Raw genomic sequence first — 57,671 nt, 5'->3', positions numbered from 1 at the left:
ATCGCGCCCAGGCCGGTGACGATGTGCAGGAACTGCGCGCCGATCAGCGTGGCGATCACCGAAATGCCGACCAGCACGAACATCACGATCTTGGCAACCTGCAGGTAGCCCTTGATCGGCTTGTTGTGCGCGTCGGGACGTCGCTCGTAGTTGTGGTTGACCACGTCGAGCGCGCGCGAGATCGCCAACGCGATCGTCACGACCACGAAGATCTGGCACAGCCGCTCCACGATCAGCACCAGTTGCGGCGGCAGGTCGGGCACGGCGTTGATGCCGGCCGAGATCACCAGCGCCGGCACAATGTTGGCCAGCCGCGGAATCACCCGCAGGCGCACCTGTCGGTCGTGCTGCGCGCCGCCCAGCGGCGTGCGCTGCAACACCCGGCCGAGGCCGCGCAGCAGGATGCGCTTGGTGATGAAATTCGCCAGCCACGCCAGCAGGCACAGAGCGGCCAGTACGGTTGCGGTGTACGCCCAGGGATAGGGCGCCAGCAGGGTGCTGAGTCGTTCGAGATGGGGCTGCATCGTGCGGGAATCTCCTGTTGCGGCCGCGTATCCGCGGCGGCGCCAGGACCCGCGGATCAGTCCTGGCGACTGCGTTCGATGATCACGCCGACCGCGCGTGCACCACGCACCGCACCCGGCTTGCTGAGCTTCAATCGTACCCAACCAACGTTGAACTCATCGATCACAAGCGCCGCGCAGCGCTCGGCCAGGGTCTCGACCAGCCCGAATTCCGACGCGCCGACATAGTCGATCAGCCGCTTGCTGACGGCCTTGTAATCGAGTGTGCGGGCGATGTCGTCGCTCGCCGCCGGCACGCGATTGTCGAACGCCATCTCGACATCGAACACCAGCGGCTGGCGGATACGCCGCTCCCAGTCGTAGATGCCGATCAGCGCCTCGATCTCGAGGCCTTCGATGAAGACTTTGTCCATGGGAGAGGCCGGATGGGTGATTCGTGGATGGGAGAGGGGTGAAGCGCAACCGCGGGCGACAGCTTAGCGATTGTCTCGTCGCAGGGTCGGGACGAGCATGGCCGCCGATCCCGTCGCATCACCCCACACGCATCACGGATTCACCAACGGCGGCAGTTGCGCCATGTCCCACCTCGGCACCACGCGCACCGCCGCATCGCCGTGCTGGCCGGCCTGCAGGCGCAGCGCACCAGCGAAGGCGATCATCGCGCCGTTGTCGGTGCACAGCGCCGGGCGCGGGAAGCACACGCGGCCGCCGCGGCGCGTGGCGTCGGCCTGCAGCTTCTGGCGCAGGCGCAGGTTCGCGCCGACGCCGCCGGCGACCACGAGCGTGGTGCATCCGGTCGCATCGAGCGCGCGCGCGCACTTGATCGCCAAGGTGTCGACGACCGCATCCTCGAAGCCGCGCGCGATGTCGGCGCGGGTCGACGCGCTGCGGTCGCTGTTCTGCCAGGCCAGCAGCACCTGGGTCTTCAGACCGCTGAAGCTGAAGTCCAGGCCGGGCCGGTCGGTCATCGGCCGCGAGAAGCGGAACGCGCCCGGCGTCCCGGTCTGCGCCAGCGCGGCCAACTGCGGGCCGCCGGGATAAGGCAGGCCCATGAGCTTGGCGGTCTTGTCGAAGGCCTCGCCGGCGGCGTCGTCCAGGGTCTCGCCGAGCAGCCGGTAGGCACCGATCGCATCGACCGCGACCAACTGCGTGTGCCCCCCCGAGACCAGCAGCGCGACGAACGGCGGCGCCGGGGCGTCGTCCTCCATCAGCGGCGCCAGCAGATGACCTTCCATGTGATGCACGCCGATCGCCGGCACGTCGAGCGCCCAGGCCAGCGCGCGGGCGACGCCCGCACCGACCAGCAGCGCGCCCACCAGGCCGGGACCGGCGGTATAGGCGACACCATCGAGCGCCTCGACCTCGAGCCCGGCCTCGGCCAAGGTCTGGCGGATCAGCGGCAACAGCTTGCGCACGTGGTCGCGGCTGGCCAGCTCCGGCACGACGCCACCGTACTGCGCATGCAACGCGATCTGGCTGTAGACCGCATGCGCACGCAGCCCCGCGGCCCCGCCCAAGGCGGCGTCGTAAACGGCGACGCCGGTTTCGTCGCAGGAGGTTTCGATGCCGAGGACGTTCATGGTGCGCAGGACTGCCGGGAAGCGGACGGGGACACGGGCGCATCGCAGCGCCCGCTCCGGGCGGCTTGCGTCAGCCGCCGGGTCCTGGCTATGATACGCGGCTCGCCGGGAGCAGACCCTCGGCAGACCCGAATTCGTCAGATTCGATCCGGCCCTCGACGGTCGGGTGCCCAGATCCCCGGAGATTCCATGCCTAGCGTCAAAGTCCGCGAAAACGAGCCCTTCGAGTTTGCGCTGCGCCGTTTCAAGCGCACCTGCGAGAAGGCCGGCGTGCTCGCCGAAACCCGTAAGCGCGAGTTTTACGAGAAGCCGACCCAGGAGCGCAAGCGCAAGGCCGCTGCCGCCGTGAAGCGTCAGGCCCGTCGCGTGTCGCGCGACGTCACCAAGCGCCAGCGCCTGTACTGATCGACCCGCGTCGGGCACCGCCTGGCGCGATCGTGTCCTGACGCAAGAGCCGGCCGCGCGCATGCGCTGCCGGCTTTTTGTCGTCCCTTGTTCCCAGCCCCGTGCCTCGCACGAAGGGCATTGGTCTGCCTCAGGACCGCTTGCCCGTCCGCCACCGGAAACCGCCATGACCCTCAAACAGCAACTCACCGAAGACATGAAGGCCGCGATGAAGGGCGGCGACAAGCACAGCCTGGGCGTGATCCGCCTGGTCAACGCCGCGATCAAGCAGCGCGAGGTCGACGAACGCATCGAACTCGACGACGCCGCGGTGCTCGCCGTGCTGGAGAAGATGGTCAAGCAGCGCAAGGATTCGGTGACCCAGTACGCGGGGGCCGGGCGCGAGGACCTGGCCCAGATCGAGCGCGACGAGATCGTGGTCATCGAGCGCTACCTGCCCGAGAAGCTGGGCGAGGCCGAGATCGTGGCCGCGATCGAGGCGGCGAAGGCCCAGACCGGTGCCAGCAGCCCGGCCGACATCGGCAAGCTGATGGGCGTGCTCAAGCCGCAACTGGCCGGCAAGGCCGACATGGGCGAGGTCTCGCGCCTGGTCAAGCAGTCGCTGGGCTGAGGCCCGGCTGGCGGGCGCCGCCAACGGCCCCGCCCCCACCCGACGCGCCACGCGCGCCGGCCTCCCCCACACGTGGGGGAGGCAATCCGTCGTGACTTTCGCGCTCGCGACGATACGCATCTGCGCCCTCCCCCGCCTGCGGCGGAGGGCTGGGGTGGGGCGCGCCGCCAACGGCCCCGCCCCCACCCGACGCGCCACGCGCGCCGGCCTCCCCCACACGCGGGGGAGGCGATCCGTCGTGACTTTCGCGCTCGCGGCGATGCGCATCTGCGCCCTACCCCGCTTGCGTCGGAGGACTGGGGCGGCGCGAGCCGCCAACGGCCACGCCCTCACGCGACGCGCCACGCGCGCGCGCCGGCCTTCCCCACACGCGGGGGAGGCGATCCGTCGTGACTTTCGCGCTCGCGGCGATACGCATCTGCGCCCTCCCCCGCCTGCGGCGGAGGGCTGGAGCGAGCCGCCAACGGCGCCGGCCTCCCCCACACGTGAGGGAGGCGATCCGTCGTGACTTTCGCGCTCGCGGCGATGCGCATCTGCGCCCTCCCCCGCTTGCGGGGGAGGGCTGGGGTGGGGGGCCGCCGATCGCGACCAACCGCTCCCCCGCGCGCCTCAGCGGCGTTGCAGCCAGGTCGTCGGGTTGACCGGCTTGCCGTTCTGGCGCAGTTCGAAGTACAGGCCGCTGCGGCCCTGTCCGCCGGAATTGCCGACGCTGGCGACGGTGTCGCCGCGTTTGACCGCATCGCCGGTCTTGCGCAGCAGCGCGTCGTTGTGCGCGTACAGGCTCATGTAGCCGTTGCCGTGATCGACGATCAGCAGCATGCCGTAGCCAGTCATCCATTCTGCGAACACGACGGTGCCGTCGGCGACGGCCTTGACCGGGGTGCCTGCGGCCGCGCCGATCAGCACGCCGTTGCTGCTGCTGCCGTCGGGCAGCCTGCCGCCGAAGGCAGTCAGCAGCGCACCGCTGATCGGCCAGCCCAGCCCCCCGACCTGCGGCGCCGGAGCGCGGGCGACCCGCGGCCGCGGCCGGGACGGCGGGCGTGGACTGCTCCCGCTCTGGCGCACCTCGCGGGCCTCTCGCGCCTCGCGCTCGCGCGCGGCGGCCGCCGCGGCACGCCGTTCGGCCTCGGCGCGGCGCGCGGCCGCACGCAACTGCGCCAGCACGCGTTCCAGTGCGCGGGCGTCCTGGCCCAGGGCCTTTTCGCGGGCGCTGCGGTCGTTGAACTTCGCATCCAGGCCCTTGACCGCATCGGCGCGCTTGCTGCGATCTGTCTCGACCTGCGCCAGCCTTGCGCGCTGTTCGGCATGCGCGGCCTCGAGCGCGGCGCGGCGGTCCTGGATCGCCGCCTCCATGCCGTCGAGCTCGGTCATCTCGGCGCGCAATTCGGCGATGCGCTCGCTGCGCTGCTGCTGCAGATAGCGATGGTAGACCAGCAGGCGGCCAGCGTCGGCGACCCGATCCTGCGCCAGCATCAGCTTGAGCGCGGCTTCGTCGCCGATGGTGTAGGCCGCCCGCAGCAACGTCGCCAACTCGGCGCGACGCTGCTCGACGGTGGCGATGAGGGTCTGGCGGCGCGCCTGCAGGCGCTCGAGCTCTGCCTGTTCGGCGGCGAGCTTGATCCGGGTCTCGCGCAGCGCGGTCGTCGAGGCGGCCACCTGTTCATCGGCCTGGCGCAGCTCGCGTGCGGCCGCGCCACGCTGGCCCTCGAGGCGGCGGCGCTCGGCGGCGACATCGCGCAGTTCCTTGCGCACCCGCTCCAGCCGCCGCTCGGTCTCACGGCTGTTCTGGGCGGCGACCTCGAGCACCGGCAGCGCTGCAGCCAGCAGCGCGGTCAGCAGCAGCGCGGTGCCGGTCGCGGTCGCCCTGCCGGTCATGCTCAGCCGTCGGCCTGCAACAGGCTGCGGCCGGTCATCTCGGCCGGCACCGGCAGGCCGAGCAGGTCGAGAATCGTCGGTGCCAGGTCGCGCAGCGCCCCGCCCCGGCGCAGCGGGCCGGGCCGGCTGCCGACGTAGACCAGATCGACCGGCCCGACCGTGTGCGCAGTATGCGGCTCGCCGGTCTCGGGGTCGCGCATCATCTCGACGTTGCCGTGGTCGGCGGTGACCAGCAGTTCGCCGCCCTTTGCGCGCACGATCTCGACGATCTCGCCGACCGCGCGGTCGACCGTCTCCACCGCCTTGATCGCCGCCTCCAGCACGCCGGTATGACCGACCATGTCGGGGTTGGCGAAGTTGCAGATCACCACGTCGAAGCGCTCGTCGCGCACCGCCTGCACCAGTTGCGCGCAGACCTCGGGCGCGCTCATCTCCGGCTGCAGGTCATAGGTCGCGACCTTGGGGCTGGGCACCAGGATGCGGTCCTCGCCTGGGAACGGCGCCTCGCGGCCGCCGCTGAGGAAGAACGTGACGTGGGCGTACTTCTCGGTCTCGGCGATCCGCAGCTGGGTCAGCCCCTGGGCACCGAGCACCTCACCCAGCGTATTGGGCAGGTCGTCGGGCGCAAATGCCAGCGGCGCGGGCAAGCGCGCGTCGTACTCGGTCAGGCAGACGAAGCGCGCCAGCGCCGGACGCCGCGCCTCGAACCCGGCGAAGGCCGGGTCGACGAAGGCGGCGGTGAGCTGGCGTGCGCGGTCGGCGCGGAAGTTCATGAACACCACGGCATCGCCGTCGGCCATCGGCTCCGCGCCGTCGATGACGGTCGGGCGCACGAACTCGTCGTTCTCGTCGCGCGCATAGGCCGCCTGCAAGGCCGCGACCGCATCGGACGCGCGGTACGGCGAGGCCGCCTCGACGATCGCGTCCCAGGCCTGGCGCACGCGCTCCCAGCGCTGGTCGCGGTCCATCGCGTAGTAGCGCCCGGACACGCTGGCCACGTGCGCGTTGCCCAAGGCTGCGCAGCGGTCGTGCAGCGCGCGCAGGCTCGGTTCGGCCGAACGCGGCGGCATGTCGCGCCCATCGGTGAACGCATGCACGGCCACGCGCGGCACGCCGCGGCGATGCGCCAGTTCGAGCATCGCGAACAGGTGCGCCTCGTGGCTGTGCACGCCACCGGGCGAGAGCAGCCCCATCACGTGCAGCGTGCCGCCGTTGGCGCACACCGCGTCGCAGGCCGCCCCCAGTTCGGCATTGGTGAAGAAGCTGCCGTCCTCGATCGCCGCATCGATGCGGGTCAGGTCCTGGTAGACGACCCGGCCGGCGCCGATGTTCATGTGGCCGACCTCCGAGTTGCCCATCTGCCCGTCGGGCAGGCCGACGTGGCGGCCCTCGGTGTGGATCAGCGTGGTCGGGTGCCCGGCCAGCAGCCCGCGCCAGGTCGGGATGTCGGCGAGCGCGAGCGCGTTGTCGCGCGGGTCGTCGCGGTGCCCCCAGCCATCGAGGATCAGCAGGACGACGGGGCGCGGACGGGAGGCGGGAGCGGCATGTGGCACGACGAACGGCCCAGTGACCAAAGACAGATGCGATTGTACCGACACGGCGGCAAGCTACGGTCGACGGCGGGCTCCGCCCGCTCCGCCCTTCCTTGAGGTCCACCCATGTCCGCTGCCCGTCCGCATCGCCCCGCCCGCGCATTGCTTGCGTTCGCCCTCGCCCTGACTGCCGGCGCCGCCTGCGCCCAGGCCGACGTCTCGAAGGTCAACGGCGGGATCACCGCCGAGGCCGGCCAGGCCTACGGCGACCTGTCGACGGTCAACGGCGGCATCCGCATCGGCAACGGCGTCCGCGCCAAGGACGTGGAGACTGTCAATGGCGGCATTCGCGGCGACGACGACATCCAGGTCGGCACCGTGGAGACCGTCAATGGCGGCATCATGCTGGGCACGCGGGCGCGCACCCGCAGCCTGACGACCGTCAACGGCGGCGTCCGCCTGGGACAGGACGCGCAGATCGCCGGCAGCATCGAGAGCGTCAGCGGCGGCGTGTTCGTCGATCGCGGCGGACGGGTCGACGGCAACGTGGCCACGGTCAACGGCGCGATCGGCCTGGTCGGCACCGAAGTGACTGGCGACGTGAAGACGGTCAACGGCGACGTCACCATCGGCGCTGCGTCGAAAGTGCGCGGCGGCCTGACGGTCGACAAGCCCTCCTCCAACTGGTTCCCGGTGACGATCAACCGCCGCAGCCCGCGGGTGATCGTCGGCCCCAATGCGGTGATCGAAGGTCCGCTGACGTTCAAGCGCGAGGTCACGCTGTACGTGCACAACAGCGCGCGCACCGGCCCGGTCAGCGGCGCCACCGCGATCGCCTACGACGGCGCGCAGGCCCCCAGGGACTGAGCACCACCGCGCATCGGCAGCTGAACGACCGTATAGTGCGGCGTCCCCAGCTTGCAGGAGTGATCCCCGGATGCGCAGACCCCACTTGATGCTGGCCCTGCCGGCCGCGCTCGCACTCGCGGCATGCGGCGCCCAGGACAAGGCGGCCGACACCGCAGCGACGTCCCCCGCGCCCGACGCCGCGCACACGTTCTCGCCCGAGATCACCGGCGCGGACTTCGGCGAACTGGTCAAGACGCTGGCCTCCGACGAATTCGAGGGCCGCGCGCCGGGCACCGTGGGCGAAGAGCGCACGGTCGAGTACATCAGCGCGCAGTTCAAGCGCATCGGCCTGCAGCCGGGCGGCGACAACGACAGCTGGTACCAGACCGTGCCGATGGTCGAGACCACGGCCGACGAGTCGACCGTGCTCAAGCTCACCACCGCCAAGGGCGCACGCGACCTGGCGTTCGGCCGCGACATGGTGCTGGGTACCCGCACCGGCAAGCCGCAGATCGAAGTCGCCGACAGCGAACTGGTCTTCGTCGGCTACGGCGTCGACGCACCCGAGCAGAACTGGAACGACTACGCGGGCCTCGACGTCAAGGGCAAGACCGTCGTCATCCTGGTCAACGATCCGGGCTTCCACGCCCAGGATGCGTCGCTGTTCGAGGGCGAGCGCATGACCTACTACGGCCGCTGGACCTACAAGTTCGAGGAGGCCGCGCGCAAGGGCGCGGCCGCGGCGCTGATCGTGCACGACACCGCCGGTGCCTCCTACGGCTGGGACGTGGTCAAGAACTCGTGGTCGGGCGCGCAGTTCGATCTGCGCCCGCAGGACGATCCCGAACCGCGCCTGCCCGCGCAGGGCTGGATCACCGGCGACGTCGCCCGCGCCCTGTTCGCCGACGCCGGCCTCGACCTCGACGCACAGATCCAGGCCGCCAATCAGCGGGGCTTCAAGCCGGTACCGCTGAACGCCAAGGTGTCGTTCGACCTCAAGAGCACGGTGGCCGAGAAGAGCTCGCGCAACGTCGTGGGCATCCTGCCCGGGACCGAAGCGCCGGACGAGGCGATCCTCTATCTCGCCCACTGGGACCACCTGGGCAAGCACGAGGGCGAAGGCGACACGATCTACAACGGCGCGATCGACAACGCCACCGGTGTGGCCGGCATCATCGAGATTGCCGAGAAGTTCGCCACCGCCGAGCCCAAGCCGAAGCGTTCGCTGGTGTTTCTGGCGGTTACGCTCGAGGAATCGGGCCTGCTGGGCAGCAAGTACTACGTCGCCCAGCCGAGCATCGACCTGGCGCAGACAGTCGGCGTGATCAACCTCGACGCGATGAGCGTCGCCGGCCCCTCGCGCGACTTCGTGGTCACCGGCAAGGGCAGCTCGGAGCTGGAGGACATCCTGAAGACCTACGCAGATCAGCAGAACCGCACGCTGGTCGAGGAAGGCAACCCGGCCGGCGGCTACTACTTCCGCTCCGACCATTTCAACTTCGCCAAGGCCGGCGTGCCCGCCCTCTACGCCAAGGGCGGCAATGACCTGATCGAAGGCGGCGTCGCTGCCGGCAAGGCAGCCAGCGACGACTACGCCACGCGCTATCACCAGCCCGGCGACGAGTACAACCCCGACTGGAATCTCGACGGGGTCGTGCAGGACCTCGAGGCGCTGTACGGCGTCGGCCGCACGCTCGCCGATGGCGACCGCTGGCCGAACTGGTACGACGGCAATCCGTTCAAGGCCACGCGCGACGCGGCGCGCGGCCGGACCGGCACGCCGTAACCGAGGACGCCGGCCGGGCAGGCCGGCCATTGCAACATCGTGCGAAGGGCGGCGGCGACGCCGCCCTTCGTGTTGGCGAGGACCGCCCGATGCCCACACGCACTGACCCGCAGGCCAACCTGCCGTCATCCTCTACCCGGCCCGCGGACATGCTCGATGCCGTTGGCGCTGTCGCGCTGCCCGACCTCGCGCTGTTCGACTTCGATGGCACGATCACCACCCGCGAGACCTTCCCCGATCTGCTCGTCGCCGCGACGCCACGCTGGCGGCTGATCGTCGGACGCGTGCTGTTGGCGCCGGTCGTGATCGCCTACCGGCTGGGCCTGCTGTCGGGCATCCGTACACGCGCAGCCCTCGTGCGCTACGCCTTCTCCGGACTGCCGGCCGAGCGCGTCGCCGCGGCCGGTGCGAAGCTCGCGGCCACGCGACTGCCCGCGCTGCTGCGCCCGCAAATGCAGGCGCGGATGGACTGGCATCGTGCACGCGGCGATACCGTGGTCGTGGTCTCGGGCAATCTCGACGTCCTGCTCGCGCCCTGGTGCGCAGCCCAGGGCGTGGCCCTGCTGTGTTCGACACTCGAACAGGCCGACGGCCGGCTCACCGGCCGCTATGCGGGTGCGCAGTGCGCCGGCGACGAGAAGGCCCGGCGGGTGCATGCCGCGTATCCGCGTGAGGCATTCGCGCAGGTATACGCCTACGGCGACACCGACGAGGATCTCGCGCTGCTGCGCAGCGCCGACCATGCCACCTGGCGCGGCGCGCCTTGGCCGCCGGCATGACCACACCGGTCCGCCTGCGGCTTTCCCGTCGTCGCGGATTCGATCTGCAGGCGCATTCGCATGCGGTCAACGGACTTCCGGCGACGGTCGTCGCGCGCCCCGGGCGCTGGGGCAATCCCTATCGGATCAGCGTCGACGGCAATCGCGCGACCTGCGTCGCCCGCTACGCCGCGCACATGGCGACCTGCGCCGACGCACCGGATCTCGCGCCGCTGCGCGGCCGCAACCTCGCCTGCTGGTGCCCGCTCGACGGCCCCTGCCATGCCGACGTTCTGCTGGCGCTGGCCAACCCGGAACAGAGGGCGCCACACGACCGATCCTGATCGACCGGCCGCCTGCGCGCTCAGCCGATCAGCCGCACCCGCGCGAAGTTGCGCTTGCCGACCTGCAGCACGCCCTCGAAGCCGGGCATGAACACCAGGCCGGCGTCTTCGACGACGGCGCCATCGACCTTGACCGCGCGCTCCTTGAGCTTGCGGTTGGCCTCCGAGTTGCTCGGGGTGATCCCGGCGGCGGTCAGCAGCGCGGCGATGCGCAGGCCCTCGGCGGGCACCGCGACATCCTGCAACGGCAGCGCGGTCACATCGCCCTCGCCGGTCACCGCCGCATGCCAGCCGGCGATCGCGGTCTGCGCCGCGTCGGCGTCGTGGAAGCGCGTGGCGAGCTCGCGGGCCAGGCGCAGCTTCACATCGCGCGGGTTCAGCGCGCCGGCTTCGACATCGGTCTTGAGCGCCGCGGCCTCGTCGATGCCGATCTCCAGACTCAGCAGTTCGATCCAGTTCCACATCAGCGCGTCGCCGATCTTCATCGTCTTGTTGACGATGTCGATCGCCGGATCGGTCACGCCGATGTAGTTGCCCAGCGACTTGGACATCTTGGCCACGCCGTCCAGGCCGACGAGCAGCGGCATCGTCAACACGACCTGCGGCGCCTGGCCGTGGTGTTCCTGCAGCGCGCGTCCCATCAGCAGGTTGAACTTCTGGTCGGTGCCGCCGCACTCGACATCGGCGCGCAGCGCCACCGAGTCATAACCCTGCACCAGCGGGTAGAGAAACTCGTGGATCGCGATCGGCTGCTGGCCGGCGTAACGCTTGGCGAAGTCGTCGCGCTCGAGCATGCGCGCGACCGTGTGCGTGGACGCCAGCCGGATCATGTCCGCCGCGCCCATCGCTCCGAACCACTCGGAGTTGAAGCGCACTTCGGTGCGCTCGGCGTCGAGCACCTTGAACACCTGCGCCTTGTACGTCTCGGCATTCGCCAGCACATCCTCGCGCGAGAGCGCCTTGCGCGTGGCGCTCTTGCCCGACGGGTCACCGATCATCCCGGTGAAGTCGCCGATCAGGAAGATCACCGTGTGGCCCAGGTCCTGGAACTGGCGCAGCTTGTTGAGCAGCACCGTGTGTCCCAGATGCAGGTCGGGCGCAGTGGGGTCGAAGCCGGCCTTGATCCGCAGCGGGCGACCGAGCGCGAGCCGGGCCTGCAGGTCGTCGCGCTTGAGGATTTCATCACTGCCGCGTGCGATCAGGTCGAGGGCGGAGATCTGGGACATCGGGGAAGGCGTCTCTCGAAAGACCCGCGGCGTATTCACGATGTGAATGCGCCTGCGACGGGCGTTAACGTGTCGTTATCTGGTGAATAGAAGAAAAATTCCTGCGCCGTCAGTCATTTGACGCATGGAGCTCACATCTCTATGTTACCGCGCTGACACGTCTTTCACGCACCGGGATCCGCCACGATGACGACACCCGTCCCGCCGCAGGCCGACGCCCATCACCGGCGCGTGCTCCATGACAACCTGCAGGCGGCAGCGCGGAATACGGCGCAGGAAGGCAGCGCGCGCAGCATCCGGCTGTATCCGGGGCGTTGGACGCGCCGCGATTGGGCCCATGCCAGCCTGTTCGCGACGCTCGGCGCACTGGTCGTTGCGCTGGTCCCCGGGTTCTCGCATGCGATGCGCGACGGCGACGACGATGATCATCAGTTGGTCACCATGTCGCTGGCGCTGCCGCCGCTGACCGCGCAGCAGCGCAGCGCCCAGCAGATACACGACAACTGGCAACTGGTCACCGTCGCCCAGGGTCAGACGCTGGGCTCGATCTTCTCCGATCTCGACCTGCCGGCGGCAACGATGCATCGCATCCTCGAGCTGCCCGATGCCAAGACCAAGCTCACACGCATGCGCCCGGGCACCGAGCTTGGGTTCGACATCGCCGCCGATGGCAGCCTGCAGAAGCTGCGCTACGACCGCAGCGACACCGAGCGCGTCGAGCTGACGCTCGCCGGCGACGCCGTCCAGGAACAGGTCATCGAGCGCCCGGTCGAGATCCGCAACGTCGTCATCAGCGGCCAGGTCGGCCGCTCGCTGTTCCACTCGGCACGCCGGCTGGGCCTGTCGGGCGCGAACATCAACACGCTGACCGACGAAGTCTTCAAGTACGACATCGACTTCAACACCGACGTTACCCAGAACGATCGTTTCAGCGTGGTCGTCGAGCAGGTCTGGCGCGAAGGCGAGCTGATCCGCAGCGGTCCGGTGCAGGCGGCGGTGTTCACCGCCAAGGGCAAGCCGTTCTCCGCGTTCCGCTTCGAGCACGATGGCAAGGCCGAGTACTACAACGCCGAAGGCCGCCCGCTGAAGAAGAGCTTCATCCGCATGCCGATCCAGTACGCGCGGCTGAGCTCGCGCTTCGGCAGCCGCCGCCACCCGGTGCTGGGCACGATGCGCATGCACAAGGGCGTGGACTACGCCGCCGCCACCGGCACGCCGATCATGGCCGCCGGCGATGCCCGCGTGCAGTTCAAGGGCACCCAGCGCGGCTACGGCAATGTCGTGATCCTCGACCACGGTCGCGGCCACACCACGCTCTACGCGCACATGTCGCGCTTCGGCAATGTCCGCCAGGGCCAGCGTGTCTCGCAGGGCACGGTGATCGGCTATGTCGGCTCGACGGGCCTGGCGACCGGTCCGCACCTGCACTACGAGTTCCGCGTCAACGGCCAGCACCGCAACCCGCTGCAGCACACGATGCCCGAGCCCGACCCGCTGAGCGGCACGGCACTGGCGCAGTTCCGCCAGCAGACCGGTCCGGCGCTCGCCCGCATCCGCGAAGTCGAGGACATCATCTACGCCGACGTGCCGGCGCGTCCCGACCCCGAGCGCGCCGACCGCCAGGTCGCCAGCGCCGACGCGGGTCGCAGCACCCGCGGTTGATCCCACGCCCGGCGCCAGCCGGGCGTTTCGCATGTCCCGAGCCCTGCGCGTGCCCATGTCCGACCTGTTTCTCGGCCTGATCTCGGGCACCAGCGCCGACGGCATCGATGCGGCGATCGTGCGCTTCGAGGACGGCGACGGCCGCTTGCGGGCCGACCTGCGCCTGGGCCGCACCTATCCCTGGCCCGAGGATCTGCGCACGCAGCTGGTGGCGCTGGGCCAGCAGGCCGCGCCGCTGACCCTCGACGACCTGGGCGAGCTCGACAGCCGGATCGCCGAGGGCTTCGCGCAGGCCGCCAACCGGGTGCTCGCCGAAGCCGGGCTGACGGCCGCGGACATCGCGGCGATCGGCTCCCACGGCCAGACGCTGCGCCACCGCCCGCAGGGGCGCCACGGCGACGGCCAGCACGGGTTCACCCTGCAGCTCGGCGACCCGTCTCGGATCGCCGAGCGCACCGGCATCCGCACCGTGGCCGATTTCCGCCGCCGCGATGTCGCCGCCGGCGGCCACGGCGCTCCGCTGCTGCCCGCACTGCACGCCGCGCTGCTGCACGCGCCCGGCGAGGACCGGGCGGTTCTCAACCTGGGCGGTATCGCCAATCTCACCCTGCTGCCGGCCGACGGCGGCGCGGTGCGCGGCTTCGATACCGGTCCGGCCAACGGGCTGATGGACGCCTGGTGCCTGCGGCACACCGGCCAGCCGTTCGACCGTGGCGGTGCGCTGGCGGCCGGTGGCCGGGTCGACCCGACGCTGCTGGCACGGCTGCGTGCGGCCCCCTGGTTCGCGCTGCCGCCGCCCAAGTCCTCGGGCCGCGACCAGTTCCATCTGGACTGGGTCGAAACCGCGCTGACCGGTCACGAGGCACCGGCCGACGTGCAGGCAACGCTGCTGGCGCTGAGCGCGACGACGATCGCCGATGCGCTGCGCGCCACCCAGCCGAGCACCGCGCGCCTGATCGCCTGCGGTGGCGGTGTGCACAACCCAGCGCTGATGGCGGCGGTGGCCGATGCCCTGCCCGGCGTCGCAGTGGTGTCGAGCGCCGCGCACGGGCTCGACCCCGACCACGTCGAGGCCATGGGCTTTGCGTGGCTGGCCCGGCAGACCGTGCTCGGCCTGCCGGGCAATCTGCCATCGGTGACCGGCGCCGCCGGCCCGCGGGTGCTCGGCGGCATCTACCCGGCCTGAGCGCCCGGACGCGCGCCTCAGGCGGAGGTGTCGGGCGAGGCGCCCAGCACCGCGAACGCAGCCTGCCGCTCGGCCTGCGTCAGATCGATGCGCTCCAGCCCGGCATCGAGCAGCAAGGCCGGCCCGCCGGACGCCGGACGCAACGCCAGGGCCTGGGTTTCACCATCGGGGGTATCGACCAGCAACGGGGCTTCGCGCTTGCCGAAACGGACGTTCTGCTTGCCCGCGGCGCGGCCGGGCAGCTTGCCGTAGGCGTAGGTGACCACCGTGCCCCCGAACGAGGACTGCGCCGCCTTGACCTCGACCGGCTCGGGCGTCCAGCGCTGTGGCTGCTGCGCGGCGCGGTTGATGCGGCCGTTGCGCACGCAGGTGACGATCGCCACGACGCCGAGGCCTGCGAAGATCCCGAACAGCACCAGGAAGAACGCCACGCGGTTCCAGATGCGCTCAAGGCCAATGCTCAGCGCCGCCTTCGACGGGTCGTCGGCCGCCACGACCAGGCTCGCCGCGTAGTCGCCGCGCGAGAACGACAGGAACATCAGCGAGATGTGCTTCTCGTAGTCGACGCCATCGACGCGGTAGGCGACATCGGCCTCGCAATCGGTGAACACCGCCTTGCGCGTCGTGCAGCGGCCATCGCGCAGGTCGTAGTCCTCGAGCTCAAGCGGATTGGCGCGGATCTGCAGGTCCTGCAGCAGCCCGGGCGCCTGCCACCAGGCGATCGCACCGGCGACCAGGAACAGCAACAGGGCCAGCAGCGGGCCGCCGCCCATGCCGACGGCATTGCGGGTGAAACGCAGATCGCGCTGTGGCAGCAGCGCCTGGAGATTCGACATGAGGGATCCTTGGGGGAGGAACAGGGAATGTCCGCACGGCCCGTCGGCCAGTCGCTGGAACGGCGCAACGCGCACGATCACAGGCTGGCGGCAGGCACGCCCGCGCGGAGGGCGCTATGTTGCCGCATTCATGAAATCGTTTCCAGAATCCGCCGGCAGGCTGATTCCTTGCCCCGTCAGCCCACGCGCTGCCAGTCCAGGCCGCCGCCGGACAACCCGGCCGCCCCCGGCAGCCACGGCAGCAGCCAGTGGTCGACCAGCAGGAACGCGAACAACGCCATCAGGTACACCACCGAGTAATTGAACATCCGCATCGCGAAGAACTCGTCCGGCGGATCGAGCAGTCGCCAGGCATACCAGAGGAACACCAGGCCGAGCACGACCGCACCGCCCAGGTAGAACAGCCCGCTCATGCCGATCGCCACCGGCAGCAGCGTGATCACCACCAGCAACACGCTGTAGATCAGGATCTGCCAGCGCGTATAGGCCACGCCGTGGGTGACCGGCAGCATCGGCACCAGCGCGCGGGCGTAATCCTCGCGGCGGAAGATCGCCAGCGCCCAGAAGTGCGGCGGCGTCCACACGAACACGATCAGCACCAGCAGCAGCGCGTGCGCCCAGTCCCACTGCCCGGTCATGCCGGTCACCGCGGCCCAGCCCAGCAACGGCGGCGCGGCGCCGGCGATGCCGCCGATGACGATGTTCTGCGGCGTCGCACGCTTGAGAAACCCCGTGTAGACGACCGCGTAGCCGATCAGCGAGGCGAACGTCAGCAGCGCGGTGAGCGTGTTGACCAGCAGCACCAGGATCGCCATCGACAACGCGCCAAGCACCAGCGCGAACGCCAGCACCTGCCCCGGCCGCAGCGCCCCGGTCGCCAGCGGACGATGCGCCGTGCGCGCCATGACCTTGTCGATGCGCTGGTCGATCAGATGATTGATCGCCGCCGCCGATGCCGCCGCCAGCCAGATGCCGAGCAGGCCGAAGACGCTCTGTCGCGCCGGCGGCAGCCCCGGGACGGCCAGGAACATGCCCACCAGCGCGGTGAACACGATCAGCGCGACCACCCGCGGCTTGGTCAGCGTCCAGTACTCGCGTGCCTTGCTGCCGGCCATGTCAGTCGGGCCGCCGCAACCGCGCCAGCAACGAGACCAGCACGAACAGCAGCAGCGCGGCGCCGCCGTTGTGCAGCACCGCGACCCACAGCGGCAGCGCGAGCTTGACGTTGAGGATGCCCAGCGCGACCTGGGCCAGCGTCAGCGCGCCCAGCGCCGCCGCCCAGCCGCGCAGGCCGGGCGTGCGCGACAGGCGCACGACGAAGGCGAGCAGCGTGACGAACACCACCACCGCCATCGCGCGGTGCGCCAGTTGGATCGCGATACGCGCCGCGCCGTCCAGCACCCCGCCCTCGTAGTCGACGCCGACGCCGCGCCACAGCACGAAGCCTTCGCCAAAATCGCCCCGTGGCCACCACTGGCCGACGCACTTGGGGAAGTCGCCGTAGTGATGGACCGCGGTCGTCCAGCCGCCGGCGCCGCAGGCGAGCGCGGCGTAGTTGGCGCTGACCCAGCCGCCGAGCGCGATCTGCACGCCGACCACCGCGATCGCCGCGAGCGTCCACCGTCGCAAGGTGTCGGCCTGCGCCAGCACGATCGGCTGCATCGTGGCCCGCCAGGCCATCCACAGCAGCAGCGAGAACGTCAGCATGCCGCCGAGCAGGTGGCCCATGACGATCACCGGCTTGAGCAGCAAGGTCACCGTCCATTTGCCCAGCAGCGCCTGGAAGATCACCACCGCCAGCGTCAGCACCGCCGCACGCGCCAGGTCGATGTTCGACCAGCGCAGCGCCGCGAACAGCAGCAGCGCCTCCCCCAGCGCGGCGACCGCGAGCGCGGCCATCGTGTCGCCGCGCATGTACAGCGGGATCGCCAGCGCGACCAGCACGGCCGCGCCGATCACCTGCAGCACGCCGTGACGCCGCCGGCGGACCGCCAGCAGCGCCAGGCCGAGCACGAACACGCCCAGCGTCGCCGCCAGATGGCGGTGCACCTGCTCGCGCCAGGCCTTGTGGGTCTCGAACGGCCGGATCGCGCTCGCGGCGTGGTCGCTGACGTCGGTGGCGGCCTGCGGCCAGGTCGCGCGCCCGTAGCAGGTCGGCCAGTCCGGGCAGCTGAGGCCGGCGTCGGACAACCGCACGAACGCGCCGAACACGATCACGCACAACGTCAGCGCCGCCGCAAACCAGGCGATGCGGTGGAAGTGGCGATGGACGGCCGGGCGATAGGACGTGGCGTTCGAGGGCGGGCTGTGGGTCATCAGCGGAGTCTGAGCAACTTGGCCATATCCGCACGCAGATGCCCCGGATCGAAGCCGGGAGCGTAGCGCAGGATCACGAACCCGTTGGGGTCCACGACGTAGGCCGGGACACCATTGTCCGCTTCGCCGACGCTGCCGTCGACGCGGGGCAATGTCGCACGCAGGCCGGGGTCGGCCTGCAGCTCGCGCCACGCCGTATTGCGCACCGCGCCTTCAGGCACCGGGCCCAGCCACAGGATGTCGACATGGTCGGCGTTGCGGCCGAACAGCTGCCACACCAGGTCGAGCTCGCGCGACAGCGCGACACAGGCCTCCCTGCAGTCCGCGGGCGGCGCGACGAGGATCCGCCAGCGGCGCTCCACTGGCTGCCAGGCGTAGGCGCTGCCATCGAGCAGCCGCGGGATGCGCGCACGCAGGTCGGCCGGCGGATCGAGCAACTCGCCATGATTCTGCATGCCGGCCGGCCGCCAGCCCGAGAAGCGCAGCGCGCCGGCGACGACGGCGCTGCCCAGAAACAGCACCACGATCAGCACCAGCAACCAGCGATTGCGGTCGCGCTGCGCGCGCGGGACGGACGATGTCATCGGCGGGACTTCCGGAAAGTGAGCACCAGGGCGGTGACCAGCACGGTCAACGCCAGGCCGAACCATTGCACGGCGTAGCCCAGGTGTTTTTCGGGCGGCAAGGTGTTGGGCAGAATCTCCAGATCGCGACCATAGCCGACCGGCAGCGCAGGATCGAGCCGCAGCACGCGCGGCGGCAGCGTCGGCACACCGGCGGCCGAGGCGATCGCCTGGGCATCGAAGCGCGTCATCAGCCAGGCCGGGCCCGGCCCGATCGCAGGCCCCAGCGCCAGCCCGGCCGATGGCGGCGGCGCCAGCAGGCCCCGCAGGTCCATCGGCGGTCCGATCACCCCGTCGCCGGCCAGCACCTCGGCCGACGGCATCCGCGCCGTGCGGTCGGCGATCGGCACCCAACCCAGATCGACCAGCAGCGGCGGCGCACCAGCGTCAGGGGCGAACAGGCGATAGACGCGCAAGCCAGGACGGCCCGCATGGATCTGGTTGTCGAGCACGAATGCCGGCGTATCGAGGAAGCGCCCACGGCCGGCCGCCCAATCGTAGTCGCGCTGGCGATGCGGGTCCGCGGCCTGCGCCAACGGCACCGCCTGGCGTTCGGTCAAGGTCTGCTCGACGGCATCGAGCATCGCCCGCTTGTCGTGCATCCGGCCCAGCTGCCATTGACCGAGCCCGGCGAACGCCAGCGCCAACAGCACCGCCGCCGTCCATCCGACGATGCGTCCGCCGCGCCGGCTCACGCACCGCCGCCCGCGGACTGCAATAATCCGCTCATATCCCTGGTGCCACGGAGTCCGTGATGGTCATGAACGAGTCGCTCAAGCTGCTGCTGATCATCGGCTTCGTCCTGCTGATCCTGTGGAACCTGGGCGCCGGCCTGTACTACATGCTCAACGACAAGGGCCGCAGCAACCGGACCGTGAACGCCCTGACCCGCCGCATCGGGCTGTCGGTGGCGCTGATCGCGCTGGTGCTGCTGGCGATCTGGATGGGGTGGATCAAGCCGCACGGCGTCTACGGCTGAGGTCGGGACCGGTCATTGGTGCGGGGTGATCGGGGCAAGCGCGGGCGGGCATGCGCCGGGCTTGTTTCACGACTCACCCGGCACCATCGCCTGCTTCGTCCTCAGACGACGTAGACGAACAGGAACAGAATCAGCCACACCACGTCGACGAAGTGCCAGTACCAGGCCACCGCCTCGAAGGCGAAGTGGTTCTCGCTGGTGAAGTGGCCACGGAAGCAACGCAGCCAGATCACGATCAGCATGATCGTGCCGAGCGTGACATGCGCCCCGTGGAAGCCGGTGAGCATGAAGAACGTCGAACCGTAGATGCCAGACCCCAGCGTCAGGTTGAGGTCGCGGTAGGCGTGGACGTATTCCTCGATCTGGAAGAACAGGAACACGCAGCCCAGCGCGATCGTCGCGCCCAGGAACACCAGCAAGCGGGTGCGGTGCGCAGCGCGCAGCGCGTGGTGGGCGATGGTGATCGTCACGCCCGACGCCAGCAGGATCAGCGTATTGATCAGCGGCAGGCCCCAGGCCGGGATGGTCTGGAACACCCCGCCCACGTCGCCCGGGCCGGCGGTCGGCCACGCGGCGCTGTAGCCGTCCCACAGCACCGAGTTGGTCATCGCGCCCGAACCCTCGCCGCCCAGCCACGGCAGCGCCAGCGTGCGGGCGTAGAACAGCGCGCCGAAGAACGCGGCAAAGAACATGATCTCCGAGAAGATGAACCACACCATCCCCATCCGGAACGACACGTCGACCTGCTTGTTGTAGTAGCCCGACACCGACTCGAGCACGACGTCGGCGAACCACTTGAACAGGATCAGCGCCAACCCGGCGATGCCGACGAAGAACGTCGTGCGGCCCCAGCTGGCCTCGTTGAACCAGCTGGCCAGGCCCAGCATCGTCACGAACAGCGCAACCGACGCGAACAGCGGCCACTTGCTGTCATGCGGCACGAAATAGACGTTGGGATCCTGGTGTTCGGTCTTCACGTGGGCCATGGCGGTATCCGGGTGGCGGCGCGGTGTCGAAAGATGGAGCGGGACGCTCAAGGCGAGGCGGCCAGCCGCGCGTCACGCGGCGGGGCAGCATCGGCGACCAGCCGCGAGGTCAGCACATCGTTCTTGAAGAACGTGTACGACAGCGTGACCGTATTGACGTCCCGCGGCAGCGAGGGGTCGATGATGAAGCGGACCGGCATGTCGCGGGTTTCGCCGGCCTGGAGCGTCTGTGCGGTGAAGCAGAAGCATTCGGTCTTCTGGAAGAAGCCCGACGCCCGCGCCGGCGCGACCGACGGTGTGGCGCTGCCGACGATCGGGCGCGCGCTGTCGTTGTGCGCGTAGTACGTGGTCTCGTACTGCTCGCCCACGCGCACGCGCATGCGGGTCTGGTTGGGTCGGAACGACCAGGGCAGGTGCGAATTGACGCTGGCGTCGAACTCCACCGTCACCCAGCGCTCCTCCACGCCCGCGGCCGACTGCGACGGCGCCGCGACGGCGCTGTTCTCCAGGCGGATGCCGAACACCTTCTCGCAGGCGATGCGGTAAAGCGGCACCAGCGAAAAGGTGAACGCGAACGCGGCGACCGAGACCGCCACCAGCTTGCCGATCCCCAGCGAACGTCGCGCACTCATGCCAGCAGCACCCCGCGCAGGATGAAACCGGCGTAGATGCACAGCGCGACCACCGCGATCGTCAGCGCCGTGCGGCGCGCGCGGCGGCGGCGGGCGGCCAGGTCGTCGTGGGCATCGGGCGTGGGCATCGCGGCGCGCAGCTCCATGGCCTCAGTGGCTGATGTCGTCGTGCGCGAGGTCGCCGGGCTTGAGCACCGGCGGCTTGGCGAAGGTGTGGTGCGGCGCCGGCGACGGCACGGTCCACTCCAGGCCCTTGGCGCCTTCCCACGAGCGCGCGGCCGCGGGCGCGCCGCGCAGCTTGGAGTGCAGCAGGATCGCGAACATCAGGAACGGCGTGGCGAACATGCCGAACGCGCCGATCGAGCTGACCAGGTTCCAGTCCGCGAACACGACGTTGTAGTCGGGGATGCGGCGCGGCATGCCGGCCAGACCCAGGAAGTGCTGCGGGAAGAACAGCAGGTTGACGAACACGATCGTCCACCAGAAGTGCACCTTCGCCCAGAACTCGCTGTACATCCGCCCGGTCCACTTCGGCCACCAGTAGTAGGTCGCCGCGATGATCGAGAACAGCGCGCCGGTGACCAGCACGTAGTGGAAGTGCGCGACGACGAAATAGGTGTCGTGGTACTGGAAGTCGGCCGGCACGATCGCCAGCATCAGGCCCGAGAAACCGCCGATGGTGAACAGGATGACGAACGCGACCGCCCACAACATCGGCGCCTCGAACGTCAGCGAGCCGCGCCACATCGTCGAGACCCAGTTGAACACCTTCACGCCGGTCGGGATCGAGATCAGCATCGTGGCGAACATGAAGTAGATCTCGCCGCCCAGCGGCATGCCCACGGTGAACATGTGGTGGGCCCAGACGATGAAGCTCAGGAACGCGATCGCGGCCGTGGCGTAGACCATCGCCTGATAGCCGAACAGCGGCTTGCGGCTGAAGGTGGGGATGATCTCGCTGACGATACCGAACGCCGGCAGGATCATGATGTAGACCTCGGGATGCCCGAAGAACCAGAAGATGTGCTGGTACATCACCGGGTCGCCGCCGCCGGCGGCGTTGAAGAACGAGGTCATGAAGAACTTGTCGGTCAACAGCATCGTGACCGCACCGGCGAGCACCGGCATCACCGCGATCAGCAGGAACGCGGTGATCAGCCAGGCCCAGCAGAAGATCGGCATCTTCAGCAGGTCCACGCCCGGCGCGCGCATGTTGAGGATCGTGGCGATGACGTTGATCGCGCCCATGATCGAGCTGATGCCCATCATGTGGATCGCGAAGATCGTCAGCGACACGCTGTTGCCGCCCTGCAGCGACAGCGGCGGGTAGAGCGTCCAGCCGCCGGCCGGGCCGCCGCCGGGCATGAACAGCGTCATCAGCAGCAGCGTGAACGCGAACGGCAGGATCCAGAACGACCAGTTGTTCATGCGCGGCAGCGCCATGTCCGGCGCGCCGATCTGCAGCGGGATCATCCAGTTCGCCAAGCCCACGAACGCGGGCATGACGCCGCCGAAGATCATCACCAGCGCGTGCATGGTGGTCATCTGGTTGAAGAACACCGGGCTGACGTGCTGCAGGCCCGGCGAGGCGAGCTCGGTGCGGATAATCACGCTCATGCCCGCGCCGATGATGAACATCACGAAGGAGAACAGCAGGTAGAGCGTGCCGATGTCCTTGTGGTTGGTGGAGAAGAACCAGCGCTGGACGAAGCCCTGTCGGTGGGCGTGATCGTCGTGGTGCGCGTCGGCAGTGGCGGTGTGCGTCGTCGACATGGCATTCAACCTCGAGCGATCAGCCGGCCGCGGGTGCGGCGGGGGCGGAAGGGGTCTGCGCGGCAGCCGCATCGGCGGCCTCCGCATCGGCCTGCGCCGGGGCGGGCTCAGGTTCGGCGGCGGGCGGCGCATTGCGCGCCTTCTCGGCGGCCAGCCAACTGTCGAACTCGGCGCGCGGCACCGCGCGCACGACGATCGGCATGAAGGCGTGGTCCTTGCCGCACAGTTCCGCGCACTGACCGCGGTAGATGCCCGGTTCGAGGATCTCGGTCCAGGCCTCGTTGACGATGCCCGGGATGGCGTCCTGCTTCCAGCCCAGCGCCGGCACCCACCAGGAGTGGATCACGTCGTCGGCGGTGACCACGAAACGGACCTTGGTGTCGGTCGGCAGCACCAGCGCGTTGTCGACATCGAGCAGGTAGTGGCCGTGGGCGTCGAGCTCGGCGCGCGTGGTGCCGCGGTTCTGCCGCAGCCGGTCGCTTTCGCGGTCCAGACGGCTGGTCAGGGTGACGTCCTCGCCCATGTACTCGTACTTCCACATCCACTGCACGCCGGTGACCTTGACCGTCATCTCGGCATCGCGGGTGTCGTACATGGCGATGAGCTTGCGCGTGGCCGGCACCGCCATGATGACCAACAACACGATCGGCACCACGGTCCAGATGATCTCGGCGGTGGTGTTGTGGCTGAACTGCGCGGCAACCGCGCCGCGCGACTTGCGGAAGCGGAACATCGCGACCGCCATCGCGCCGAACACCAACGCACCGATGCCCACGCAGATCCACAGCGCAAGCATGTGGGCGTCGTAGGCGTGCTGGGACGACGCGGTGACCCCACGCCCCATGTTCAGTTGCCACGGCTTGGGATCGGCGGACTGCGCCCATGTATTCGCAGACAGCGCCATCGTGGCGAGCCCGCACATCCACAGCTTGAAACGACCGGCTTGCTTCACATCGAACCCCAATGCCTGAGCTGGCGTTGTCTGGCGGGAACGCGTCCGTCCTCGCCCGGCCCAGGGGGCACCGGAACGACTGCGCAGGAGCGGCGGCGTACTGCGATAACGAATGAATGTTAGCTGTCCGCGCTCTGCTGCGGCAACCTGTCGCAGTTGCCGACGCAATGCGGTCCGGCATCTGCATGCCGGCGGCAAGCCGATGCTGCACCGCAGCATCGGCCGCGGGTGGGTGGTCGGAGATGGACACCTGGGTGCGGTTCGGGCAAGCGACCCGCCCCCTACTGTGTACCAATAAATGATGGCGCGCGGGGCCTCGTACGGGTCGCCAGCGCCGAGCCGGCACGACCGCGCTCGAGGCCGCGTCCGGCGCCTGTCTCTTTTGGCCTATCGTGGGACGACAGGGCGCCATAGAATTCGGCTTCTGCCCTCGCCGGTGCGCCCCTTGAACGCCAGCCTGTCTCCCGCCTATGCGGCGGCTCCTCTCCCGCCGCTGCGCGCGGCGATCACCGACGCCTGGACGCGCGATGAGACCCTTCATGTGCGCGAGCTGCTCGCGCAGGCGCGGCAGCCGGATGCCGACCGCGCCGCGATCCAGGCCACCGCGGCCGACCTGGTCCGCCGGGTGCGCTTGCGCGCCCAGGACCGCGGTGCGATCGAAGCCTTCATGCAGCAGTACGACCTGGGCAGCGAGGAAGGCGTGCTGCTGATGTGCGTGGCCGAGGCACTGCTGCGCATCCCCGACCAGGAGACCGCCGACAAGCTGATCCGCGACAAGCTCGGCGAGGCGGACTGGAAGAAGCACATGGGCCAGTCGGACTCGGTGCTGGTCAACGCCTCGACCTGGGGCCTGATGCTGACCGGCCGCCTGGTCGACCTGGCCGACGAGACCAAGCGCAACGTCCACGGCGCGTTCAAGCGGCTGGTCGGGCGCGTCGGCGAGCCGGTGATCCGGCTGGCGGTGCGCCAGGCGATGCGGATCATGGGGCACCAGTTCGTGATGGGGCGCACGATCGGCGAGGCGCTGACGCGTTCGCGCAAGGGCGCCAACGCCGCCTACCGCTACTCGTTCGACATGCTTGGCGAGGCCGCACTGACCCAGCGCGACGCCGACCGGTATCTCAAGGCCTACCAGGACGCGATCGACGCGATCGGCACCTCGGGCCGCTTCGACGACGAGATCGCCGCACCGTCGATCTCGGTCAAGCTGTCGGCGCTGCACCCGCGCTACGAACATGCCAAGCACGCGCGCGTGCTCGCCGAGCTGGCGCCGCGTCTGGCCGAGCTGGCCAAGCGCGCAAAGCACCATCGGATCGGCCTGACCGTCGACGCGGAAGAAAGCGACCGCCTGGAGCTGTCGCTGGATGTCATCGAGGCCGCCGTGCGGACCCCGTCGCTGAGCGGCTGGGAAGGTTTCGGCATCGTCGTGCAGGCCTACCAGAAGCGCGCGCCGTTCGTCATCGACTGGATCGCCGCGCTCGCCCGCGATCTGGGTCGGCGCATCCCCGTGCGCCTGGTCAAGGGCGCGTACTGGGACAGCGAGGTCAAGCGCGCCCAGGTCGAGGGCCATCCCGGCTACCCGGTATTCACCCGCAAGCCCAACACCGACGTCAGCTACCAGGCCAACGCGCGCCGCCTGCTGTCGGCGACCGATGCGATCTACCCGATGTTCGCCACCCATAACGCGCAGACCATCGCCGCGGTGCACCGCCTGGCCGGCACGCTGCTGGGTCCGCGCACCGTCGGCGCATCGCACCGCTTCGAGTTCCAGAAGCTGCACGGCATGGGCGACGACCTCTACGCCGAGGTCATTCCGGCCGATCGTCTGGATGTGCCGTGCCGGGTGTACGCGCCGGTCGGTTCGCACGAGGACCTGCTGCCGTACCTCGTGCGCCGCCTGCTCGAGAACGGTGCCAACTCCAGCTTCGTCAACCGGATCAGCGACGAGGACGTCGCGATCGACGACCTGATCCGCGACCCGGTCGAGGTCGTCGCCGGCTTCGAGTCCATTCCCCATCCCCGCATTCCGCTGCCGGTCGACCTCTACCGCAGCCAGTCTTTCGACAGGAGCAACTCCATGGGCGTCAACCTCGCCAACGACGCGCAGCTCGCCACGCTCGCCGAGCAGATCCGCAGCGCGCCGACGACGTGGACGGCAACGCCGCTGGTGCCGGGTGCCACGGCGACCGGCACCCAGACCGAGGTCACCAACCCCGCCGACCGCCGTGTGCGCGTGGGCGAGTGGACCGCCGCCGACACCGCCACGGTCGAGCGCGCGCTGGCCAACGCGGTTGCCGCACAGCCGGGCTGGGACGCCACCCCGGTCGCCTCGCGCGCGGCGATCCTCGAACATGCCGCCGACCTGCTCGAGCAGCGCATGCCGCAGTTCATCGCGCTGTGTACGCGCGAGGCCGGCAAGACGATCCCCGACGGCGTCGCCGAAGTCCGCGAAGCGGTGGATTTTCTGCGCTACTACGCCGGCCAGGCGCGCACGGCATTCGTGCCCGAGGCGCTGCCCGGCCCGACCGGCGAGTCGAACGCGCTGCAGCTGTCGGGCCGCGGCGTGTTCGTGTGCATCAGCCCGTGGAACTTCCCGCTGGCGATCTTCGCCGGCCAGATCGCCGCCGCGCTGGCGGCCGGCAACAGTGTGATCGCCAAGCCGGCCGAGCAGACCACGCTGGTCGGCTTCGAGGCGGTGAAGCTGCTGCACGAAGCCGGCATCCCGAAGGACGTGCTGCAGTACCTGCCCGGCGACGGTGCGACCGTCGGCGCGGCGCTGACGTCCGACCCGCGCGTGGCCGGCGTCGCCTTCACCGGCTCGACCGACACCGCGCGCGCGATCAACCGTGCGCTGGCCGCGCGCGATGCCGCGATCGGGGTGCTGATCGCCGAGACCGGCGGCCAGAACGCACTGATCGCCGACTCTTCGGCGCTGCCCGAGCAGTTGGTCAAGGACGCGCTGGCCTCGGCGTTCACCTCGGCCGGCCAGCGCTGCTCGGCCGCGCGCGTGCTGTACGTGCAGGACGACATCGCCGACAAGGTGATCGGCATGATCGCCGGCGCGATGAAGGAACTGACCGTCGGCGACCCGGCGTTGCTGTCGACCGACGTCGGCCCGGTGATCGATCCCGACGCCAAGGCGCTGCTCGACGAGCACGCCGCGCGGATGCAGGGCGCGGCCAAGCCGATCGCCGAGGCCCGGCTCGGATCCGGCACCGAGCACGGCACGTTCTTCGCCCCGCGCGCCTGGGAACTGCAATCGCTGTCCCAGCTCACGCGCGAGAACTTCGGCCCTGCGCTGCATGTGATCCGCTGGAAGGGCGACCAGCTCGACGCGGTTGTCGACGCGATCAACGCGACCGGCTTCGGCCTGACCTTGGGCATCCACTCGCGCATCGACGAGACCGTCGAGCGGGTCATCCAGCGCGCGAAGGTCGGCAACATCTACGTCAACCGCAACCAGATCGGCGCGGTCGTCGGCGTGCAACCCTTCGGCGGCCAAGGCCAATCGGGCACCGGCCCCAAGGCCGGCGGCCCGCACTACCTGCCGCGCTTCGCAACCGAGAAGACCGTCACCATCAACACCACCGCCGCCGGCGGCAACGCCTCCCTACTGACATTGGGTGAGTAGCCGCGGCGTGCGCGCCCGCCATGCTTTGGCGGGCGGGAACGAGTGAGCGCGTTTACGAAGCACTGCTTCGTGCGCGAAACGAACGCCCGCCGTGCGACGGCGGGCGGGATGCGTGAATCGCCGACCATTGCCGCGTAGCTCACCTCCCCCGCTTGCTGGGGAGATCGGCGCGCGTCGCGGGCCGGGTTGGGAGCACAGGCTGTCACGCAAAAGCACCCCCATCCCAACCTTCCCCCGTAAACGGGGGAAGGCGCAGCGCAACGTGCGCATCACCTCTCCCGATTGCAGGGAGGTCGGCACGCGTCGCGGGCCGGGCGGGAGCACAGGCCGTCACGCAAAAGCGCCCCCCATCCCAACCTTCCCCCGTAAACGGGGGAAGGCGCAGTGCAGGCATCACCTCCTGCTCGTAGAGAAAGAAGCGAAACAGTGCACGCATCACCTCCCCCGCTCGCGGGGGAGGTCGGCACGCATCGCGGGCCGGGTGGGGGCACAGGCCGTCACGCGAAAAGCGTCCCATTCCCGCCTTCCCCCCGGGAAGGGCGCGATGCCCGCGCTGCGGGGGAAGACGCCAAGCACGATCACCGCGTGGGGTCGCCGGCCCCATCCGCCGGAGGAGCCGGCAGCACCGGGCGCAGCCCGCGCACCCGCAAGCGCTCCAGAACGCCGGCGACCATCTCGACATTACGGCCATGGCGCGCGCCTTCGTGCAGCAACACGATCGCGCCCGGCGCCAGATCGGCATCGATGCGCGCGACGACCTTCGCCGTGTCGCTCTCCACCGCATCGAACCCACGTGCGCTCCAGGCCACACGCGCCAGCCCGGCGTCACGCAGCGGGGCATGCACGAACGGATTGCTGTGGCCGACCACCGAGCGGAACCACACCGGCGCCTGCCCGGCGATCGTCGTGAGCGTGCGCTGGCAATCGGCGATTTCGCGCCGCATCTGCGCCGGCCCCAATGCCCAAAACCGGGCCTGCAGATGCCGATGGCTGTGATTGCCGATGCCGTGGCCGCGCGCGACGATCTCGCGGACCAAGTCCGGGCGCGTGGCCGCGCGTTCGCCCACAAGGAAGAACGTCGCCCGCGCCGCGTGTGCGTCGAGCAGGTCGAGCAGCGGCCGGGTGTCGTCCGAGGGGCCATCGTCGATGGTCAGCCAGACCCCGACCTCGCCCTCGGGCAGGCGCCGGAGCACCGGCCCGTACAGCCGCGAGCCGGGCGCCAGCACGCCCCACAGGCACAGCGCATGGCTGGCCAGCAGCAGCGGCAACCCGACCTGCCAGCCGCATTGCCACCACACCCACGCGATCACGGCCTGGGAGGCGAGCACCAGCGGCAGCCACAGGTAGGGGCGACGGGGCGGACGATGCGGCGACATGGCGCGCATCATGCCATCGCGCCCGCCGCGCATCGCAGCATTCCGCCAACGCGACCACCGGTCGCGGGCTTGCGGTGGCGGCCCCGCGCTACCATGTCGGTCTTCCCGCCTGTTCCAGGATGTTCCGCCATGTCCCTCGATCCCGCCCTCCGCACCCGCATCGAGACCCTGCTGCAGGGCAACCGCGCCGTGCTGTTCATGAAGGGCTCGCCGATGGCGCCGCAGTGCGGCTTCTCGGCCAAGGCTGTGTCCGCACTCGACGCGGTCGGCGTCGACTATGCCCACGTCAACGTGCTGGAAGACGGCGAGATCCGCGAAGGCATCAAGGTCTACGGCGACTGGCCGACGATCCCGCAGCTCTACGTCGAGGGCGAACTGGTCGGCGGCAGCGACATCATCGAGCAGATGGCCGGCAGCGGCGAACTGCACGGGCTGTTCGGCGTCCAGGCCCCGGACCGCACGCCCCCGACGATTGCGATCACGCTGCCCGCGCGCGAGATGATCACCAAGGCGCTTGCCGATGCCGGCGGCGACTACGCGCTGCAGATCGACATCGACCGAAACTTCCGCGCCCGCCTGCAGCTGGCACCGCGCAACCCGTCGGCGATCGTCAGCGACGTCGCCGGCCTGCTGGTGCAGTTCGACCTGGCCAGCGCCCGCCGCGCCGAAGGTCTGACGATCGATTTCGCCGACGACATCCGTGGCCGCGGCCTGGTCATCGACAACCCGAACGCGCCCAAGACCGTCCAGGAGATCGCCCCGACCGAAGCCGACGACCGGATCGCCGCCGGCAAGCTCACGCTGGTCGATGTCCGGCCACCGGAGGAGCGCGCCACCGCCTCGGTCTCGCGTCCGTTCGAAGTCCTCGACGGCGACGGCATCCAGCGGCTGCAGGCGCTCCCCAAGGACACCCCGCTGGCGTTCCTGTGCCACCACGGCGGTCGCAGCCTCCAGGCCGCCGAGCACTTCCGCAACCAGGGCTTCACCCAGGTCTACAACGTCACCGGCGGCATCGACGCCTGGAGCGACAGCGTCGACGGCGGCGTGCCGAAGTACTGAGCGCGCGACTGCGCCACAGCACGGCCTGTCTGACAGCAACGCCTCCATCCCCACCTTCCCCCGCTTGCGGGGGAAGCAGCCAAGCGCACCGCGCGGCCACGCCCTTCTCGCCCCCGCAGCGAAGACCAGGCACAGCGCGCGAGCAGGCACCTCCACCGCGCGCCGGGTGGAGGCATGGGCCGTCGCAGCGCGGCTGGTCGCGCTCAAGCCCCAGCCCCACCTTCCACCCGTGCGAGGCGCAATGCCTCCGCGATGCAGGGACGGCGCCAAACACAGCCCCCGCGATGGGGCAGTCCCCTGCCGCCGCCAGCGGCACACCACTCAAGTCCGCCGCGGCCACGCCGATATCGATCGCGATCAGTCGCAGTCCGCCACGGCCCCTGGCCGAGGACGACCCCGGTTGCCTTTCGATGACGTGGCCTCAATGCGGAAATCCCCCAATCCGTCCGACACCCCCGCGCCTGCGACCGGCGCACGCGGGCGTGAGGGTGCGATCGGGTCGGAGGCACTGGTCGCGCTGTTTGCGCAGGCCCACGCACCGCATGCCCTGCTGATCGCCTTCGCCGACGGCGTCGCCGGTCTCCACGACGAACTCGGCAGTCTCGGCCAGTACCTGCAATCGGCCTGCGCCAATGGCGACTGGCCGGCCTACGGCCGCGCGATGCGGCAGCTGATCGACAAGTACATCCGCTTCGTCGATCTCGACACGCCTGCGTTGTCGGCCACCGATCCATCCATCCGCCTGCGCGACTTGCTGCGCCAGACGCTCGGCATCGCCCTCGCGGCGCTGCTGCGCAACGAACCGGCGCTGTCGGAAGAAGCCCTCGCGCTGGCCAAGGCCTTGCGTGCCACTGACGCCGGCGCACCCGATCTCGACCGCCTGTCGCAGCGGCTCACCGACCTGTGCCGTCGCATCGACGTGCATGCCGAGGCCACTGAGGAGCAGGTCGCGCTGCTGATCGGGCTGTTCGACCTGTTGCTCGAGAACATCGGCGAGTTGCTCGACGAGAAGAGCTGGCTGCATGGCCAGCTGGCACAGATCCGCGGCCTGCTCGCCGGACCGCTGGACCGGGGTTCGATCGAGGAAGCACGTGCGGAACTGCGCGAGGTGATCTACCGGCAGGGCGTGCTCAAACAGGGCATCGATGCGTCCAAGGTCGCGATGAAGACGATGATGTCGACCTTCGTCGAGCGCCTGGATGGGATGGCGATGCACACCGGTGAGTACCAGGACCGCATGGCCGGGCATGCGCAACGGATCCGCGAGGCGCGCAGCATCGCCGGCCTCAACGCCGTTCTCGACCAGATACTCGACGATACCGGACGGATCCAGGCACAGGCGCTGCGCGCGCGCGACGACCTGATCGCCACCCGGCGGGAGGTCGAGCAGAGCGAAAAGCGCATCCACCTGCTGGAGCAGAAGCTGCGCGACGCCGCCGGGCTGGCACGCGAGGACGAACTGACCTCCTGCCTGAACCGGCGCGGCTTCGACGAGGCCTTCGAACGCGAAGCCGCGCGCGCGCGCGAGAACCGCCCCCTGTGCATGGCGCTGGTGGACCTGGACGACTTCCGCCGCCTCAACGCCACCCACGGCCACCTGGGGGGCGACGCCGCGCTGCGCCACTTCGTCGACGTCGCCCGCCTCACCCTGCGCGACAGCGATATCCTGGGCCGCTTCGGCGGCGAGGAGTTCGTGATCCTGATGCCGGCCACGACACTCGCCCACGCCCTGGCGGCGCTCGCGCGCCTGCGCACCGTGCTCGCGCACCGGCCTGTCGTCCACGACGAGACCCGCATCGTCATCACCTTCAGCGCAGGGGTCGCACTGCGCCGCCCGAACGAAACGCTCGAATCGCTGCTCAAGCGCGCCGACCTGGCCATGTACAGCGCCAAGCGCGCCGGCAAGGACCGCGCGATGGCCGCCCAGGCCTGAGTCGCGCCCGCCGCGGCGGGCCGGGAGGCTACACTCCCGCGGTCGCGTCGAAGGATGTCGCATGCTGCCGGGCTGGATCCTGCTGCTGGTGTCGCTGGGCTACGCCGCGCTGCTGTTCGCGGTGGCGTGGTACGGCGACCGGCGGCCGCTGTATCCACAGCGGCCGTGGCTGCGCCCGTTGGTCTACAGCCTGGCGCTGGCGGTGTACTGCTCGTCGTGGACGTTCTACGGCGCGGTCGGCACCGCCGCGCGCCAGGGTATCGGTTACTTGCCGATCTACCTCGGTCCGCTGCTTCTGTTGCTGTTCGGCTGGCGCATCCTCGAACGGCTGGCGCTGATTGCGCAATCCCAGAACACCGTCTCGATCGCCGACTTCATCGCCTCGCGCTATGGCCGCTCGCAGCGGCTGGCGGCGATGGTCGCGGGCATCGCGCTGGTGGCGGCGGTGCCCTACCTCGCCCTGCAGTACAAGGCGGTGGCGATCAGCCTGGGTGTGCTCGGCGGCCCCGATGAGGCGGTCACGCCGTTCGGCGACCCGGCGTTCTACGTCGCCGTGCTGATGGCGTTGTTTGCGATCCTGTTCGGCACCCGCAAGGTCGATGCCACCGAGCACCGGCCCGGCCTGATGCTGGCGGTGGCGCTCGAATCGCTGATCAAGCTGCTGGCACTGGTCGTGGTCGGCCTGTTCGCGACACTGTGGCTGGGCGCGCGCGACCTGCACATGGTCGAGGCCACGCGTGCGCTGATCGACAATGCGCCGCCCAGCGGCTTCGTGGCGCAGAGCCTGCTCGCGTTCGCGGCGCTGATCTGCCTGCCGCGCCAGTTCCACGTGGCGGTCGTCGAATGCGGCGACGTGCGCGACATCCGCCGCGCGCGCTGGCTGTTTGGCGGCTACCTGGCGATCGTCTGCCTGATGGTGCTGCCGATCGCCAGTGCCGGCGTCGCACTGTTCGGCCGCGATGGCCCGGTCGCCCCCGACAGCTTCGTGCTCGCGCTGCCGATGGCCGAGAACGCCGACGTGATCGCGCTGTTCGCCTACGTCGGCGGCTTTTCGGCCGCAACGGGCATGGTCATCGTCTCTTCGGTCGCGCTGGCGACGATGCTCAGCAACGATCTGGTGATGCCGCTGCTGCTGCGCCGCGGCTATGCCGAGCGCCACGGCGGCAACGTCGGCTCGACCGTGCTGTGGATCCGCCGGGTGGCGATCGTCGCGCTCGCGGCGCTGGCCTATGGCTACTACCGGGTCAGCGGCTCGGACACCACGCTGGCCGCCTACGGCCTGATGTCGTTTGCGGCGGTTGCGCAGTTCGCGCCGGCACTGATCGGTGGCCTGTACTGGCGCGGCGCCAGCCGGCGCGGCGTCGAGGCCGGGCTGCTGCTGGGCTTCGCGATCTGGAGCTACACGCTGATGCTGCCGGCGCTGACCGAGTCGGGCTGGATCCAGCCGCAGTGGCTCGACGCCGGCCCGTTCGGCATGGCCTGGCTGCAGCCGCGCGCGCTGTTCGGGCTCGCCGGCTGGGACCCGCTGACCCATGGCACGTTCTGGTCGCTGCTGGGCAACGTCGGCGCGCTGCTGCTGGTGTCGGCGCGCTGGCGCCCCTCGCTCGACGAGCGCCTGCGCGCGGCGCCATTCCTCGACCCGTATGCCGAGCGGCGCGCACTCGCATCGGAGGACTGGAGCGGCAACATCAGCGTCGGCGACCTGCTGACGCTGATCGGCCGGATCGTCGGCGACCGCACGGCGCGACATGCGTTCGACGAGTACGCGCAAGCCCAGGCGCGGCCGCTGGTGCTCAACGCCTCGGCCGACCGAACCTGGCTGCAGTTCACCGAGCGGCAACTCGCCGCCGCGGTCGGCGCGTCTTCCGCGCGCTTGCTGATGACCAGCGCGCTCAAAGGCTCGGGCATGGAGGTCGACGAGGTCGTCGCGATGCTCGACGAGGCCGGCCAGGAGCTGCGCTTCAACCGCGAGGTGCTGTCCTCGACGCTGGAGAACATCGACCACGGCGTGAGCGTGGTCGACCGTACGATGCGCCTGGTGGCGTGGAACCGCAGCTACCAGCGTCTGTTCGGCTACCCCGACAACATGCTCTACGTCGGCCGCCCGGTCGCCGACCTGATCCGCTACAACGCCGAACGCGGCGAACTGGGCCCGCGCGACGCGATCGACATCCAGACCGAGGTCGACAAGCGCATCGCCTACATGCGCGCCGGTTCCCCGCATGTCTCAGAGCGCGTGCTCGGCAACGGCCAGGTCATCGAACTGCGCGGCCAGCCGCTGCCCGGGGGCGGCTATGCGACCAGCTACAGCGACGTCACCGACTACAAGCGCGCCGAACGCGAACTGCGCGAGATCAACGAGACGCTCGAACAGCGCGTGGCCGAGCGCACCCGCGAGGCCGAGGCCGCGCAGGAATCGCGCTCGCGCTTCCTGACCGCGGTCAGCCACGACGTGCTGCAACCGCTCAATGCCGCGCGACTGTTCACCTCCGCGCTCCGCGAGACCCCCGACCCGGGCGAACAGCGCCACCTGGCCGAGCGCATCGACACCTCGCTGCGCGCGGCCGAAGAACTGCTCGACGGCCTGCTCGACGTCTCGCGCCTCGACGCCGGCGCACTCAAGCCGGATATCGTCGACTTCGATGTCGCCGAACTGCTGCGCCAGCTCGCCGGCCAGTACGCGCCGATGGCCAAGGCGCGCGGCCTGGACATCCGCCTGCACGCCCCGCCCACCCCGGTGCGCAGCGACCGCCGCCTGCTGCGCCGCGTGCTGCAGAACTTTCTGGCCAACGCGCTGCGCTACACGCGCAGCGGCCGCATCGTGCTGGCGGCGCGCCGACGCGGCGACGGGGTCGCCCTGCAGGTCTGGGACACGGGGCCAGGCATTCCCGAACACCACATGAGCCAGATCTACGACGAGTTCCACCGCTACGAGCACAGCTTCGACTGGGACGGCCGCGGCCTTGGCCTGGGCCTGTCGATCTGCCAACGCATCTCCCGGCTGCTGGGGCACACACTCGACGCGCGCGCGATGGTCGGCCGCGGCAGCATGTTCTCGATCACCGTACCGCGCAGCGCATCGGCGGCGATCGTCACCGCGCCAGCCCCCACGCCGCTGCGCGACGAATCGCTGCGCGGCCTGCGCGTACTGTGCGTAGACAACGACGACGACATCCTCGCCGGCATGCGCGCCCTGCTGCGGCGCTGGGACGTGGTGCCCCTGTGCGCCAAGACCATCGACGAGGCGATCGCGGCGATGGACGAGGCGCCCGACGTGCTGCTCGTCGACTTCCATCTGCACGACCGGCTCGACGGCCTCGACACCCTCGACGCATTGCGCGGCATGGCGCCCGAGACGCCCGGCGCCCTGCTGACCGCCGACGGCAGCGACGCGCTCAAGCAGACCGCCCGCATCCGCGGCTACCGAGTGCTGACCAAGCCGGTCAAGCCGGCATCGATGCGCGCCTTCCTCGCCGCCCAGCGCAGCGCGATGACCGCCCGACGCGCCCGCGCCGAAGGGCGCCTTTCGTAACAGAGCCGCGCGCCCGGCAACAACAAAGACTTGCCGGCGCGCCCTGCCTGGGCGGCGGGCGCTCGCCACCGCCGCCGGCGCTCGCCCGCGCGTCCTTTCGGGTGCATGCCCCTGCATGACGATTCCCTAACGCCCCCCGTTGCTAGGCTGCAACCTTTCGCAACGCAGACGCCGCATGAGCACACGCTACCTGATCCGTATCCCCGACGCCGGCAAGGCCCGCGCCTCGGGCACCTACGCCCTGCAGTCGCAAGGCCCCGAGGGCATTGCCGCCGAGCTCCAGGACGCCCTGCGCGGCGACACCCTCTTCGCCCGATGGCGCGCCGACCAGCCCGACCCCGACGAGGTCGATCCGTCGCTGGGCATCACCGACCCCACCGCGCGCGTAGTCGGCGAACAACGCGACCTGGACATCGACCTGACTGTGGACACCTCGATCTCGAGCACCGTCCTCAAGCACCGTCTGCGCCTGCTCGCCGGCAGCGCCTGGGAACTGCGCGACGTCCGCGCGGCCTGAAGCCCACCCCCACCCGGCGCGCACACGCGCCGACCTCCCCCGCAAGCGGGGGAGGTGCGTCATGCGCGCTGCCTCCTGGGCGCGTGGTACATCTCTTGTCCGCGTGCAGAGCAGTGCCTGCTGACCACTCAGGCGAGGTGATCGCTGATCACACGCAGGCATTCGCGCAGGCGCTTGCTCTGGCACTGCCTCTGCCTCTGCCTCTGGCTCTGGCTCTGACTCTGACTCTGACTCTGACTCTGACTCTGACTCTGACTCTGACTCTGACTCTGACTCTGACTCTGACTCTGACTCTGGTTCTGGTTCTGGCTCTGGCACTGGCGCTCGCACTCGCACTCGCACTCGCACTCGCGGAAGCGTGCTCCCTCCCCCGCTTGCGGGGGAGGGTTGGGGTGGGGGCCGCCGTACGCGCCAACGCAACGCCAGCCTTGCACTCGTTGCACGCATCCCTGTCGTCATCGCGTCATTGGCAGCCCGGCATCCCCTCCTCGCTTAGCGCCTGCCGAATCCGAAGCCACACGCCCTCAGGATTGCCAAGCACGTCGTGATTCCAGAACCGCAGCACCCGATACCCTTGCGCGCGCAGGAATGCATCGCGCGCAGCGTCGGATGTCGACTCGGCATGCTGCCCACCGTCGACTTCGATCACCAACCCTTGCGCCAGGCAGACGAAATCGACGACATAGGGGCCGATCGGATGCTGGCGGCGAAACCGTGCGCCGGCCATCTGGCGCATCCGCAGATGCCGCCATAAGGCACGCTCAGCATCGGTCATGGTCTGGCGCAGTCGACGTGCCAGGTCGCGTTTCGCACCCTGCCGCATCGATGCACTCCCACGATTGTAGGAATGTCGAGCTTGCGGGCTATCGCAACAGTCGACGATCGGGACTTCCCACACGCGTGAGTCAGCTCATGCCGCGCCTTGCTGGCGACTCGAACAGCAAGCAATAGGCGCCTCTCCGGAGTGAGCGAGGCAAGATACTAGATGCCGGCGATACGGTTACCTCCCCGCCCGCGCGGGAGGTCGGCGCGTGTGCGCGCCGGGTGGGACCGACGTCTAGGCGCAGCGCGCGCTCAACGTCTCGTCCTTGCAGTGCCGACGCTCAGGCGATCAACCGGGTCAGCGGCGGCAACGCGTAGTGCACGGCGATGCCGATGAAGACCGTCATGCCGACCCAGTGGTTGTGCAGGAATGCGCGGAAGCAGGGCCCACGCTCGCGACCGCGCGCGATCGAGAACTCCCAGACCACCAGCCCCATGGCGACCGCAAGCGCCAGCCAGTAGTTGGGACCCAGTGCTGCCAGGTGACCGGCGATCGCGAGCGCGGCGAACATCGCCGTATACAGCGCCGCCTGCGCGAGCAGGTCGAAGCGCCCGAACAGGATCGCGGTGGAGCGCGCGCCCGCACGGATGTCGTCCTCGCGATCGACCATCGCATACCAGGTGTCGTACGCGGTCGCCCAGAAGATGTTGGCCACGAACAGCACCCAACCCACGACCGGCACCGCGCCCTGCACCGCCGCGAACGCCATCGGGATCGCCCAGCCGAACGACAGCCCCAGGTAGACCTGCGGCAGGTGCGTGTAGCGCTTGAGGTAGGGGTAACTGGCAGCGAGCACGACACCGACGATGCTCATCAGCACCGTCAACCGATTCATCGTCAGCACCAGCGCAAACGCGACCAGCATCAACCCGGCGAACAGCCACAGCGCCTCGCGTCCTCGCACCGCACCGCTCGCCAGCGGGCGATCCTTGGTGCGCTCGACGTGGGGGTCGAGCCAGCGGTCGGCATAGTCGTTGATCACGCAACCAGCCGAGCGCGTCAGCCAGACCCCGGCGCTGAACACAGCGAGCGTCCAGAGCGGCGGCACCCCCTTTGCGGCGACCCACAGCGCCCACCAGGTGGGCCACAGCAGCAGCAACCACCCGATCGGACGATCGCCGCGGACCAGTTTCCAGTACAGCGCCAGACGCTGGCGCCAGGCGGGCCTGCTCGGAGAAGTGGGAAGCGATGCGGACATGACGGGCGACAGGTTAGCGGCGACGCCTCAGCAGGGCCAGGTGTTTCGGCGCGCGTCGCCTCCCTGCCGCGGTACGCCCCCCATCCCAACCTTCCCCCGCACGCGGGGGAAGGCGCAAAAGCGGCAGCCCGTGAAGCGGGCAATGCCCCGAAATGCGGGGGAAGGTGCAAAGGCGGAAGTCCGTGACGGGCGCAAGATCCCGCGATGCGGGGGAAGGCGCAAAGCCGCAGCCCGCACACGTCACCTCCCCCGCTTGCGGGGGAGGTCGATGCCGTCAGGTATCGGGTGGGGGCAAGGGCCTGCCGCACTTTTGCCCCCATCCCAACCTTCCCCCGCACGCGGGGGAAGGCGCAAAAACGGCAGTCCGTGAAGCGCGCAATGCCCCGCGATGCGGGGGAAGGCGCAAAGGCGCGGAAGCGGTGTGCGAGATCAGGCCTTGTCGGCTTTGTACTCGTAGTAGCCGTAGCTGTAATAGCCCGTGGCGCGCTTCTCGACGGCGTTGAAGATCACACCCTTGACCTGCACGCCATTCTGTTCGAAGCGCTTCTTGGTCAGCAGGATCTCCTTGGGCTGATTCACGCCGAAGCGCGTCACCAGCAGGCTCGAGCCGGCATGGCGGGCGATCAGCGCGGCGTCAGTGACGGCCAGGATCGGCGGGGTGTCGACGATCACCAGGTCGTACTGCTTGGACAGCGCCTCAAGCATCTGGCCGAAACGCGGATGCATCAGCAATTCCGACGGGTTCGGCGGGATGTCGCCACGCACCATGTAGTCCATGTTCGCCACACCCTCGGCCGCGCGGATCGCCTCGGTAGCCTCGAGCTTGCCGCCGAGCACATCGGACAGGCCGCTGGTTTGCGCCACGCCGAGCACCTTGTGCAGCGACCCCTTGCGCATGTCCGCATCGATCACCAGCACGCGCTGGCCGGCCTGGGCGATCACCGCAGCCAGGTTCGCCGACACGAAGGTCTTGCCCACCGCCGGACGCGGGCCGGAGATCGCCAGGATGTTGTTCTTGGCCTCGAGCATCGCGAAATGCAGGCTGGTGCGCAGGCTGCGGATCGCTTCAATCGCCAGGTCCGCGGGCGCATTGACCGCGAGCAAGTGCTGCCGCTTGTCGAAGCCCGGGTCGCGGCGCACGCGCCCCCTGCGGTTGCGCAGCCGGTCCATGACCAACAGGTCGCGCGACTCGCTGAGCGGAATCGACGCGTAGACCGGCAGGCCCAGCTCCTCGATCTGCGCAGGATCCTCGATGCCGGCGTGCAACGCACGCTGCAGGAACACCAGGCCCACGGCGAGGAAACCGCCGAGCAGCGTGCCGATCAGCACGATCAGCGATTTGCGCGGCTTCACCGGCCGCAGGGTGTCGACGACCGCCGGGTCGACGATCCGCACGTTGCCGACGGTGCCGGCGCGCGCAACGTCGAGTTGCTGCGCCTGGTTAAGCAGCCCGGTGTAGAGCTCGTTGCTGACCTGCAGGTCACGGGTCAGCGTCAGCAACTCCTGCTGGGTGTCGGGCAACTCGCCGACCTGCTTCTGGAAGCCGGCCTTGCGCGCTTCGAGTTCACCGATCTGCTTGAGCAGCGCGCGATAGGCCGGGTGCTCGCGCGTGAAGCTGCGGTCCATCTCCGCCTGCTGCAGGCGCAGCTGCTGGATGCTCGTCTCGACCGCCACTTCCTGCTGCAGCAGCCCCTGGGTCTGCATCGTGATGTCGACCGAGTTCGCCCGGGTCTGGTACTCGTTCATCGCCTTCTGCGCCGCCTCCACCTGGAGGCGCACGGTCGGCAACTGCTCGCGCACGAACTCCAGCTGCGCACCGGCTTCGGCCGAGTTGCGCTCGACATTCTGGCGCACGTAGGCCGATGCGACCGCCTGCAAGAAGGTCTGCGCGAACTGCGGATCGGGATGCTCGAACGACAACTGCAGGATGCCGGACTCGCGCCCTTGCTCGGACGCGTTGACGTCCTGCTGATAGCCGGCCACGACATCGAGCCGGCGCAGCTTGGTCACCTCGAACCGTGTCCCGGGATTGGCGCGCAACGCCGCGACCTGCAGCCTGACCCCGCCGCCTTCGGCGTCGGTGCCGACGGTCCCTTCCAGCAGCAGCTGGTCATCCGGCCCGAACAGGCTGAAGCGCGAGGCGTCGTCCCCCACGCGCAGCGTCAGCGGTTCGTTCTCCCAGGTCGCCGGCACCGTCATACCGACGATTTCGACATGCTCGCCGCCCCAGCCGTAGCGCGACAGCCCGAACCACGGCGATCCCACTGCGTCGGGCGTCTCGGGCGAGAAGCGGCGCGCGAGGAAGCCGCCGATCAACGGAAAGCGCGCCGGCTCGATGACCACATCGGCATGCGTGCTGTCGACGGCGTCGCCGATCACCGTGCGCGACGTGATCAGCGCGATTTCCGTCGTCGCTGCCGCCGACGTGACGCCACCGCCCAGAGACGACAGATCAGGAAGCCCCGGGATGCTGGGCGCCTTGGACTCCACCTGCACCATCGAGCGCGCCTGGTAGATCGGTGTCGCCAGCAGCGCGTACGCTACGCTGACCACGAAGAACGCCGCGGTGATGCCGATGATCCACCACTTTCGGTCGATCAACAGGCCCACGAGTTCTCGCAGATCGATCTCGTCCTCGTCCTTGGGGGACACTCCGGTTTCCTTGCTCATGCAGTGGCTCTGACTTCTGTAGGTGGGCGCGATGCGCGGTTGATCGGGGCGTGCGGTCAGGGACCGCTCAGCGGAGATAGCGCCGCCAGGCAGCGACCGACTCGTCGACCAGGTTCAATACGTGCTCGAACGCAGGGCGCTGCTGCCGGTAGGGATCGGGAATCTCGCGGTCGCCGGCCCACTTGCCCAGCAGCATCACCTTGCCGCTGGCCTGCGGCACCTCACGGGCGATCCGCGCCTGATGGGCCCGCTCCATCACCAGCACCAGATCGGCGTCGGCAAGCAGCGCGGGCGTCAGCTGACGGGCACGATGTTGATCGGTGTCGAGGCCCCGCTCCTGCAGCAGCGTTGCTGCAGTCGGATCGATCGGCCGGTCGACCAGCGCCTGCAACCCGGCAGAGGACACCGCGATGCCCGAGGTCCCGAGCTCCGATCGCAACACGATCTCCGCGGTAGGGCTGCGGCAGATGTTGCCGATGCACACGAACAGGACCTTCCGAAACACCTGGATGCACTCCACTCCCGGACGCCGCCGGGGCGGACACAAGCGCGCAGTCTAGCAAGCTCGCTCTACGTGATCCGTGAGCAACCTATTCAGTCTTGTCGAGACACGCTCACCAAACCATCCGAGCGTCGAAGCCGCCTTGACATGACCAGCTTTCGGCCTATAGCCTCGCAACAGCCTGGACGCATGCCGTCCTTTACATGCTTGGAGCTCCCCCATGAACAAGACCCTTCGCCTGATCGGCACCATCGCCCTGGCCGGCCTGTCCGGTATCGCCTTTGCCGCACCGCAGGCCCAGGGCACGGCAGCCTCCAATAACGACGCATCGCAGGAAAGCGGCATTCCCGGCGGCACCGGCGGCGCAGTCGGCACCGGCCTGAGCACTGGCGCGACCGTTGGCATCGTGGCCGGCGTGGTTGCACTGGCCGCAGTGGCAATGGACAACAACGGCGACAGCGAAGGCGAGTTCACCGGGGGTGATGGCGGCGGCGACGGCGGCGGCGGTACCGGTGGCACGGGCGGTACCGGCGGCACCGGCGGCTGATCGAGCTTCCGCACCTCGCGGTCATACCGATAGATCGACCCCGCCGGTGACCACCGGCGGGGTTTTTTATGGACGGCACCACCCTGGCCGCCCACCGTTGTCAGGAGAGTTCCGCCCATGCGCGTATCGTTGCGCCCCCTCATTGCCCTCGTCGCCGTCTCCGCCCTGTCGGGCTGCATCTGGAGCCCGGGCCAGCACTTGCGCCCTGGCAGCGCCAACGACGAAGGCATCCGCACGGTCGGCAACGACCAGCTCGACCTGATCCCGATCACGCCCAAACTGATCGCGATGGAGCGCGCTACCCAGCAGACGACCGGCGGCCTGCCCACCGCGCTGGTCGAGTACCAGCCGTCCGCCTACACCATCGGGGTCAGCGACGTGCTCTACATCACGGTCTGGGACCACCCCGAGCTGACAGTACCAGCGGGCGCGCAGCAGCAGCTCAACGCCGCCGGCCGTCACGTGCAGACCGACGGCACGCTGTTCTATCCCTACATCGGCAAGGTCCAGGCAGCAGGCCGCACGCCGGCCGAACTGCGCGCGGACATCGCCGAAAAACTGGCGCGCTACATCGAGTCGCCGCAGGTCGACGTCTCGGTGCTGAACTACGGCAGCCAGCGCGCCTGGGTCACCGGCGCGACCGCCAACTCGACCGCCGTGCCGCTGACCATGACGCCGATGACGCTCAATGATGCGATCAGCCAGGCCGGCATCAACCCGACGGTCGCCGACCTCTCGGGCGTGCGCCTGACGCGCGACGGCATCAGCTACACGATCGACCTGGATCGTCAGTCGGGCGATGCGATCTACCTCAAGGCGGGCGACCATCTGTACATCCCGTTCCTCGACGCGAAGGAAGTCTTCGTGGTCGGCGAAGTGACGCTGCCCGGCGCGCAGAGCTTCAGGACCGGCAGCATCAGCCTGAGCCAGGCGTTGGGCCGCGCACGCGGCCTGCTGCAGACCACGTCCAACGGCAATGCGGTCTATGTGATCCGTGGCGCACGGGGCCTCGAGGCCGATGCCCCACCGTCCGTGGTCTACCAGCTCGAAGCCAAGTCCCCGGCGGCATTCGCGGTGGCCAGCCAGTTCCAGTTGCAGCCAGGCGACGTGGTCTTCGTCGGTGCCGCTGGCATCACCCGGTGGAACCGCTTCATTGCGCAACTGATTCCCTTCTCCGGCCTGATCCGCAACGCTGCTGGCACCAGCAACGACCTGCAGTGATGGCGTCGAAATGATGGCCCGACCCTACGCCGCGCCCGCCAAGCGGGCGCTGGCAGCGCTTTGCCTCGTCCTGCTGCTGCCGGTGCTGGCCGGTTGCAGCGGCCTGAGCCGCGGCGGTTTGGATGCCGCCCGCCTTGCGGTTTTCGGCGCCAAGCTCAAGATCACGCCTGAGCAGGTGGCGGCAAATCCCTATGCCCAGATGCTGGTGCAGGGCGACGACTTCGAAGCACTGATGGTGCTGGGCAACGACGACGCCGGCCGCAGCGCCTGGTACAGCCCCGACCGCAGGATCGTCTTCCTGCGCGATGGGCTGCTGGCCGGAACGGCCGGACTGCCGCAGGATGCCAGAGAGATTCGTCTGGTGGGCGACAGTCCGTTCTCGCGGCTGGCGACCTTGCAGGGCACATCCCCCACGCTGCGACGCTATGACTGGATGCCGGGCTATCGCCACGGGGCGATGGTCGAGGGGGAACTGCGGCGGATTGGCCCGGAGCAGGTAGAGATCCTCGGCACCACACACACGCTGGTGCGTTTCGACGAGGTGCTGCACGGGGCCGGTGTCGATGCGACCAACCAGTATTGGGTAGAGCCGCAGACCGGCTTCATCCGCAAGAGCCGGCAGCTCGTCGCGCCCGGCCACAGCATCGAGTTGGTGCAACTCAAGCCGTACCGACCAGGAGGCACGCGATGATGCGGCTACCGCTATGCTTGGCCCTGCTCGCGGCAAGCGTCGCGCAGGCCGACTCCGGAACGCTACAGGTCCGCGTCGAGGGCGCCGTGCAGCGGCCGGCCGAGTATCAGGTTCCGACCGGGACTCGCCTGGCTGACGTCCTGCTGGCCGCGATGCCGACCGAGGCGGCCTACACCTCCGGCGCCGCATTGCTGCGCCCATCCGCGCTCGACGCACAAACCCGACTCAAGGCAGGCGTGCTGCACGACCTGCAAGCCGTGCAGGCGGCTGCCGACGTGCCGCCCTCCACAGCCGCCACCGCCGCACGACTGGAGGCCGAACTGATCGCGCTTCCGGTCACGGGACGCCTCAACAACGAACTCGACGCCCGTGTCGCCGAGGTACGGCCCGAGGCCAACCTCGTCCTGCAGCCCGGCGACCGGATCACGTATCCCACCCGCCCCGCGGACGTGCGCGTGACGGGCGCGGTCGTCGTCCCCTGCACCCTGCCGCACGCGCCGCTGCGCGATGCCGTCGACTACCTGCGCGACTGCCCGACCGCAGGCGCTGACCGCGACCTGCTGTTCGCCGTGCAGCCCGATGGCACGGTCCAGATGCTCGGCATCGCCGCCTGGAACCGCAGCCCCAAGCAGGCGCTCGCCCCGGGCGCGACGCTCTACGTGCCGCTGCCCGAACGCGACCTGCGCCGCGCCGGCGCGCCGGACCTCAACCGCGAATTCGCGTCGTTCCTGGCGACCCAACCGATCGCCTCCTTGCCCGCCCACGCGTCGGACACCTCGAATACGGACCCCGCACCATGACCGCCCGCTGTCGCCGCCGCCCCGCCCACTTGGCACCGGGGCTGCTGGCCCTGGCGATCGCCGGGAGCCTGCATGCGCAGGAGTCGGCGCATAACCTGATCACCCAAAGCGACTGGGGTGGCGCCGGGCTGCTGCAGACCCCGACCGCACGGATGGAGGCCGAGGGGCAGTTCAGCCTGAGCGCCAGCTACACCGCGCCGTATGCGCGCTACAACCTGTCGATGCAGCCGTTTCCCTGGCTTGAAGGGACATTCCGCTACATCAACATCAACACGGTGCGCTACGGCGCGCCGTCGCTCAGTGGAGACCAGCATTACAAGGACAAGTCGATCGACCTCAAAGTGCGCCTTTGGCAGGAGAGTCGATATCTGCCGGAAGTCGCGCTGGGCTTTCGTGACCTTGGCGGTACCGGCCTCTTTTCCAGCGAGTACCTGGTGGCAAGCAAGCGCTTCGGCACTATCGATGCCAGTCTTGGCGTTGCAACAGGCTACATGGGAAATCGAGGCGACTTCGCCAACCCACTTCGCTTGATCGACGACCGCTTCGAAACCCGCCCAGGCCTGGGAACTCCGGGCGACGTCGGAGCCGAATCCATCTTTCGTGGTCCAGTCGGAGTTTTCGGTGGATTGACGTGGCAGACGCCTCTCGACCAGTTGCTGCTCAAGGTCGAATTCGACGGAAACGACTACAAGAACGAAGCAAGGCCCCGCGCCACCCCAATCGAGATTGAGCAGAGCTCACCGATCAACGTCGGCCTGGTCTACCGCCCGAGCCCGAATCTGCAGCTGACGGCAGGCCTGGAGCGCGGCAACACTGCCGTGATCGGCTTGACGCTGACGACCAACTTGGCCACGACACGCAGCAACGCCCCGATCATGGATCGTCCGGTGGTGCCGCTCCGTCGCCAAGCCGATGCTGGGGGCAGCGCCCAAGCATCGACCATGCGGGCGGCCTCCAACCTCGACGAAGCGACCGGCGCGACGCCCGACTGGGCCGGCATCGCCGCCGACCTCAACCAGGAAGCCGGCATCCGCGTCTCGCACATCACGCGCCGCGAGCACGAGGTCATCGTCCACGGGAGCCACAACCGCTATTTCTACCCGGCCCAGGGCATCGGCCGCGGCGCCCGCGTGCTCGACAACGCACTTGGCGATGACGTGACGTGGTTCACCTTCGCGCATGAGCGCGCCGGCACGCCTATTGCCGAGACCAGCGTGGAACGGCAGGCGTTCGTCGACTACGTCGACCGGCGGATCGACCTGCCCGCCTTCGCCCGCAAGGTGGAACTCGCGCCGCCCGCGCAGCAGCGCCGCGAAGAGGTCTACGAAGCACCGTTCCGCCGCCTGCGTGGCAGCATCGCGCCCGGCTACAAGCAGATCCTGGGCGGCCCCGACGGCTTCATCCTGTACCAGCTCTCGGCCGACTTCAGCGGCAGCTACTGGTTCTCGCGCAACACGTGGCTGTCGGGCATGGTCAGCGTGGACATCGCCAACAACTTCGACAAGTACCGCTATGACGCGCCGACGCGCCTGCCGCGCGTGCGCACCTGGCAACGGCAGTACATGACCACGTCCGATGTGACCGTCCCCAACCTGCAACTGACGACCGTGCACCAACTGGGGCGCGACTGGTACGGCATGGCCTATGCCGGCTACCTGGAGTCGATGTACGGCGGCGTCGGCGGCGAAGTCCTGTATCGCCCGTTCGGCGAGCAGTGGGCGCTTGGCATGGACGTCAATCAGGTGCGACAGCGGAATTTCGACCAACATGCCGGCTTCCGCGACTATGAGACCACCACCGGCCACATTACCGGCTACTACACCTTTGGGCGCACGCGCCGGCTGCAGGCCAACGTCAGCGTCGGCAAGTACCTGGCCGGCGACATCGGCACGACGGTCAACCTCACCCGCCGATTCGACAACGGCGTGACCATGGGCGCGTACGCCACCAAGACCAACATCTCCTCGCGCACCTTCGGCGAAGGCAGCTTCGACAAGGGCATTTACTTCTCGATCCCGATGGACTTCGTGTTGCCCCGCCCCAGCCGCGCGCGCGCAGAGATCATGTGGCAACCCCTGTTCCGCGACGGCGGCGCCAAGCTGTTCCGGGCCTACAGCCTGTACCCGATGACGGGTGAGCGGAGCGGCGAGCTGCTGTTCGACAACCTGGAATGGATCGACCGCTGATCTGAATGCGTCGCTCCCTCAACGAAACGGCTATCGTATTCAGCCTGGCCTCGAAGGAGATGAGGGGCGTCTTCACGGGACGCAACGTCGCGATGACATACATTCCCAGGTCTGCCAAAAGGCAATTTCGGACAAGATTTGTCACTTATTGCCGCGCAGTAGCAAATTTTTGTTGCGCCGCCGCACCATCTATGAGAAATTTCTCACAGGTGGTGATCCTGTGTGAGATTGGCAGGCGTATCCACCGCCCGAAGGCACGACCGCGGCGCCTGGCCGCGAGTGGAATATTGAGCACCGCACACAGGGTGAAGCCGGGGGTGCCCCCAGGGAGGGGCCCGGTCCGGCTCTGTGCTCGATGAAGGAGTCGAGCATGTTCTTCGCACCCAGCCGGCCGCAGGCCGAAGGGGACTGGCGCATCGCCAGCAAGCTGACAGCCCTGCTGTCCTGGGGGGTGCGCGCGCTGGACCTGGTGGTTCTGTTGACCGCCGGCCTGGTGGCGTACTGGCTGCGGTTCGACACCGTTGCCATGCCGCTCGATTACGTACGCAACTTGGCGCGCGTGCTGTTGTTCGCGGTTCTGGTGCTCAACGGCTCCACCCTCTACCACAGCTGGCGCGGACGCGGCCTCGTCCGCGAAGGCAGCCAGTTGCTGGCGCTGTGGACGCTGGTGTTCGCTGCCAGCATCCTCTACACCGTTGCATTCAAGCTCAGCGACGATTTCTCGCGGTTGTGGTGGGCTACCTGGTTCGCCCTGACGGTTGCAGCCACCGGGGCACTACGCGTCGGCGTCCGTAGCCTGGCTGACCGGCTGCGCGCACGCGGCGTCGATCGCCGGACTGCGGTGATCGTGGGCGGCGGCCGGGACGCGCGGCGTCTGGCGGACCAACTCCTGGCCCAGCCCTGGCTCGGCCTGCAGGTACGCGGTTGGTTCGCGCCGTCGGCCTCCCGACAGCGGCTCGATGGGCTGCCCCTGCTCGGCAGTGTGGACGCGCTGGAGCAATACGTGCGGCGCCTGCGCATCGATCAGGTGTGGATCGCGCTGCCGATGAGTGCCGAATCCGAGATCCAGGATGTGCTGTATCGCCTCCGGCACTCGACCGCCGACATCAAGCTGGTCCCCGACCTGTTCGGCATGCAGATGCTGAACCACTCGGTGGAGCAGGTGGCCGGCGTGCCGATCATCAACCTGCGCAGCAGTCCTCTGCGCGGCGATGCGTACGTGCTGAAAGCTGTCGAAGACTATGTCCTGGCCTTTCTGATCCTGCTGCTGATTTCGCCGCTGATGCTGACCATCGCACTCGGCGTGAAGCTCTCATCGCCCGGGCCGGTCTTCTTCCGCCAACGCCGGCACGGCCTGCATGGTCGAGAGATCAAGGTCTTGAAGTTCCGCAGCATGCGCGTCCATGCCGAAGCCTCAGGCAAGGTGACCCAGGCCCGGAAAGGCGATCCGCGCGTGACCCCCCTCGGCGCATTTCTGCGCCGCACCAGCCTGGATGAGTTGCCGCAGTTCATCAATGTGCTACTGGGCGACATGTCCATCGTCGGGCCGAGGCCGCATGCCATCGCCCACAACCATGAGTTCATGGACCAAGTGGACGACTATATGCAGCGCCACCGCGTCAAGCCCGGCATCACCGGCTGGGCGCAGGTCAACGGCCTGCGCGGCGAAACCGACACCCTCGATAAAATGGCCCGCCGCGTCGAACACGACCTGTACTACCTGCAGAATTGGTCGCTGGCCTTTGATTTGAGAATCATCGTGATGACCATCTTCAAAGGCTTCATCGGCCGCAACGCCTACTGATCTCTTCCCGTCCGCGCGGTTTCGTCGCTTCTTCCCCGCCCGCGGCCGCTCCTTGCCCGCCTGCGCATCCCCTTCCCCCGACCGCGGGGGAAGTCGGCCCAAAGGGCCGGATGGGGGCGCTCCACGCGCTTCTCCGCTCCCTTTCCAACTTCAATCGCCCAATTAGCCCTTCCGCCCATGAAAATCGCCATCGCCGGCACCGGCTACGTCGGCCTGTCCAATGCCCTCCTCCTGGCACAACACCACACCGTGGTCGCCCTGGACATCGACGCCGCCAAGGTCGAGATGCTCAACCGCCGCGAGTCGCCGCTGGACGACGCCGAGATCCGCGACTATCTGGCGAAGTCGGAATTGGACTTCACGGCGACCACCGACCCCCAGCAGGCGTACACGGACGCGGACTACGTGGTGATCGCCACCCCGACCGACTACGACACGACCTCGAACTACTTCAACACCAGCTCGGTCGAAAGCGTCATCACCCAGGTACAGCAGATCAACCCCACCGCGGTTATGGTGGTCAAATCCACCGTACCGGTCGGCTTCACCGCGAAGGCCCGCGCCCAGTTCGGCACCGACAACATCCTGTTCTCGCCCGAGTTCCTGCGCGAGGGCCGCGCCCTGTACGACAACCTGCACCCCAGCCGGATCATCGTTGGTGAACGATCCGAGCGTGCCACCGTCTTCGCCCGTCTGCTGCAGGAAGGTGCAATCAGGCAGGACGTGCCGGTGCTGTTCACCGATGCGACCGAGGCCGAGGCGATCAAGCTATTCGCAAACACCTACCTCGCGATGCGGGTGGCGTACTTCAACGAGTTGGATACCTACGCCTGCACGCATGGCCTGGACACCCGCCAGATCATCGAAGGCGTGAGCCTGGATTCCCGCATCGGCAGCCACTACAACAACCCTTCGTTCGGTTATGGCGGCTATTGCCTGCCGAAAGACACCAAGCAGCTGCTCGCCAACTACAGCGACGTGCCCCAGAACCTGATCCACGCGATCGTGGAAGCCAACCGGACTCGGAAGGACTTCATCGCCGAGGAAATTCTCCGCAGAAATCCCAAGGTAGTCGGCATCTACAGACTCGCAATGAAAGCAGGTTCCGACAATTTCCGGGCATCAAGCATCCAGGGGGTAATGAAACGCATAAAAGCGCGCGGGGTCGAGGTTATCGTCTATGAGCCTGGACTTCAGGGATTGTTCTTCAACTCCAAGGTTATAGAGAGCCTAGAAAATTTCAAAAGCAGCTCAGACATCATTGTTGCGAATCGCCTCCATCATGACCTAGAAGATGTTCGACCGAAGATCTTTAGCAGAGATCTCTACGGCGGAGATTGATCCGCGCCATAGCTCTCCAATCAAAGCTGTCGGAGTATATCGTTGGGCGTTCTCAGTAATACGCGCTGGGTGGGGCTTTCCCAAGGTACGAAGATCGGCGCACAGGTCGTCGGCATGGTCGTGCTTGCACGCCTATTGTCTCCCAAAGAATACGGCATTATGGCCATGGCAGCCGTCGTGACCAATCTCGCCATCGTCTTTCGCGACATGGGGTCCTCTGCGGCGATCATTCAAAAGCAAGAACTCAGCCAGGAAGTCAAGACAGCGGTGTTTTGGTTCAACATCGCAGTCGGCCTACTAATTTCCTTGATTGTTTTAGCGACAGCGCCCCTGATGGCGGGCTTATTTAGCACGCAAGAGCTAACACCTGTCTTAATGCTGCTAGCGTTGGCGTTTCCCCTCTCTAGTTCCTCCGCAGTACATCAGGCACTACTCGAGCGAAACTCAAGCTTCAAAACCGTTGCCAGGATCGAGATATCGTCAATCGCCACCGGCCTTGTAATTGCCCTGGGCATGGCCGCCACAGGCTTCGGTGTATATAGCCTCGTTGCACAGACGCTGATTACCGTAGGCTTGACATCACTTCAGCTATGGCATGCGTCGCACTGGAGGCCCGCCAGCTTACGCAAATGCTCCTGGTCAGAACTTAGGTCGATCCTCGGCTTCAGCTCGCACCTGGTCGGATTCAATGTCGTCAACTACTTGGCTCGAAACTCGGACAACATTGTCGTGGGACGATACTTCGGGCAAGACGTGCTTGGTGCCTATGCCCTTGCGTACCGAGTTATGTTGTTTCCCTTGCAAAGCCTTACATTCGTGGTGTCCCGCTCTCTCTATCCAGTCCTATCGCGGCAACAGAATCAGCGCCCAGAAATGCGCCGCACATATCTGACTGTTGTAACCGTGGTAGCGACACTCGTTGCCCCGATGATGGGAGGCATGCTCGTTCTTCGTGAAAGCTTCATTCAAGTATTTCTTGGGGATGGCTGGGAGCTCAGCTCCCAGCTTTTGTTCTGGCTAGCGCCAACAGGTTTCATACAGTCATTACTTAGCACTACGGGAGTGGTCTTCATGGCCACAGGCGCAACTCGCACGCTGCTCGTTCTAGGAATTGTAGGCGCAATCCTCCAGATCGGTGCATTCGTGCTAGGTGCAAACTATGGGGTCCTACCCATGGCGAAACTTTACCTTGTTGCCAATGTCCTGAACGCTATACCCGTTATGGCTCTATGCATGAGGCAACTCGAGGGTAGCTGGTTAGATCTCTTGAAACCAACACTGATACCCATTGCAAGCGCGATCTCGATGATCGTCGCCCTCGTTGCCCTCGACGATCTTCTAAGTCGATCCGGTGATTACGGAAAGGTGAGCATCGGCGCCCTAGTTGGCGCCCTTGTCTACGGAACGACTTACCTGATGATCGGACGTCGCCAAGCAGCAGCACTGACCTCACTGGCCAGGAACAGGAAGCGAACGCCTAACAAGGCGGAAGATTAAGCGATGAGCACAGTCACTTGCATTACAGTCACCTATGGACAGCGACGCGCGATGCTCGAAGAGGTCATTCAAGCGCTGATTTCACAGAGCATCGACCACATCGTAGTAGTCGACAACGGCGCGACGTGGCCTGTCAAAAGCACTCTTGAGCGAGCCTACGCTGGCCTAGTTACTGTTCTCGAGATGACGAGAAACCTAGGATCCGCTGCAGGCTATGCGGCGGGCTTGCGCCATGCAGAAACGCTCGATAGCGACTTCGTACTACTTCTCGACGACGATAACAAGCCTGAGCAAGATTGCCTCAGCCGCTTGAAATCCACTTTCCTCCAGATCGAGAGCACCAGTGACGGACCGCTCGCTGTATTGGCGTTCCGACCGGAGCATCAGACGGAAATCACTGAGGGAGAAAATCAACGCCTAGGGCCGCGCATTAACAGCTTTCGAGGATTCCATATCATCGATATCCCAAAAAAGCTGCTCGGTCGAGTCATCACGAAGCCCGCTCCCGATAAACTCCCGGAGCGGGTGATGATGGAAATTGCGCCTTACAGCGGACTCTTTTTCAGAAAGGACCTTATTTTTCAGATCGGCACGCCCCGCGCGGATTTTGTCCTTTACGCGGACGACAGCGAGTTTACTTACCGCATAAACGCGTCTGGCGGCCAGATAGTCTTAGTGACCAGCGCAAAAGTAAAGGATCTGGAATCATCCTGGAACACGAGAGGAAGTACCCGCGCCAGTTCATTCAGCATAATACTGAACCAGGGTAGCGACCTGCGAGCATATTATGGAACGCGCAACGGCGTTTACTTTGGCTACCACTGCAGGCCGAAGAGCCGCGTTCTTTCATGGATAAATAGAGCAATCTACTTGGCTCTCCTTAGACTCCACGCGATGCGAACCGGAAGAGTCGATCGATACAGGCTTGTTCGGCAAGCCGTCAAAGATGGACTGAACAAACAACTGGGCGAGCACCGCGATTTTCCACTCAGGTGATCACCTACGCCAGCAGAGATGTAGAGGGAGCTATAGCAATGAATATTCTTCTGGTCGGCACTTCCGGCCACAATCTCGGGGACGACGCGCTTGCGTCCGTTCTCGTAGAGCAATTGCGGTCACTTATTCCCGACAGCAAGGTAACGGTAACTTCAGTTAATCCAGGCAGGCTCCAGCCACTTGGAGTCGATGAGTTGTCGATGGATAGAAAGTCGCCCAAAGGCTGGATTGCAATTATTCAAGCCATTCGACGGAGCGACGTCATATTGCTCGGCGGCGGTACGCTCATACAGGATGCGTTAGGAATCAGCGTGTTTCGGGGCATGATTCCTTATATCTGGCAGGTCACCGCCATTGCAAAGCTTCTCGGCAAGCCGATAGCGACCGTTCCCATTGGAGTAGATGAACTGAGCTCATCCCGTGCACCTGCTCTCGCCAAGCATATCTTCAATCGCTGCAGCACGGTTCTCCTCAGAGATCAGAAGTCCTTGACCATTGCGCAATCATTGGTGCCTGGGAACGAAAGCAAGTTCGTGCTCTCGTCGGACCCCGTCTTTTTCCTTAGTGGAGAACCTCTGGACGAACCTCGTGATCGATCCATCGTCATCTCGTATGTGAAAGAGAAGCGGAGCCAAGACACCGCCGTTGCTGACGTGGTTGCCCTTGTTGAGGGTGTAAGAAGACAATGGCCGGACCACCGAGTCATCCTTCTTTCAATGGATACTCGCGAACAAGACGAATTGGGGGTTTATCGAGCAGCTGCGGCTAAGATCGGCACCGACAATGTGGAAGTGTTGAGTCCAAACGATTATCGGACCGCCGTTAAGATAATTCGACGCAGTTCCCTTGTGATTGCCATGAGACTGCATGCAATGATCATAGCGCTGGGATATACCCCGCTGGTCGGAATCAGCAGAGCAACGAAGACCGACACGCTCATTCGGGAGTCTGGCATCTACGGAATCAGCATTTCGGAGTTTAGCGCGACTCGGATACTGGAGAAAGCGTTGCTGGCAATCTCAGATCAGGGACGCATCTCTATGCAGAAGCAATATGTGGATGGCGCTGCAGAGAGATTTACATCAACAATGATGTTGCTGAAGAGCAAGCTCCTTCAGGCAGCGGATATTAATTGAATGAAAATCCTCATGGTTGCCACGAACTACGAGGCGCCAGTAGGTGGCGGTGGGCAGAAGTCACTCAAGGTGCTCGTCGACGCATTGATAGCTGCCGGGCACGAAGTTGTCATAGCCGCTCTTGCCCACGAAGCTGTCGGGACACATCTTGTCGATGGGGCCACGGTGCACTACCTCCCGGCCCGCAATGTGTACCGCCCCACCGATGCTGTCGCAAGAAGCGTGTTGCCTCGCATGGCATACCATGCGCTCGATGTCTACAACCCATTGTCGGCGCGGGATGTTCGCCAAGTCATTAAGAACGAAAATCCTGACGTCGTCCATACGCACGTCCTGACTGGATTTTCGGTTTCCGCATGGTCCGCGTCTAAAGCGCTAGGCGTTCCGGTAGTCCATACCATTCGTGATCAATATCTCCTTTGCGCTAGATCGACACTTTTTCGGAATGGGCGCCATTGCAGCAGCCTGTGTGCGGAATGCGCAATCTTCAGATGGCGCCATCGTGATTGGTCAATGCACGTTGACGCTGTGATAGGCGTGAGCCGATACGTGCTGGATGAGCACTGCAAACGCGGGTACTTCGAACAAGCAAAGATCAAACAGGTAATTTACAACGCCCGAGATGCCAAATCTCTCGGCTGCTCGAATGCCAAGACAATCGAACCAAGGAAGGCGCAGCGATTTGGCTTCATAGGATCACTCACACCCAGCAAAGGCATAGAGCTCCTTATTAGTTCGTTTCTCTCACTCGATCGTAGTGATGTAGAGCTTCTCATCGCTGGAACAGGTGATGGAGTTTACGACGAGGCCCTACGCCAGCGATATCAATCGGAACGCATTCATTTCCTAGGCAGAGTGCGACAGCGCGATTTTTTCCCAGAAGTTGACGTCGTCGTTGTCCCCTCTCTTTGGAATGAGCCTCTAGGTATGGTCGTCGCTGAAGCTTTTGCTTTTGGTAGACCCGTGATAGGCGCTAGCAGAGGAGGAATCAGTGAAATGATAGAGCATGGACACAACGGATTAGTTTTCGATCCTGATACGCCTAACGAGCTGCGAGACCGACTAAGTCAGATTCTTAGCTATGGACAATTAAACGTCATTTCAGATAATGCGCGCGAGTCGGCAAAGCCTTTTCTAAATATGACGTCATATGCGGGTGCGCATACCCAGATCTACAGTAAACTTTACACATCGCCTACGAAGCGCCAGCTTCGCCAAGAATGATCTATTGCCGGAGCGAGACCTATTATTTTACGGCCAAGATAATTTTTACCTCGTCACCACACGCCAAGCAATCTAAGAATAGCTACCACGCCCCTCGCTCCTCTAGCAGGAGATATTTAAGATGCGCATACCGTTTCGATCGAACTCAGTAAATCCAGTCTCGCCCTTTGGGCTATCTCTAATATCGCTGACCTTCTTCCTTTCGTGCATATCAATCCCACCCCAGAGCTATAGGTCTGTAATGGGTGAGCGCAGCGATATGTTTTTAGATCCACTGACTTTAGTATTTTTTATTACCTGCGTTGTTAGCTTCCTATTAGGTTCCATTTCGCTGTCGCCGCGCCGTCAAATTGTTCGGAGCTCGCCCCATCCCGCCCTCAGCAGAACTAAAATAGCCGCACCTTTAATTCTTGCCGTAGGGTTGAACCTGCTTTCGATAACGATCTTCTTGAAATCTAATCCGAGCTTTCTTACAGGGTGGCTTGAGGATGCTTACACCGCCAAAAAAGAGCTGGACGTCGCCGGAGGATTAACAGAAGCGCTACCTTTACTCTATGCGATATGCTGCTGGGCCCTTTGGCGGCTGCTCGAACGAGAAGATTTTAACGGCAGGCCAGATTATGTCTTGAGAGCCCTGATTGGCATCGGCATGCTGGTTGCAACCTTCACCGCGGTCGCCAAGGTTGCTCGATACGATCTTATGCCCGGCATTTCCGGCTTCTTCATTACCTACTTCATCTTTAAGACAAATAATGGATCAAAGCCTTTTTTATCCTATCTACTTTCTCTTGGGAGATTTGCCGTAGTCATAGTTTCCGCGTTCCTACTTTTCTCCTGGCTACGAGGTGGAGATGAGCGATCTGCACTATTTCAAGACTTGATGGGCTACACAGGGGCTTCTTATAATAGACTCGCTGCGCTTCTAAATGGAGATATTACGTTTCCACATGCGGGATCAGGAACTTACGCCTTCAGGTTTCTATCGCATATACCGTTTATTCATAGATGGATAGATCTTGGTGACATCTTTGGGATACCTCAGTCATCCGATGTCTGGGCATCTGAGTTCGGCGCGGTGCATCAAGCAGGATTGGATGGACGCTATATTTGGGTCTCTGCTTTCGGCTACGTTTTCTCGGACCTTGGGTTTCTAGTTTTCCCTTACTTTTTTGCGATTGGAGTTATCGCCAAATTTTCCTGGAGAAGCATCCGCTCTGGGAACACGTTCGGCTTATTTCTCTATCCCTGGATGGCATTTTCTGTTCTTTTTTGGTTCGGAAGCCACTACTTTGTTTATTCCAGAGTCCTGACTCTTCTCGGGGGGGCAATTGTCATCTTCCTCTATGAGGCCGTTGTTCGAGGCAGACTAAGACTTAGATGAATTAGCTAGCTGACCTTTTCAAGACGGAATATTATCTTCATGAATCTCATAGCGAATTACTCAATGATCGGCCGAAATCCCACAGGGCTGGGAGCATACGCAAACACTTGCCTAGGGATTTCAGAGATCTTCGATTGCACCTTCATTACTTCTGAATCTAAGATTGCGAGTTCGGCGAAGATCATAAAGTCTCCTTCCGGCATAGAGATCGGGAATGGGAAGCTTGCTGCATTGAAGCGCCAGATATGGAGCCGCAAGATCCGTTTTAGTGAAGATCACCTGGTCTACAGCCCAACTCACCACGGACTTCCTAGACAAACAGACCAGATCATAACTATTCATGATCTTATCTCTCTTAGATTTCCGGAGCAGCATGTAGCGCAGTACTTCTACTTCAAGTACGGAGTCCCACGCCTTCTTCAACGTTGCGCAGCTGTTTTCACAGTATCCGAGGCGACGCGCCAAGACATTTTCGAAGCGTATCATTATCCGCTGAGCAAGATCTATGTAGTCCCGAACTCGGTGGACGTTGATAGATTCAGGCCTGGAAATGTCGAAACTCTGGACCCATATCTCTTGATGGTCGGCGCGCGATATCCCCACAAGAATGTAGAGGAGGTTATTTCCTTCCATGAACTATGGAAGGATCGCTACCGCCTTGTAGTGACATCATGTAGCGGCAGCCATCGAAAGCATCTGACACGCCAAATCGAGCGCTTGGGGTTGGAGTCCAAGGTCACGTTCACTGATTATCTCGACGAGAACGATCTAATTGATCTTTACCGAGGCTGCAGCGCATTGGTCTATCCCTCGAAGTGGGAAGGATTTGGCATTCCGCCGTTAGAAGCGCTTGCTTGCGGCCGCCCTGTTATTGCCTCCGATATACCGGCACATCGTGAGGTTCTCTCCGAGAGCGGTATTTTCGTAGAGCTTGGTCAGGAGACCTCCTGGCGCCGTGCGCTATCCGCCATCCAGAACGCCGATATCGTCGCATCGAAGATTGAAGCGGGCGCAAATAGACTAGCCTATTACACGAAGCGTAATGCGCTGGATGCACTAGAAAGGGCCCTGCTTAGCGTCGCACCTTCCCTGGAACGACGCAGTTCATAGCTACTTCTTCTGCAGGAGACTCAGATAGTATCGAATCGAATCCTTGATATGTATCCGGATAACTTTGCTTTTGAATATTGCGAGCACGCCCCCCTCACTCGCGCGCACCCCATCGGCTTCGACTTGCAACGCCGGTATAAAGTACGACTTTAGCCCATTCCGGTTGCAGCGGTGTCCGTATTCGGTATCGGCCATGAACACAAAATACCGCTCGTCGAAGCCGCCTTGCCGGCTCCAGACTTGACGCGGGACGGCCAGAAAAGAGGACTGGAGCCAGTCCACCTCTAATGGCTTACCGTCTGGATTGAATTCGCACGCATAGCTTTTCATGTACTTCCTAACACTCTCCCTGAGAAGAGGCCGCAGGATCGGAATCCTCTTCCCAATGACAGCTAAAGGAGTTGGGAACCGACGAGCCACTGCCTCGAAGCTACCGTCCGGATTCCTTTGAGAAACCCCCACACACCCTACGGCGCCTAGCTCCATTAATTCTTCCGACAGCCTTAAGAAAAGCGAGCGATCCTGTATTTCGATATCTGGATTCAGGAAGACGATCAGGTCCCAAACCCCTTGCTGCCCAGCATTGCACCCCTTGCTGTATCCAACATTTTCGGGATACTCCTTGATCTCCAGGCTTAAGCTCCAATCACCTCTTTCGATAGTGTCCTTGAGCGTTGGGTCCGGGGAGTTATCTGCAATGAAAACGCTAACGGGCTTTAGCTCCTGAACCTCTAGCTGGCGCAGGAGGCTTATGACAGATTTATCTTTTTTGTAATTTACGATGACGACTTTGTACTTCATTATCTTGAACTTCCTGCTTTTCTTGCGCCCAACTGTCTTCAGACAAAGGTAAAATACTAATCTTGACGGTTTCAGATCAACTTTATTTCTTTCATTAATGGCATATCGAGGTGCAAATTGGCAACTTGGCTCGTCACCGGCGGCGCCGGCTTCATCGGCGGTAATTTCGTGCTCGAGGCGGTCCGCCTGGGCGTGCGCGTGGTCAACCTCGATGCGTTGACCTACGCGGGCAACCTGCAGACCCTGGCCTCGCTGGAAGGC

General features: G+C 66.4%; 50 protein-coding genes (1 of these 50 running past the window's edge). 28 read left to right on the top strand and 22 right to left on the bottom strand.

Annotated elements, in window-relative coordinates:
* The 3 genes from ABE488_RS12600 to tsaD form a co-directional block, all read right to left on the bottom strand.
* Positions 1-524 carry the beginning of a mechanosensitive ion channel family protein gene (locus ABE488_RS12600; protein ID WP_346445417.1) on the bottom strand. 781 nt of this gene lie to the left of the window's left edge, so only the first 524 of its 1,305 coding nucleotides appear in the window; the start codon lies at positions 522-524; its stop codon lies off the left edge, out of view.
* A gap of 56 nt (positions 525-580) precedes the next feature.
* A complete protein-coding gene (folB, locus tag ABE488_RS12595) occupies positions 581-937 on the bottom strand; it encodes a dihydroneopterin aldolase (protein WP_183427257.1) in 357 nt (118 codons plus the stop codon).
* Positions 938-1,069: 132 nt separating this feature from the next.
* Positions 1,070-2,104, bottom strand: coding sequence for a tRNA (adenosine(37)-N6)-threonylcarbamoyltransferase complex transferase subunit TsaD (gene tsaD / locus ABE488_RS12590; protein ID WP_346448671.1), 1,035 nt, complete (start codon positions 2,102-2,104; stop codon positions 1,070-1,072).
* A 189-nt stretch (positions 2,105-2,293) separates the two neighbouring features.
* Between tsaD and rpsU the strand changes: the two genes are divergently transcribed.
* Both rpsU and ABE488_RS12580 read left to right on the top strand, forming a co-directional pair.
* On the top strand, positions 2,294-2,509 hold the full coding sequence (gene rpsU / locus ABE488_RS12585; protein ID WP_047138278.1) for a 30S ribosomal protein S21: 216 nt from the start codon (positions 2,294-2,296) through the stop codon (positions 2,507-2,509).
* Positions 2,510-2,675: 166 nt separating this feature from the next.
* Positions 2,676-3,119: a GatB/YqeY domain-containing protein gene (locus ABE488_RS12580; protein WP_346445414.1), complete on the top strand. Its 444-nt coding sequence runs from the start codon at positions 2,676-2,678 to the stop codon at positions 3,117-3,119.
* Positions 3,120-3,728: 609 nt separating this feature from the next.
* Here the strand turns inward: ABE488_RS12580 and ABE488_RS12575 are convergent.
* Positions 3,729-4,994, bottom strand: a complete 1,266-nt coding sequence (locus ABE488_RS12575; protein ID WP_346448669.1) for a peptidoglycan DD-metalloendopeptidase family protein — start codon at positions 4,992-4,994, stop codon at positions 3,729-3,731.
* Between the two features lie 2 nt (positions 4,995-4,996).
* Positions 4,997-6,547, bottom strand: a complete 1,551-nt coding sequence (gene gpmI / locus ABE488_RS12570) for a 2,3-bisphosphoglycerate-independent phosphoglycerate mutase (RefSeq protein WP_346445651.1) — start codon at positions 6,545-6,547, stop codon at positions 4,997-4,999.
* Positions 6,548-6,652: 105 nt separating this feature from the next.
* Between gpmI and ABE488_RS12565 the strand changes: the two genes are divergently transcribed.
* The 4 genes from ABE488_RS12565 (at position 6,653) to ABE488_RS12550 (ending at position 10,263) form a co-directional block, all read left to right on the top strand.
* A complete protein-coding gene (locus ABE488_RS12565) occupies positions 6,653-7,393 on the top strand; it encodes a hypothetical protein (protein ID WP_346448668.1) in 741 nt (246 codons plus the stop codon).
* Positions 7,394-7,463: 70 nt separating this feature from the next.
* Positions 7,464-9,161, top strand: coding sequence for a M28 family metallopeptidase (locus ABE488_RS12560; RefSeq protein ID WP_346448666.1), 1,698 nt, complete (start codon positions 7,464-7,466; stop codon positions 9,159-9,161).
* An 89-nt stretch (positions 9,162-9,250) separates the two neighbouring features.
* Positions 9,251-9,940 carry an HAD-IB family hydrolase gene (locus tag ABE488_RS12555; protein WP_346448664.1) on the top strand — a complete coding sequence of 230 codons (690 nt, stop codon included), beginning with the start codon at positions 9,251-9,253 and terminating at the stop codon, positions 9,938-9,940.
* Positions 9,937-10,263 carry a DUF4326 domain-containing protein gene (locus ABE488_RS12550; protein ID WP_346448662.1) on the top strand — a complete coding sequence of 109 codons (327 nt, stop codon included), beginning with the start codon at positions 9,937-9,939 and terminating at the stop codon, positions 10,261-10,263. Before ABE488_RS12555 ends, ABE488_RS12550 begins: the two co-directional genes overlap by 4 nt.
* Before the next feature lie 20 nt (positions 10,264-10,283).
* On the opposite strand, the gene tyrS is transcribed toward ABE488_RS12550, so the two are convergent.
* Positions 10,284-11,489, bottom strand: coding sequence for a tyrosine--tRNA ligase (gene tyrS / locus ABE488_RS12545; RefSeq protein WP_346448660.1), 1,206 nt, complete (start codon positions 11,487-11,489; stop codon positions 10,284-10,286).
* A 186-nt stretch (positions 11,490-11,675) separates the two neighbouring features.
* Here tyrS and ABE488_RS12540 point away from each other — a divergent pair, with 186 nt between their 5' ends.
* Both ABE488_RS12540 and ABE488_RS12535 read left to right on the top strand, forming a co-directional pair.
* The gene (locus tag ABE488_RS12540) at positions 11,676-13,151 is read left to right on the top strand and encodes a peptidoglycan DD-metalloendopeptidase family protein (protein ID WP_346448658.1); all 1,476 of its coding nucleotides are present in this window, start codon (positions 11,676-11,678) and stop codon (positions 13,149-13,151) included.
* A 31-nt stretch (positions 13,152-13,182) separates the two neighbouring features.
* Complete coding sequence (locus ABE488_RS12535) at positions 13,183-14,337, top strand: anhydro-N-acetylmuramic acid kinase (protein WP_346448657.1); 1,155 nt, start codon at positions 13,183-13,185, stop codon at positions 14,335-14,337.
* A gap of 17 nt (positions 14,338-14,354) precedes the next feature.
* Here the strand turns inward: ABE488_RS12535 and ABE488_RS12530 are convergent, their stop codons facing one another.
* The 5 genes from ABE488_RS12530 to ABE488_RS12510 all read right to left on the bottom strand — a co-directional run bounded on the left by ABE488_RS12530 (position 14,355) and on the right by ABE488_RS12510 (position 18,807).
* Positions 14,355-15,173 (bottom strand): hypothetical protein, encoded by an 819-nt coding sequence (locus tag ABE488_RS12530; protein WP_346448655.1) that lies wholly within the window; start codon positions 15,171-15,173, stop codon positions 14,355-14,357.
* 176 nt (positions 15,174-15,349) lie between these two features.
* Complete coding sequence (locus tag ABE488_RS12525) at positions 15,350-16,288, bottom strand: heme o synthase (RefSeq protein WP_346448654.1); 939 nt, start codon at positions 16,286-16,288, stop codon at positions 15,350-15,352.
* A gap of 1 nt (position 16,289) precedes the next feature.
* Positions 16,290-17,489, bottom strand: coding sequence for a COX15/CtaA family protein (locus ABE488_RS12520; protein ID WP_346448653.1), 1,200 nt, complete (start codon positions 17,487-17,489; stop codon positions 16,290-16,292).
* Positions 17,489-18,073, bottom strand: coding sequence for a hypothetical protein (locus tag ABE488_RS12515; protein ID WP_346448652.1), 585 nt, complete (start codon positions 18,071-18,073; stop codon positions 17,489-17,491). The genes ABE488_RS12520 and ABE488_RS12515 overlap by 1 nt, the downstream gene beginning before the upstream one ends.
* Positions 18,070-18,807, bottom strand: coding sequence for an SURF1 family protein (locus ABE488_RS12510; RefSeq protein ID WP_346448651.1), 738 nt, complete (start codon positions 18,805-18,807; stop codon positions 18,070-18,072). Before ABE488_RS12510 ends, ABE488_RS12515 begins: the two co-directional genes overlap by 4 nt.
* A gap of 65 nt (positions 18,808-18,872) precedes the next feature.
* On the opposite strand from ABE488_RS12510, the gene ABE488_RS12505 reads away from it, so the two are divergent.
* On the top strand, positions 18,873-19,091 hold the full coding sequence (locus ABE488_RS12505) for a twin transmembrane helix small protein (RefSeq protein ID WP_183427272.1): 219 nt from the start codon (positions 18,873-18,875) through the stop codon (positions 19,089-19,091).
* A gap of 101 nt (positions 19,092-19,192) precedes the next feature.
* Here ABE488_RS12505 and ABE488_RS12500 read toward each other — a convergent pair whose 3' ends face one another.
* From ABE488_RS12500 to coxB, 5 genes are read right to left on the bottom strand one after another with little or no spacing between them, the layout of a single operon-like run.
* Positions 19,193-20,077 (bottom strand): cytochrome c oxidase subunit 3, encoded by an 885-nt coding sequence (locus tag ABE488_RS12500; RefSeq protein ID WP_346445629.1) that lies wholly within the window; start codon positions 20,075-20,077, stop codon positions 19,193-19,195.
* A 47-nt stretch (positions 20,078-20,124) separates the two neighbouring features.
* Entirely contained in the window at positions 20,125-20,709 is a 585-nt protein-coding gene (locus ABE488_RS12495) for a cytochrome c oxidase assembly protein (RefSeq protein WP_346448649.1), read from the bottom strand.
* Positions 20,706-20,855, bottom strand: a complete 150-nt coding sequence (locus ABE488_RS12490) for a hypothetical protein (protein WP_183427366.1) — start codon at positions 20,853-20,855, stop codon at positions 20,706-20,708. Before ABE488_RS12490 ends, ABE488_RS12495 begins: the two co-directional genes overlap by 4 nt.
* Positions 20,856-20,859: 4 nt before the next feature.
* Positions 20,860-22,482, bottom strand: coding sequence for a cytochrome c oxidase subunit I (ctaD, locus tag ABE488_RS12485; protein WP_346445626.1), 1,623 nt, complete (start codon positions 22,480-22,482; stop codon positions 20,860-20,862).
* Between the two features lie 19 nt (positions 22,483-22,501).
* On the bottom strand, positions 22,502-23,404 hold the full coding sequence (coxB, locus tag ABE488_RS12480) for a cytochrome c oxidase subunit II (RefSeq protein ID WP_346448701.1): 903 nt from the start codon (positions 23,402-23,404) through the stop codon (positions 22,502-22,504).
* A 466-nt stretch (positions 23,405-23,870) separates the two neighbouring features.
* On the opposite strand from coxB, the gene putA reads away from it, so the two are divergent.
* The gene (gene putA / locus ABE488_RS12475) at positions 23,871-27,065 is read left to right on the top strand and encodes a bifunctional proline dehydrogenase/L-glutamate gamma-semialdehyde dehydrogenase PutA (protein ID WP_346448647.1); all 3,195 of its coding nucleotides are present in this window, start codon (positions 23,871-23,873) and stop codon (positions 27,063-27,065) included.
* Between the two features lie 578 nt (positions 27,066-27,643).
* On the opposite strand, the gene ABE488_RS12470 is transcribed toward putA, so the two are convergent.
* Positions 27,644-28,441, bottom strand: a complete 798-nt coding sequence (locus tag ABE488_RS12470) for a polysaccharide deacetylase family protein (RefSeq protein ID WP_346448645.1) — start codon at positions 28,439-28,441, stop codon at positions 27,644-27,646.
* A 129-nt stretch (positions 28,442-28,570) separates the two neighbouring features.
* Between ABE488_RS12470 and grxD the strand changes: the two genes are divergently transcribed.
* The 4 genes from grxD (at position 28,571) to ABE488_RS12450 (ending at position 35,482) form a co-directional block, all read left to right on the top strand.
* Complete coding sequence (gene grxD, locus ABE488_RS12465) at positions 28,571-29,500, top strand: Grx4 family monothiol glutaredoxin (RefSeq protein WP_346445558.1); 930 nt, start codon at positions 28,571-28,573, stop codon at positions 29,498-29,500.
* A gap of 424 nt (positions 29,501-29,924) precedes the next feature.
* Entirely contained in the window at positions 29,925-31,433 is a 1,509-nt protein-coding gene (locus ABE488_RS12460) for a diguanylate cyclase (protein ID WP_346445557.1), read from the top strand.
* Between the two features lie 61 nt (positions 31,434-31,494).
* Complete coding sequence (locus ABE488_RS12455) at positions 31,495-34,965, top strand: PAS domain-containing hybrid sensor histidine kinase/response regulator (RefSeq protein ID WP_346448643.1); 3,471 nt, start codon at positions 31,495-31,497, stop codon at positions 34,963-34,965.
* Between the two features lie 175 nt (positions 34,966-35,140).
* Entirely contained in the window at positions 35,141-35,482 is a 342-nt protein-coding gene (locus tag ABE488_RS12450; RefSeq protein WP_346448642.1) for a hypothetical protein, read from the top strand.
* Between the two features lie 463 nt (positions 35,483-35,945).
* On the opposite strand, the gene ABE488_RS12445 is transcribed toward ABE488_RS12450, so the two are convergent.
* The 4 genes from ABE488_RS12445 to ABE488_RS12430 form a co-directional block, all read right to left on the bottom strand.
* Positions 35,946-36,305 (bottom strand): endonuclease domain-containing protein, encoded by a 360-nt coding sequence (locus ABE488_RS12445; RefSeq protein WP_346445560.1) that lies wholly within the window; start codon positions 36,303-36,305, stop codon positions 35,946-35,948.
* Positions 36,306-36,585: 280 nt separating this feature from the next.
* Positions 36,586-37,503 (bottom strand): 4-hydroxybenzoate octaprenyltransferase, encoded by a 918-nt coding sequence (ubiA, locus tag ABE488_RS12440; RefSeq protein WP_346448640.1) that lies wholly within the window; start codon positions 37,501-37,503, stop codon positions 36,586-36,588.
* Positions 37,504-37,932: 429 nt separating this feature from the next.
* A complete protein-coding gene (locus tag ABE488_RS12435) occupies positions 37,933-40,173 on the bottom strand; it encodes a polysaccharide biosynthesis tyrosine autokinase (protein WP_346448638.1) in 2,241 nt (746 codons plus the stop codon).
* A 67-nt stretch (positions 40,174-40,240) separates the two neighbouring features.
* Entirely contained in the window at positions 40,241-40,678 is a 438-nt protein-coding gene (locus ABE488_RS12430) for a low molecular weight protein-tyrosine-phosphatase (protein ID WP_346448636.1), read from the bottom strand.
* Positions 40,679-40,895: 217 nt separating this feature from the next.
* Between ABE488_RS12430 and ABE488_RS12425 the strand changes: the two genes are divergently transcribed.
* The 13 genes from ABE488_RS12425 (at position 40,896) to ABE488_RS12365 (ending at position 56,609) form a co-directional block, all read left to right on the top strand.
* Positions 40,896-41,222 (top strand): hypothetical protein, encoded by a 327-nt coding sequence (locus ABE488_RS12425; protein WP_346448634.1) that lies wholly within the window; start codon positions 40,896-40,898, stop codon positions 41,220-41,222.
* Between the two features lie 117 nt (positions 41,223-41,339).
* Complete coding sequence (locus tag ABE488_RS12420; RefSeq protein WP_346448633.1) at positions 41,340-42,443, top strand: polysaccharide biosynthesis/export family protein; 1,104 nt, start codon at positions 41,340-41,342, stop codon at positions 42,441-42,443.
* Positions 42,444-42,456: 13 nt separating this feature from the next.
* Positions 42,457-43,134, top strand: coding sequence for a YjbF family lipoprotein (locus ABE488_RS12415; protein ID WP_346448631.1), 678 nt, complete (start codon positions 42,457-42,459; stop codon positions 43,132-43,134).
* Positions 43,135-43,151: 17 nt separating this feature from the next.
* Complete coding sequence (locus ABE488_RS12410; protein WP_346448629.1) at positions 43,152-43,934, top strand: capsule biosynthesis GfcC family protein; 783 nt, start codon at positions 43,152-43,154, stop codon at positions 43,932-43,934.
* A complete protein-coding gene (locus ABE488_RS12405; RefSeq protein WP_346448627.1) occupies positions 43,931-46,120 on the top strand; it encodes a YjbH domain-containing protein in 2,190 nt (729 codons plus the stop codon). The genes ABE488_RS12410 and ABE488_RS12405 overlap by 4 nt, the downstream gene beginning before the upstream one ends.
* 370 nt (positions 46,121-46,490) lie before the next feature.
* The gene (locus tag ABE488_RS12400) at positions 46,491-47,924 is read left to right on the top strand and encodes an undecaprenyl-phosphate glucose phosphotransferase (protein WP_346448625.1); all 1,434 of its coding nucleotides are present in this window, start codon (positions 46,491-46,493) and stop codon (positions 47,922-47,924) included.
* A gap of 177 nt (positions 47,925-48,101) precedes the next feature.
* Positions 48,102-49,265: a nucleotide sugar dehydrogenase gene (locus ABE488_RS12395; RefSeq protein ID WP_346448623.1), complete on the top strand. Its 1,164-nt coding sequence runs from the start codon at positions 48,102-48,104 to the stop codon at positions 49,263-49,265.
* 42 nt (positions 49,266-49,307) lie between these two features.
* Complete coding sequence (locus tag ABE488_RS12390; protein ID WP_346448621.1) at positions 49,308-50,762, top strand: lipopolysaccharide biosynthesis protein; 1,455 nt, start codon at positions 49,308-49,310, stop codon at positions 50,760-50,762.
* Positions 50,763-50,765: 3 nt separating this feature from the next.
* Entirely contained in the window at positions 50,766-51,758 is a 993-nt protein-coding gene (locus tag ABE488_RS12385) for a glycosyltransferase (protein WP_346448619.1), read from the top strand.
* 38 nt (positions 51,759-51,796) lie between these two features.
* Entirely contained in the window at positions 51,797-52,894 is a 1,098-nt protein-coding gene (locus ABE488_RS12380) for a polysaccharide pyruvyl transferase family protein (protein WP_346448617.1), read from the top strand.
* Entirely contained in the window at positions 52,895-54,118 is a 1,224-nt protein-coding gene (locus tag ABE488_RS12375) for a glycosyltransferase family 4 protein (RefSeq protein ID WP_346448615.1), read from the top strand.
* A 241-nt stretch (positions 54,119-54,359) separates the two neighbouring features.
* The gene (locus ABE488_RS12370; RefSeq protein WP_346448613.1) at positions 54,360-55,499 is read left to right on the top strand and encodes a hypothetical protein; all 1,140 of its coding nucleotides are present in this window, start codon (positions 54,360-54,362) and stop codon (positions 55,497-55,499) included.
* A gap of 39 nt (positions 55,500-55,538) precedes the next feature.
* Positions 55,539-56,609, top strand: a complete 1,071-nt coding sequence (locus tag ABE488_RS12365; protein WP_346448611.1) for a glycosyltransferase family 1 protein — start codon at positions 55,539-55,541, stop codon at positions 56,607-56,609.
* Here the strand turns inward: ABE488_RS12365 and ABE488_RS12360 are convergent, their stop codons facing one another.
* A complete protein-coding gene (locus tag ABE488_RS12360; RefSeq protein ID WP_346448609.1) occupies positions 56,610-57,410 on the bottom strand; it encodes a hypothetical protein in 801 nt (266 codons plus the stop codon).
* A gap of 117 nt (positions 57,411-57,527) precedes the next feature.
* On the opposite strand from ABE488_RS12360, the gene ABE488_RS12355 reads away from it, so the two are divergent.
* On the top strand, positions 57,528-57,671 hold a 144-nt coding region (locus ABE488_RS12355), incomplete at its 3' end, for an NAD-dependent epimerase/dehydratase family protein (protein WP_346448699.1).

The sequence above is a fragment of the Luteimonas sp. TWI662 genome (assembly GCF_039673825.1).
GTDB lineage: Bacteria > Pseudomonadota > Gammaproteobacteria > Xanthomonadales > Xanthomonadaceae > Luteimonas.
This window is presented reverse-complemented; position numbering and strand designations above follow the sequence as displayed.

What these genes read in the sequence shown, in the direction of transcription:
- folB (WP_183427257.1), bottom strand. Translation starts at nt 937, where the DNA reads ATGGACAAAGTCTTCATCGAAGGCCTCGAGATCGAGGCGCTGATCGGC.
- tsaD (WP_346448671.1), bottom strand. Translation starts at nt 2,104, where the DNA reads ATGAACGTCCTCGGCATCGAAACCTCCTGCGACGAAACCGGCGTCGCC.
- rpsU (WP_047138278.1), top strand. Translation starts at nt 2,294, where the DNA reads ATGCCTAGCGTCAAAGTCCGCGAAAACGAGCCCTTCGAGTTTGCGCTG.
- ABE488_RS12580 (WP_346445414.1), top strand. Translation starts at nt 2,676, where the DNA reads ATGACCCTCAAACAGCAACTCACCGAAGACATGAAGGCCGCGATGAAG.
- ABE488_RS12575 (WP_346448669.1), bottom strand. Translation starts at nt 4,994, where the DNA reads ATGACCGGCAGGGCGACCGCGACCGGCACCGCGCTGCTGCTGACCGCG.
- ABE488_RS12565 (WP_346448668.1), top strand. Translation starts at nt 6,653, where the DNA reads ATGTCCGCTGCCCGTCCGCATCGCCCCGCCCGCGCATTGCTTGCGTTC.
- ABE488_RS12560 (WP_346448666.1), top strand. Translation starts at nt 7,464, where the DNA reads ATGCGCAGACCCCACTTGATGCTGGCCCTGCCGGCCGCGCTCGCACTC.
- ABE488_RS12555 (WP_346448664.1), top strand. Translation starts at nt 9,251, where the DNA reads ATGCCCACACGCACTGACCCGCAGGCCAACCTGCCGTCATCCTCTACC.
- ABE488_RS12550 (WP_346448662.1), top strand. Translation starts at nt 9,937, where the DNA reads ATGACCACACCGGTCCGCCTGCGGCTTTCCCGTCGTCGCGGATTCGAT.
- tyrS (WP_346448660.1), bottom strand. Translation starts at nt 11,489, where the DNA reads ATGTCCCAGATCTCCGCCCTCGACCTGATCGCACGCGGCAGTGATGAA.
- ABE488_RS12540 (WP_346448658.1), top strand. Translation starts at nt 11,676, where the DNA reads ATGACGACACCCGTCCCGCCGCAGGCCGACGCCCATCACCGGCGCGTG.
- ABE488_RS12535 (WP_346448657.1), top strand. Translation starts at nt 13,183, where the DNA reads ATGTCCCGAGCCCTGCGCGTGCCCATGTCCGACCTGTTTCTCGGCCTG.
- ABE488_RS12530 (WP_346448655.1), bottom strand. Translation starts at nt 15,173, where the DNA reads ATGTCGAATCTCCAGGCGCTGCTGCCACAGCGCGATCTGCGTTTCACC.
- ABE488_RS12525 (WP_346448654.1), bottom strand. Translation starts at nt 16,288, where the DNA reads ATGGCCGGCAGCAAGGCACGCGAGTACTGGACGCTGACCAAGCCGCGG.
- ABE488_RS12520 (WP_346448653.1), bottom strand. Translation starts at nt 17,489, where the DNA reads ATGACCCACAGCCCGCCCTCGAACGCCACGTCCTATCGCCCGGCCGTC.
- ABE488_RS12515 (WP_346448652.1), bottom strand. Translation starts at nt 18,073, where the DNA reads ATGACATCGTCCGTCCCGCGCGCGCAGCGCGACCGCAATCGCTGGTTG.
- ABE488_RS12505 (WP_183427272.1), top strand. Translation starts at nt 18,873, where the DNA reads ATGAACGAGTCGCTCAAGCTGCTGCTGATCATCGGCTTCGTCCTGCTG.
- ABE488_RS12500 (WP_346445629.1), bottom strand. Translation starts at nt 20,077, where the DNA reads ATGGCCCACGTGAAGACCGAACACCAGGATCCCAACGTCTATTTCGTG.
- ABE488_RS12495 (WP_346448649.1), bottom strand. Translation starts at nt 20,709, where the DNA reads ATGAGTGCGCGACGTTCGCTGGGGATCGGCAAGCTGGTGGCGGTCTCG.
- ABE488_RS12490 (WP_183427366.1), bottom strand. Translation starts at nt 20,855, where the DNA reads ATGGAGCTGCGCGCCGCGATGCCCACGCCCGATGCCCACGACGACCTG.
- ctaD (WP_346445626.1), bottom strand. Translation starts at nt 22,482, where the DNA reads ATGTCGACGACGCACACCGCCACTGCCGACGCGCACCACGACGATCAC.
- coxB (WP_346448701.1), bottom strand. Translation starts at nt 23,404, where the DNA reads ATGTGCGGGCTCGCCACGATGGCGCTGTCTGCGAATACATGGGCGCAG.
- ABE488_RS12470 (WP_346448645.1), bottom strand. Translation starts at nt 28,441, where the DNA reads ATGTCGCCGCATCGTCCGCCCCGTCGCCCCTACCTGTGGCTGCCGCTG.
- grxD (WP_346445558.1), top strand. Translation starts at nt 28,571, where the DNA reads ATGTCCCTCGATCCCGCCCTCCGCACCCGCATCGAGACCCTGCTGCAG.
- ABE488_RS12460 (WP_346445557.1), top strand. Translation starts at nt 29,925, where the DNA reads ATGCGGAAATCCCCCAATCCGTCCGACACCCCCGCGCCTGCGACCGGC.
- ABE488_RS12455 (WP_346448643.1), top strand. Translation starts at nt 31,495, where the DNA reads ATGCTGCCGGGCTGGATCCTGCTGCTGGTGTCGCTGGGCTACGCCGCG.
- ABE488_RS12450 (WP_346448642.1), top strand. Translation starts at nt 35,141, where the DNA reads ATGAGCACACGCTACCTGATCCGTATCCCCGACGCCGGCAAGGCCCGC.
- ABE488_RS12445 (WP_346445560.1), bottom strand. Translation starts at nt 36,305, where the DNA reads ATGCGGCAGGGTGCGAAACGCGACCTGGCACGTCGACTGCGCCAGACC.
- ubiA (WP_346448640.1), bottom strand. Translation starts at nt 37,503, where the DNA reads ATGTCCGCATCGCTTCCCACTTCTCCGAGCAGGCCCGCCTGGCGCCAG.
- ABE488_RS12435 (WP_346448638.1), bottom strand. Translation starts at nt 40,173, where the DNA reads ATGAGCAAGGAAACCGGAGTGTCCCCCAAGGACGAGGACGAGATCGAT.
- ABE488_RS12425 (WP_346448634.1), top strand. Translation starts at nt 40,896, where the DNA reads ATGAACAAGACCCTTCGCCTGATCGGCACCATCGCCCTGGCCGGCCTG.
- ABE488_RS12420 (WP_346448633.1), top strand. Translation starts at nt 41,340, where the DNA reads ATGCGCGTATCGTTGCGCCCCCTCATTGCCCTCGTCGCCGTCTCCGCC.
- ABE488_RS12415 (WP_346448631.1), top strand. Translation starts at nt 42,457, where the DNA reads ATGGCCCGACCCTACGCCGCGCCCGCCAAGCGGGCGCTGGCAGCGCTT.
- ABE488_RS12405 (WP_346448627.1), top strand. Translation starts at nt 43,931, where the DNA reads ATGACCGCCCGCTGTCGCCGCCGCCCCGCCCACTTGGCACCGGGGCTG.
- ABE488_RS12400 (WP_346448625.1), top strand. Translation starts at nt 46,491, where the DNA reads ATGTTCTTCGCACCCAGCCGGCCGCAGGCCGAAGGGGACTGGCGCATC.
- ABE488_RS12395 (WP_346448623.1), top strand. Translation starts at nt 48,102, where the DNA reads ATGAAAATCGCCATCGCCGGCACCGGCTACGTCGGCCTGTCCAATGCC.
- ABE488_RS12385 (WP_346448619.1), top strand. Translation starts at nt 50,766, where the DNA reads ATGAGCACAGTCACTTGCATTACAGTCACCTATGGACAGCGACGCGCG.
- ABE488_RS12380 (WP_346448617.1), top strand. Translation starts at nt 51,797, where the DNA reads ATGAATATTCTTCTGGTCGGCACTTCCGGCCACAATCTCGGGGACGAC.
- ABE488_RS12375 (WP_346448615.1), top strand. Translation starts at nt 52,895, where the DNA reads ATGAAAATCCTCATGGTTGCCACGAACTACGAGGCGCCAGTAGGTGGC.
- ABE488_RS12370 (WP_346448613.1), top strand. Translation starts at nt 54,360, where the DNA reads ATGGGTGAGCGCAGCGATATGTTTTTAGATCCACTGACTTTAGTATTT.
- ABE488_RS12365 (WP_346448611.1), top strand. Translation starts at nt 55,539, where the DNA reads ATGAATCTCATAGCGAATTACTCAATGATCGGCCGAAATCCCACAGGG.
- ABE488_RS12360 (WP_346448609.1), bottom strand. Translation starts at nt 57,410, where the DNA reads ATGAAGTACAAAGTCGTCATCGTAAATTACAAAAAAGATAAATCTGTC.